General features: G+C 65.1%; 54 protein-coding genes and 1 pseudogene (2 of these 55 cut by a window edge). 29 read left to right on the top strand and 26 right to left on the bottom strand.

Annotated elements, in window-relative coordinates; genetic code table 11:
• A protein-coding gene (locus tag EET10_RS00575; protein ID WP_081260585.1) for an acyltransferase family protein crosses the window boundary here: on the top strand, positions 1–1,301 show its 3' portion. 76 nt of this gene lie to the left of the window's left edge; only the last 1,301 of its 1,377 coding nucleotides appear in the window; its start codon lies off the left edge, out of view; the stop codon is at positions 1,299–1,301.
• Positions 1,302–1,336: 35 nt separating this feature from the next.
• Here the strand turns inward: EET10_RS00575 and EET10_RS00570 are convergent, their stop codons facing one another.
• Positions 1,337–1,807, bottom strand: a complete 471-nt coding sequence (locus EET10_RS00570; protein ID WP_122501810.1) for a MarR family winged helix-turn-helix transcriptional regulator — start codon at positions 1,805–1,807, stop codon at positions 1,337–1,339.
• Between the two features lie 77 nt (positions 1,808–1,884).
• Between EET10_RS00570 and EET10_RS00565 the strand changes: the two genes are divergently transcribed.
• A complete protein-coding gene (locus EET10_RS00565; protein ID WP_036399325.1) occupies positions 1,885–2,826 on the top strand; it encodes an extracellular catalytic domain type 1 short-chain-length polyhydroxyalkanoate depolymerase in 942 nt (313 codons plus the stop codon).
• Positions 2,827–2,853: 27 nt separating this feature from the next.
• On the opposite strand, the gene EET10_RS00560 is transcribed toward EET10_RS00565, so the two are convergent.
• Together EET10_RS00560 and EET10_RS00555 are read right to left on the bottom strand one after the other, a co-directional pair.
• Entirely contained in the window at positions 2,854–3,846 is a 993-nt protein-coding gene (locus EET10_RS00560) for an ABC transporter ATP-binding protein (RefSeq protein WP_036399326.1), read from the bottom strand.
• Positions 3,847–3,849: 3 nt separating this feature from the next.
• Positions 3,850–4,899: an ABC transporter permease gene (locus EET10_RS00555; protein ID WP_036399327.1), complete on the bottom strand. Its 1,050-nt coding sequence runs from the start codon at positions 4,897–4,899 to the stop codon at positions 3,850–3,852.
• A gap of 268 nt (positions 4,900–5,167) precedes the next feature.
• Here EET10_RS00555 and EET10_RS00550 point away from each other — a divergent pair, with 268 nt between their 5' ends.
• From EET10_RS00550 to EET10_RS00525, 5 genes are all read left to right on the top strand, one after another.
• Positions 5,168–5,545 (top strand): STAS domain-containing protein, encoded by a 378-nt coding sequence (locus EET10_RS00550; RefSeq protein ID WP_036399328.1) that lies wholly within the window; start codon positions 5,168–5,170, stop codon positions 5,543–5,545.
• Positions 5,546–5,698: 153 nt separating this feature from the next.
• The gene (locus tag EET10_RS00545; protein WP_036399329.1) at positions 5,699–7,471 is read left to right on the top strand and encodes an N-acyl-D-amino-acid deacylase family protein; all 1,773 of its coding nucleotides are present in this window, start codon (positions 5,699–5,701) and stop codon (positions 7,469–7,471) included.
• A 220-nt stretch (positions 7,472–7,691) separates the two neighbouring features.
• On the top strand, positions 7,692–8,072 hold the full coding sequence (locus EET10_RS00540) for a hypothetical protein (RefSeq protein ID WP_051490260.1): 381 nt from the start codon (positions 7,692–7,694) through the stop codon (positions 8,070–8,072).
• Positions 8,073–8,729: 657 nt separating this feature from the next.
• On the top strand, positions 8,730–10,355 hold the full coding sequence (locus EET10_RS00530) for an FAD-binding protein (RefSeq protein ID WP_036399330.1): 1,626 nt from the start codon (positions 8,730–8,732) through the stop codon (positions 10,353–10,355).
• A gap of 184 nt (positions 10,356–10,539) precedes the next feature.
• Positions 10,540–12,777, top strand: a complete 2,238-nt coding sequence (locus EET10_RS00525) for an NADP-dependent isocitrate dehydrogenase (RefSeq protein WP_036399331.1) — start codon at positions 10,540–10,542, stop codon at positions 12,775–12,777.
• Between the two features lie 51 nt (positions 12,778–12,828).
• On the opposite strand, the gene EET10_RS00520 is transcribed toward EET10_RS00525, so the two are convergent.
• Positions 12,829–13,053: a DUF2905 domain-containing protein gene (locus EET10_RS00520; protein ID WP_036399332.1), complete on the bottom strand. Its 225-nt coding sequence runs from the start codon at positions 13,051–13,053 to the stop codon at positions 12,829–12,831.
• Between the two features lie 208 nt (positions 13,054–13,261).
• Here EET10_RS00520 and EET10_RS00515 point away from each other — a divergent pair, with 208 nt between their 5' ends.
• The 3 genes from EET10_RS00515 (at position 13,262) to EET10_RS00505 (ending at position 15,509) form a co-directional block, all read left to right on the top strand.
• Complete coding sequence (locus tag EET10_RS00515) at positions 13,262–13,666, top strand: nitroreductase family deazaflavin-dependent oxidoreductase (protein WP_036399333.1); 405 nt, start codon at positions 13,262–13,264, stop codon at positions 13,664–13,666.
• A gap of 87 nt (positions 13,667–13,753) precedes the next feature.
• Entirely contained in the window at positions 13,754–14,971 is a 1,218-nt protein-coding gene (locus EET10_RS00510; RefSeq protein ID WP_122502713.1) for a GNAT family N-acetyltransferase, read from the top strand.
• A gap of 52 nt (positions 14,972–15,023) precedes the next feature.
• Positions 15,024–15,509 (top strand): hypothetical protein, encoded by a 486-nt coding sequence (locus EET10_RS00505; protein ID WP_136622868.1) that lies wholly within the window; start codon positions 15,024–15,026, stop codon positions 15,507–15,509.
• On the opposite strand, the gene EET10_RS00500 is transcribed toward EET10_RS00505, so the two are convergent.
• Positions 15,506–15,901, bottom strand: a complete 396-nt coding sequence (locus tag EET10_RS00500; protein ID WP_244601793.1) for a universal stress protein — start codon at positions 15,899–15,901, stop codon at positions 15,506–15,508. The two genes, EET10_RS00505 and EET10_RS00500, sit on opposite strands and share 4 nt — an antisense overlap.
• Positions 15,902–16,323: 422 nt before the next feature.
• Here EET10_RS00500 and EET10_RS00495 point away from each other — a divergent pair, with 422 nt between their 5' ends.
• The gene (locus EET10_RS00495; protein ID WP_081260588.1) at positions 16,324–19,038 is read left to right on the top strand and encodes a cation-translocating P-type ATPase; all 2,715 of its coding nucleotides are present in this window, start codon (positions 16,324–16,326) and stop codon (positions 19,036–19,038) included.
• 294 nt (positions 19,039–19,332) lie between these two features.
• Here EET10_RS00495 and EET10_RS00490 read toward each other — a convergent pair whose 3' ends face one another.
• Positions 19,333–20,049, bottom strand: coding sequence for a SagB/ThcOx family dehydrogenase (locus EET10_RS00490; protein ID WP_063467324.1), 717 nt, complete (start codon positions 20,047–20,049; stop codon positions 19,333–19,335).
• 578 nt (positions 20,050–20,627) lie between these two features.
• Between EET10_RS00490 and EET10_RS00485 the strand changes: the two genes are divergently transcribed.
• The 4 genes from EET10_RS00485 to EET10_RS00470 all read left to right on the top strand — a co-directional run bounded on the left by EET10_RS00485 (position 20,628) and on the right by EET10_RS00470 (position 24,565).
• Positions 20,628–21,233, top strand: coding sequence for a TetR/AcrR family transcriptional regulator (locus EET10_RS00485; RefSeq protein ID WP_036404852.1), 606 nt, complete (start codon positions 20,628–20,630; stop codon positions 21,231–21,233).
• Positions 21,234–21,260: 27 nt separating this feature from the next.
• Entirely contained in the window at positions 21,261–22,472 is a 1,212-nt protein-coding gene (locus EET10_RS00480; RefSeq protein WP_036404849.1) for an acyl-CoA dehydrogenase family protein, read from the top strand.
• 23 nt (positions 22,473–22,495) lie between these two features.
• Positions 22,496–23,689 carry a glycosyltransferase gene (locus EET10_RS00475; protein WP_036404846.1) on the top strand — a complete coding sequence of 398 codons (1,194 nt, stop codon included), beginning with the start codon at positions 22,496–22,498 and terminating at the stop codon, positions 23,687–23,689.
• A gap of 207 nt (positions 23,690–23,896) precedes the next feature.
• Positions 23,897–24,565 carry a CPBP family intramembrane glutamic endopeptidase gene (locus EET10_RS00470; protein WP_244601797.1) on the top strand — a complete coding sequence of 223 codons (669 nt, stop codon included), beginning with the start codon at positions 23,897–23,899 and terminating at the stop codon, positions 24,563–24,565.
• Between the two features lie 93 nt (positions 24,566–24,658).
• Here the strand turns inward: EET10_RS00470 and EET10_RS00465 are convergent, their stop codons facing one another.
• Positions 24,659–25,378 (bottom strand): NUDIX hydrolase, encoded by a 720-nt coding sequence (locus tag EET10_RS00465; protein ID WP_063467325.1) that lies wholly within the window; start codon positions 25,376–25,378, stop codon positions 24,659–24,661.
• Positions 25,379–25,448: 70 nt separating this feature from the next.
• On the opposite strand from EET10_RS00465, the gene EET10_RS00460 reads away from it, so the two are divergent.
• From EET10_RS00460 to EET10_RS00450, 3 genes are all read left to right on the top strand, one after another.
• Entirely contained in the window at positions 25,449–26,363 is a 915-nt protein-coding gene (locus tag EET10_RS00460) for a ribonuclease Z (protein ID WP_122501809.1), read from the top strand.
• Between the two features lie 393 nt (positions 26,364–26,756).
• Positions 26,757–27,188: a hypothetical protein gene (locus tag EET10_RS00455; protein WP_063467326.1), complete on the top strand. Its 432-nt coding sequence runs from the start codon at positions 26,757–26,759 to the stop codon at positions 27,186–27,188.
• Positions 27,189–27,326: 138 nt separating this feature from the next.
• Positions 27,327–28,946 carry a hypothetical protein gene (locus EET10_RS00450; protein ID WP_136624700.1) on the top strand — a complete coding sequence of 540 codons (1,620 nt, stop codon included), beginning with the start codon at positions 27,327–27,329 and terminating at the stop codon, positions 28,944–28,946.
• Between the two features lie 45 nt (positions 28,947–28,991).
• Here EET10_RS00450 and EET10_RS00445 read toward each other — a convergent pair whose 3' ends face one another.
• The 3 genes from EET10_RS00445 to EET10_RS00435 form a co-directional block, all read right to left on the bottom strand.
• A complete protein-coding gene (locus EET10_RS00445) occupies positions 28,992–30,155 on the bottom strand; it encodes an AAA family ATPase (RefSeq protein WP_063467327.1) in 1,164 nt (387 codons plus the stop codon).
• A gap of 237 nt (positions 30,156–30,392) precedes the next feature.
• Positions 30,393–31,400 carry a glycoside hydrolase family 6 protein gene (locus tag EET10_RS00440; protein WP_099187883.1) on the bottom strand — a complete coding sequence of 336 codons (1,008 nt, stop codon included), beginning with the start codon at positions 31,398–31,400 and terminating at the stop codon, positions 30,393–30,395.
• A gap of 245 nt (positions 31,401–31,645) precedes the next feature.
• A complete protein-coding gene (locus EET10_RS00435; protein ID WP_036404984.1) occupies positions 31,646–32,368 on the bottom strand; it encodes an NUDIX hydrolase in 723 nt (240 codons plus the stop codon).
• Between the two features lie 80 nt (positions 32,369–32,448).
• Between EET10_RS00435 and EET10_RS00430 the strand changes: the two genes are divergently transcribed.
• Entirely contained in the window at positions 32,449–33,450 is a 1,002-nt protein-coding gene (locus tag EET10_RS00430; RefSeq protein ID WP_122502712.1) for an SPFH domain-containing protein, read from the top strand.
• Here the strand turns inward: EET10_RS00430 and EET10_RS30375 are convergent.
• The 7 genes from EET10_RS30375 to dnaB all read right to left on the bottom strand — a co-directional run bounded on the left by EET10_RS30375 (position 33,409) and on the right by dnaB (position 39,529).
• A complete protein-coding gene (locus EET10_RS30375; protein ID WP_063467330.1) occupies positions 33,409–33,918 on the bottom strand; it encodes a hypothetical protein in 510 nt (169 codons plus the stop codon). The genes EET10_RS00430 and EET10_RS30375 overlap by 42 nt on opposite strands.
• A 53-nt stretch (positions 33,919–33,971) precedes the next feature.
• Positions 33,972–34,913, bottom strand: coding sequence for a cytochrome P450 (locus EET10_RS30370; protein ID WP_063467331.1), 942 nt, complete (start codon positions 34,911–34,913; stop codon positions 33,972–33,974).
• A 4-nt stretch (positions 34,914–34,917) separates the two neighbouring features.
• Complete coding sequence (locus tag EET10_RS29400) at positions 34,918–35,058, bottom strand: hypothetical protein (RefSeq protein WP_167480108.1); 141 nt, start codon at positions 35,056–35,058, stop codon at positions 34,918–34,920.
• A 377-nt stretch (positions 35,059–35,435) separates the two neighbouring features.
• Entirely contained in the window at positions 35,436–35,732 is a 297-nt protein-coding gene (locus EET10_RS00415) for a type II toxin-antitoxin system RelE/ParE family toxin (RefSeq protein WP_036404831.1), read from the bottom strand.
• Entirely contained in the window at positions 35,729–35,980 is a 252-nt protein-coding gene (locus tag EET10_RS00410; protein WP_063467332.1) for a type II toxin-antitoxin system ParD family antitoxin, read from the bottom strand. Before EET10_RS00410 ends, EET10_RS00415 begins: the two co-directional genes overlap by 4 nt.
• Before the next feature lie 482 nt (positions 35,981–36,462).
• A complete protein-coding gene (locus EET10_RS00405; protein WP_036404978.1) occupies positions 36,463–37,179 on the bottom strand; it encodes a hypothetical protein in 717 nt (238 codons plus the stop codon).
• 538 nt (positions 37,180–37,717) lie between these two features.
• Positions 37,718–39,529 (bottom strand): replicative DNA helicase, encoded by a 1,812-nt coding sequence (gene dnaB / locus EET10_RS00400; protein ID WP_036404826.1) that lies wholly within the window; start codon positions 39,527–39,529, stop codon positions 37,718–37,720.
• A gap of 370 nt (positions 39,530–39,899) precedes the next feature.
• Here dnaB and EET10_RS00395 point away from each other — a divergent pair, with 370 nt between their 5' ends.
• The gene (locus EET10_RS00395; RefSeq protein WP_036404823.1) at positions 39,900–40,157 is read left to right on the top strand and encodes a hypothetical protein; all 258 of its coding nucleotides are present in this window, start codon (positions 39,900–39,902) and stop codon (positions 40,155–40,157) included.
• Between the two features lie 59 nt (positions 40,158–40,216).
• Here EET10_RS00395 and rplI read toward each other — a convergent pair whose 3' ends face one another.
• The 8 genes and pseudogenes from rplI to EET10_RS00355 all read right to left on the bottom strand — a co-directional run bounded on the left by rplI (position 40,217) and on the right by EET10_RS00355 (position 47,426).
• Entirely contained in the window at positions 40,217–40,675 is a 459-nt protein-coding gene (gene rplI, locus EET10_RS00390) for a 50S ribosomal protein L9 (RefSeq protein WP_036404820.1), read from the bottom strand.
• Positions 40,676–40,716: 41 nt separating this feature from the next.
• Positions 40,717–40,971, bottom strand: coding sequence for a 30S ribosomal protein S18 (gene rpsR, locus EET10_RS00385; protein WP_023369156.1), 255 nt, complete (start codon positions 40,969–40,971; stop codon positions 40,717–40,719).
• A gap of 45 nt (positions 40,972–41,016) precedes the next feature.
• A complete protein-coding gene (locus tag EET10_RS00380) occupies positions 41,017–41,535 on the bottom strand; it encodes a single-stranded DNA-binding protein (RefSeq protein WP_036404817.1) in 519 nt (172 codons plus the stop codon).
• A 149-nt stretch (positions 41,536–41,684) separates the two neighbouring features.
• On the bottom strand, positions 41,685–41,975 hold the full coding sequence (gene rpsF, locus EET10_RS00375; protein WP_023369150.1) for a 30S ribosomal protein S6: 291 nt from the start codon (positions 41,973–41,975) through the stop codon (positions 41,685–41,687).
• A 214-nt stretch (positions 41,976–42,189) separates the two neighbouring features.
• Positions 42,190–42,828: a DJ-1/PfpI family protein gene (locus tag EET10_RS00370; protein ID WP_063467335.1), complete on the bottom strand. Its 639-nt coding sequence runs from the start codon at positions 42,826–42,828 to the stop codon at positions 42,190–42,192.
• A pseudogene (locus EET10_RS00365) lies at positions 42,767–44,462 on the bottom strand (glycosyltransferase family 87 protein). Before EET10_RS00365 ends, EET10_RS00370 begins: the two are co-directional and overlap by 62 nt.
• Entirely contained in the window at positions 44,459–46,981 is a 2,523-nt protein-coding gene (locus tag EET10_RS00360; RefSeq protein WP_122447155.1) for a transglycosylase domain-containing protein, read from the bottom strand. Before EET10_RS00360 ends, EET10_RS00365 begins: the two are co-directional and overlap by 4 nt.
• Positions 46,974–47,426 (bottom strand): DUF5318 family protein, encoded by a 453-nt coding sequence (locus EET10_RS00355; protein WP_023369142.1) that lies wholly within the window; start codon positions 47,424–47,426, stop codon positions 46,974–46,976. Before EET10_RS00355 ends, EET10_RS00360 begins: the two co-directional genes overlap by 8 nt.
• Before the next feature lie 155 nt (positions 47,427–47,581).
• Between EET10_RS00355 and EET10_RS00350 the strand changes: the two genes are divergently transcribed.
• The 3 genes from EET10_RS00350 to EET10_RS00340 all read left to right on the top strand — a co-directional run bounded on the left by EET10_RS00350 (position 47,582) and on the right by EET10_RS00340 (position 50,347).
• A complete protein-coding gene (locus tag EET10_RS00350) occupies positions 47,582–48,451 on the top strand; it encodes a DUF1707 SHOCT-like domain-containing protein (RefSeq protein ID WP_036404812.1) in 870 nt (289 codons plus the stop codon).
• 170 nt (positions 48,452–48,621) lie between these two features.
• Positions 48,622–49,164: a PadR family transcriptional regulator gene (locus EET10_RS00345; RefSeq protein WP_036404809.1), complete on the top strand. Its 543-nt coding sequence runs from the start codon at positions 48,622–48,624 to the stop codon at positions 49,162–49,164.
• Between the two features lie 73 nt (positions 49,165–49,237).
• On the top strand, positions 49,238–50,347 hold the full coding sequence (locus tag EET10_RS00340) for an inositol-3-phosphate synthase (RefSeq protein ID WP_036404807.1): 1,110 nt from the start codon (positions 49,238–49,240) through the stop codon (positions 50,345–50,347).
• A gap of 540 nt (positions 50,348–50,887) precedes the next feature.
• Here the strand turns inward: EET10_RS00340 and EET10_RS29070 are convergent.
• The gene (locus EET10_RS29070; protein ID WP_136622867.1) at positions 50,888–51,922 is read right to left on the bottom strand and encodes a hypothetical protein; all 1,035 of its coding nucleotides are present in this window, start codon (positions 51,920–51,922) and stop codon (positions 50,888–50,890) included.
• A gap of 295 nt (positions 51,923–52,217) precedes the next feature.
• Between EET10_RS29070 and EET10_RS30085 the strand changes: the two genes are divergently transcribed.
• The 6 genes from EET10_RS30085 to EET10_RS00305 form a co-directional block, all read left to right on the top strand.
• On the top strand, positions 52,218–52,442 hold the full coding sequence (locus tag EET10_RS30085) for a hypothetical protein (RefSeq protein ID WP_036404804.1): 225 nt from the start codon (positions 52,218–52,220) through the stop codon (positions 52,440–52,442).
• A gap of 153 nt (positions 52,443–52,595) precedes the next feature.
• The gene (locus tag EET10_RS00325; RefSeq protein WP_036404801.1) at positions 52,596–53,510 is read left to right on the top strand and encodes an alpha/beta fold hydrolase; all 915 of its coding nucleotides are present in this window, start codon (positions 52,596–52,598) and stop codon (positions 53,508–53,510) included.
• Positions 53,511–53,546: 36 nt separating this feature from the next.
• Positions 53,547–54,335, top strand: coding sequence for an LLM class F420-dependent oxidoreductase (locus EET10_RS00320; protein WP_036404798.1), 789 nt, complete (start codon positions 53,547–53,549; stop codon positions 54,333–54,335).
• Between the two features lie 119 nt (positions 54,336–54,454).
• A complete protein-coding gene (locus EET10_RS00315) occupies positions 54,455–55,219 on the top strand; it encodes a GntR family transcriptional regulator (protein WP_036404796.1) in 765 nt (254 codons plus the stop codon).
• 39 nt (positions 55,220–55,258) lie between these two features.
• Complete coding sequence (locus tag EET10_RS00310; protein ID WP_122501805.1) at positions 55,259–57,076, top strand: ABC transporter substrate-binding protein/permease; 1,818 nt, start codon at positions 55,259–55,261, stop codon at positions 57,074–57,076.
• Positions 57,073–57,671 carry the 5' portion of an amino acid ABC transporter ATP-binding protein gene (locus EET10_RS00305; protein WP_036404793.1) on the top strand. The gene runs 148 nt beyond the window's last position, so only the first 599 of its 747 coding nucleotides appear in the window; its start codon is at positions 57,073–57,075; the stop codon falls past the right edge of the window. Before EET10_RS00310 ends, EET10_RS00305 begins: the two co-directional genes overlap by 4 nt.

Genomic DNA, 57,671 nt, shown 5'->3' with positions numbered 1-57,671 from the left:
ACGTCATCCGTATCACGGCCCTGCTTGGAGTCATCGTCGGCCACACGGTGATGGCAATCAGTGTCATCCGCGGCGGCGTACTCATCTGGGACAACCTGCTGACCACCTCGGCGGTCTTTCAGGCACTGACCTGGATCTTCCAGATCATGCCGCTGTTCTTCTTCGCGGGCGCGGCGGCGTGCCTGACGTCGTGGCGACCCGGCACCAACTGGGGCGACTGGCTGCTGAAGCGCTGCAGCAGGCTGTTTCGCCCGGTGTTCTACTACCTCGGGTTCTGGGCGATCGCCCTGATATTGCTGTATCCGCTACTGCCCCAGCATGTTTACCAGCCCATCGCCGGCATCAGCATTCAGTTACTGTGGTTTCTCGGCGCCTACGTGCTGGTGCTGGCCGCGATGCCGCTGCTCTCTCGGATCAGCACGACGGGGCGTCTGACCGCCGGCGTGGCCGCGGTCTACGCGGTCATCGCGGTCATCGACGCGGTTCGGCTGCACTGGCCCGCCGCCGCGACGCTCGGTTATCTCAACCTCGCGGTCTGGCTGATTCCCGGCATGTTCGGCGTTGCCTACCGACGCAACGTGCTCTCCGGGCGCGCCGCGCTGGGCACCGCCGCGGCACTATTCGCCGTCGACGTAGCGCTGCTTCGGTGGGGGCCGTACGAGCTGAGCCTGGTCGGTATCGAAGGACAGCGGCTGCCCAACATGAGCCCCCCGTCGCTGCTGCTGGCCGGTCACGCAATAACGTTGAGCGCGTTGGCCATCGCGGCCGCACCCGGGATTGCCCGCTGGGCCCGCCGGCCGCGGGTGTGGTGGCTGACCGCAATCGGCAATACCGGCGCCATGACGTTGTACCTGTGGCACATGCCGGTACTACTGGGGGTGCAGCTGCTCTTCGACATCGCCGGCCACCCCCGCTACCCGGGACAGCCCGGTTTCCTCGCGATCAGCGTGCAGCAGCTGTTGCTCATGGCCACCGCGATGGCACTGCTCTTCGTCGTGCTGCGGCCGCTGGAGAACAATCCGCTGCCCGGCTGGGATGGCGCACCCGCCATCACATCGCGCCGGCAGGGGACGGTAGTGGGCATGCTGCTGTGCGTGGCCGGGGCAGCGATCCTGGCCGCGGTGAAGTGGGGCCTCAAGGACGACGGGCTTGCCTGCGTGGCCGTTATGCTCGGCGCACTCGTGACTGCTCGGACCGTGGCCGCAGCACGGTGGGCAGGTCCTGCCGTCAGCGGTTGTCGCCGAGGCCTTCCCGAATTGGTCACGGCTTCAGAAGGATTGGGCGCTCCTCAAGGCGGCTAGTGTCCACCTTCGTGGTACTGGTGTGACGGGCTGGCCTAATGCGACGCCGCGTCGGGCGCCTCGGCGTCCGACGCGGCGAGCAGCATCTGCAAGCTCTTCCGAAGCTCGGCCAGGCGGCGCTGCCCCAGGATCTGCGTCCAGCGCTCTTCCGCATCGATTGCATTGGACCGCATCACGCCAAGCGCCCGACGACCGCGGGGCGTCAGCTGGACGAGTCGGGCCCGCGAGTCCGCCGGGTCAGGTACCCGGCTGACATAGTCGTGGCGTTCCAGTGCCGCAACGGCCTGGGCCACCGCCTGCCGGCTCACGGCAAGGTGCTCAGCCAGATCCGAGGCATGCAGGCTCCCGGCGGCCAAGGGCACCAGGAGCACTGCCTGCGCCGGGCGCAACCCGTCGAGGCCGGCAGCGGCGAATGCCGCTCTCAACCGCGGCGCCCCGGTTGCGGCCAGTAGTTGCACCAAGGCCGGCACGGTCGGTTCCCACTGGGCATCCAGAAGACGTCGCATAACCGAAGAGTGTCGCACTCACCGCCATATTGACAAGCTACTTGTCATTGTGCGGGCTTGGTGTCACCATTGAGCTCATGGCCTGCGGACGGGTGTGGGTGCGCACGATGATGCTGCTGGGCGCGCTGGTGACGTCGGTGGGCGGGTGCTTCGGCCCCGGACACGCGACCGGAGCCCCCGACCCGACGACGATTCCCACCGGCCAGTCCGGCCAGAGCATCCAATGGGGCGGCGAAAACCGGACTTTCAATCTGTACCGGCCGCCAGAACTTCCCGATGCGGTGCCCCTGGTGGTGATGATGCACGGCGGCTACGGCAACGGCGCACAGGCGGAACGGGCCTATCACTGGGATGCCGAAGCCGACCGCGGACATTTCCTGGTCGCCTATCCCGACGGTCTCAACCGCGCCTGGAATGCCGGGTCGTGCTGCGGCCTGCCGCAACAAACCGACGTCGACGACGTCGGTTTCATCACCGCTATGGTCGCCGCCATCGGGCGGCAGATTCCTCTCGACCCCACCCGTGTCTATGCCACCGGCATGTCCAATGGAGCCATGCTGGCGCTTCGGTTGGGTTGTCAGACAGACATTTTCGCAGCCATCGCGCCGGTGGCGGGCACGCTGTTGACCGACTGCGCACGCGCACAGCCGACGTCGGTTCTGCAAATCCACGGCACCGCCGACGACAGCGTTCCCTACGCCGGGGGACCTGGTAAAGCCTTGACGGCCAACGGAACTCCTCGTGTCGACGGTCCGTCGGTGCCGTCGGTGAACGGCACCTGGCGGAGCATCGACGGCTGCGGACCGCCGTCGGCGAGCACTGCCGGGGTGGTGACGACCGAAACCGCCGACTGCCCCGACGGACGTGCCGTCGAATTGATCTCGGTAGCCGGGGCCGGCCATCAGTGGCCCGGCGGTAGCCGCAGCCCACTGCTGGAAAGGCTGGGTCTGCCCGAACCGTCGACAGCGCTCGACGCGACCGATACCATCTGGCAATTCTTCAGCGGCCATCATCGCTAACGCTAACGCGGATGGGCTCGACGAAAATCAGTCGCCGGCCAGCTCGCGGTGCTCGATCAGGTCGCGCAGTCCCCCCGCGCCCAGGCGCTCCCGGAAGGCCAGCGCCGTATAGCCGACGGCCGTCGCGTCGGTGCGGGCTCGCACGGTCGCCGAACGTGGCAGGTGAAACAGCACACCCATTTCGCCGAAGTAGTCGCCGGGTCCGGCCACTTTCACCAATTCCTCGCCGCCGTCGGCCAATTCGTGCACGATCTCGAACTCGCCCTGGGACACCACGTAGATCTGGTCACCCATCGTGCTCTGCTCGAACAGCACCTCGCCGGCCTTCAGTTGCACCGTTTCGGGCGGCCGGTTGGTCTCGGTGAAGTCCGGGGTCAGCTCGACCACGCGATCGGCCATCGGCAGCATCCGGCTGTCATGGGTTGCGACCACCACCACCCGGTCACCGTCGGCGAGTTCCCGGATCAGCCGCAACACCTCCTCCACCTGGATGAAGTCGAGGTGCGCGGTCGGCTCGTCGGCCAGGATCAACGGCGGATCCAGCGCGATCGCCCGGGCGACCGCGACCCGCTGCTGCTGTCCGCCACTGAGATCGCCGGGCCGGTGCTTCATTCGTTCGGCGAGATTGACCCGCGTCAGCAATTCCTCGGCACGCTTGCGCGAGGCGGCGCGCGACATCCCGGCTGCCCGCATCGGAACCATCACGTTTTCCAGGGCGGTGAGGCTTGGCACCAGATTGAAGGCCTGGAAGACGATGCCCACCTTGTCACGCCGGTACTTCGCCAGCGCGGCGCCCTCCAGCGTCGTGATGTCGACGTCTTCGAACTTGATCGCCCCCGACTTCGGCCGCAGAATGCCGCCGAGGCAGGACAGCAATGTCGTCTTCCCGCAGCCACTGGGCCCGAGCAGGATCACCAGCGAACCGGCCTCCACGTCGAGGTTCAACCCGTTGATCGGCCGCAGTGCGTAGCCGCCGCTGTAGTACTCGACGACGAGGTTCTGAATACTGAGATCGCCCACCGCTCAGGGACCTCCGAACGCGAGCGCAGGATCGACGGTCACGACGCGCTTCAATCCGGCAAGGCTGGCCAGCAGGCCGATCAGGGCGGCCACCACCGGCAGCGCCAGGTAGGCCCAGCCGGGGACCGCGACGATCATCGGGAACAGCGGCGCCAATAGCTTCGACAGGATCACGCCCACCACCGCGGCGAGCAGGGAAACGACCAGCGCCTGTAATGCCAGTCCCGCCATGATCGAACGCGTCGGCGTGCCTATCGCCTTGAACACCGCGAAATCGCGCATGCGCTCCAGCGCCGAGAGGTACACCACCGATCCGACGATCAGCGCCGCCACGATCCACAGCAGGACGGCCACGATCGAGATCGAATTCACCGCAACCCGCAACGGGCGTACCAAGTCGTGGACCGCGCCCGCGCGGTCGTAGGTCTGATAGCCGTCCGGGAGCTGTCGGGGGGATCCGTCGACCCCGATGGAGGTGACCATCGGCTGCCCGTTGTAGGCCAGTTGCTGTAACCCATCGGTGGTCAGGAAGATGTTGGGGATCTTTGCCAATGCGGTCGAATTGGGCACGATGCCAACGATCCGCAAGGTATGCGCACCGACCTGCAGGGTATCGCCGAGGCGGCGGCCCAGCGTACTCGAAACCGCCACCTCGTCCGGCTTGGACGGAGCGCGGCCCTCGGAGACCTGCGGCATGCCGGGGCCATGCTCGGGCGCGCCGAAGGCGGTGACGTTTCGCGTCGAGGTGCCCTCTTTCATGATCGTCCCGACACAGCCCAGCGGTGCGGCAGCCGTGACGCCGGGCTCGGCGGCCACGCGGGCCAGGTCAACATCGGGAAACGGCGTCGAACCCAGAAACGGCCCCGCCGCGCCAGCCTTGACCACGAATTGGTCCACACCCATCGAGTCGACGGTGTGCTGGGCCTCGACCCGGAAGCCGTTCGCGAGTCCGGTCAGAACCAGCGTCATCCCGAAGATCAATCCGGTGCTGAACACCGCGATGACCAGGCGCCGTTTCCTCCACTGCATGTCGCGCAGGGCCGCGAAGAGCATTCCCAGAACCTACCAATGTCCCCGTCGTCCCGGTCCAGGTTTTGTCCGGGCAGGCGGCGTACCGGGCTGGCGACGGCGTCGAACGCCACAGGTAACATGGGCGTTCGGTCGCCGGTGGGATCTTTGGGCGCCATCGTCATGGTGACATCGCGCCGCGTTTAACTGTGCAGGATCGACGATCGACAGGGTTGAGACGACAGCCCCAGGCTTAGTAGTGGTTGTCTGGGAACTAGCGGTGTCCCACCAGCAACGGATGTGAGATACGAGCATGACCGAACAATCTGGCGATCCGGTAACTCCGACGGCTTTCGGCATCGAGAAATCCCAGGCAGATCATGCTGTCGTGCTGGCCGTTTCGGGTGAAGTGGACATGCTGACCGCGCCGCAGCTCGTCGAGGCGATACAGACCGCGCTGGCCGCCGGCCCCCCCGCCCTCATCGTCGACCTGTCAAAAGTGGACTTCCTGGCCTCGGCCGGAATGACCGTCCTCGTTACCGCCAACGCTCAGGTGGCGCCCCCCACCCGCTTCGCGGTGGTGGCCGACGGCCCGGCCACCAGCCGGCCGATCAAACTCATGGGCATTGATTCCGTGTTCCCCCTTTACCGGACACTCGATAGCGCCCTCAGCAGCCTGGCCGGGGAGTGAGGTTTGCGCGGCCCCGCAACTTGACTTCGTTGACTCGAGCGACCGCGACGCCTACCGTCGACACATACGCTACGCGCCGTAGCGTAATAATCCGGGGTTTGCCAGCCGCCGCGCGTCGCAGCCGGTGACCGGAATGAGACGCAGAGGGACGCCATGTTCGATCTGAAGATCGTCGGCGGCACCGTCGTGGACGGCACCGGCGCACAGCGTTATCGCGCTGACATCGGCATCAAGGACGGCACGATCGTCGACGTCGTCCGCCGTGGTTCCAACGATCCCGCGACGGACGGCTTGGAGATCGCCGACGCCGCCGAAACCATCGACGCGACAGGGCAATTGGTGGCCCCCGGCTTCGTCGACATCCACACCCACTACGACGGTCAGGCGAGCTGGGACGGCTTGCTCGAACCGTCGAGCGGGCACGGGGTCACGACGGTGGTCACCGGCAACTGCGGGGTGGGATTCGCTCCCGTTCGCCCCGGCCGGGAGGACTGGCTGATCACGTTGATGGAGGGTGTCGAGGACATTCCGGGCACCGCGCTGACCGAGGGCATCACCTGGGGCTGGGAGAGCTACCCGCAGTACCTCGACGCGATCGACAGCCGCACGTTCGCGATCGACGTGGGCAGCCAGCTTCCCCACGGCGCCGTGCGCGCGTACACGATGGGTGAGCGCGGGGCCCGCAACCAGCCGGCCACCGCTGACGACATCGCGGCGATGAGCCGGCTGGTCACCGAGGCGGTCGAAGCCGGCGCGCTGGGCTTTTCGACATCCCGCACGTTGGCACACCGAGCGATGGACGGCGAGCCGGTGCCCGGCACCTTCGCCGCCGAGGACGAGCTGTTCGGTCTCGGCCGCGCCATGGCCGCAGGCGGGCAGGCCGTCTTCGAGCTGGCCCCACAAGGGGCGGCGGGCGAGGACATCGTCGGGCCCAGGAAGGAACTGGATTGGATGCGGCGGTTGAGCGGCGAAATCGACCGGCCCGTATCGTTCGCGCTCATCCAGGTCGACGCCGACCCCAACCTGTGGCGCGAGCAGCTGGATCTGTCTGCGGCCGCGCACGAGACGGGCAGCCGCCTGCATCCGCAGATCGCGGCGCGCCCCTTCGGCATGATGATCGGCTTTCACGGGCACCATGCCTTCGGCCATCGGCCCACCTACCGACGACTCAAGGCGCAATGCGGCCGCGACGAGGTGGGGCAGCGGCTCGCCGACCCGGCGGTCAAGGCCGCCATTCTCGCCGAAGAAGATCTGCCTATCGACCCGACGGTGCTCTTCGACGGCATGTCCGCCTTCGTTCAGCACGCACTGGGACGTCTTTACGCTCTCGGCGATCCGCCCGACTACGAGCCCACTCCCGATCGCACGGTCGCCGCGATCGCGGCAGCGCGGGGCGAGGACCCGCTGGCGACCCTCTATGACCTGATGCTCGAGGCGGACGCGACCGCCATGCTGATGCTGCCGTTGTTCAACTACGCCGAGGGCAACTGCGATGCGATTCGGGAGATGATGTTGCACCCCGCCGGGGTTCTGGGTCTGTCCGACGGCGGGGCGCACTGCGGGATGATCTGCGACGCTTCCTATCCCACGTTTCTGCTGACCCATTGGGCGCGCGACCGCCGCCGCGGCGAGCGGTTGGCGCTGGAGTACGTGATTCGCAAGCAGTCCCGCGACACAGCGTATCTGTTCGGCCTCACCGACCGCGGCACCATCGAGCCCGGAAAGAAGGCCGACCTCAATGTCATCGACATGGACAAGCTGACATTGCATCCCGCGGCAATGGCCTACGACCTGCCGGCCGGCGGCCACCGAATATTGCAGGGCGCAAGCGGATACACCGCCACGATCGTCAGCGGTACGGTCACCCGCCGTGACGGCGTAGACACCGGCGCCCGCCCCGGCCGCCTGGTGCGCGGCGCGCGCTAGGGGGAAGCGAGGGCGAGCTATGCAACAAGTCGGTACGGCCGATGGCGGCTCAGTGGCAATTCGACAGCTCTGCGCCCGGTCTTGCTGCCTATGATGAGGCCGTATTTCTGGTCGGGTCCGCCAGGTGCGAGAGACGACGGCGGCCCCGTGGCTCTGGCCGGTCTCGATGCAGTATGTAGCGGAAGCGGATGTGTCGGCGCTAGGCGATAGGCTCTTATCCATGGGCCATCACACACACCTCGTTGAATACGACGGCGGTGTCCTAGTCGAGGAGATCTCGAGCCGCAGCGATATCAGTACATTCGCAGCTCCGCTGCACCGATTCAACGGGAAAAAGCCATGGGCTTTGTCCCTGGCGCCGCTTCCCTCGGGAATGGAGTATGCCGACATGGTGGAAGCCGGCATCTATTCCACAGAATATCTACAAGCGGCCGGAAGCAGCCCCGAGAAGATAACGATCGAAATTCGCGAGCCCGGCGGCCAACAATGGGGTGCGGATTGGGTGCGCTATGTCGTTGGTCATCCGGGATCTGGTGATGAACGTCTCGATGTTGCGTGTCACGGCTGCCCGGCATCGATGCCCCTTATCATCCTGGGTTGAATTCATCTAAGTCCGGTAGCTCGTCTTTACCCAGCACAGGTAGTTCGTGGTGGCTGTGCGGCGGTTGAACAGGATGTGGGGTGGACTCTGGCGGTAGCGGTCCGCCCCCCATGGGTCCGCCGAGACGAGTTGGTGGCTCCATGCGCGTGGCGGGTGGTGGTTCGACCGTCGCCCGGGGTCCTGGAAGCGGGCTAGGCGAGCCCCCACGCGATGCCGCCCCACCAGCGCCTCTGGTTGATCCCTCGCTGCCGCCGAACAATCCTGCGCCTGGGCTGGGCGCAGGATGTGGCGTGCTTATTAGGCGCGTCTCGACAACTTCGATTGGTTTGCCATTTAACGTGCCTCGTGCTCGAGTGCCGGAGTCGACCAGCCCATCAAACATCTGTTTTCGACGCGCCCGATCACAGTGGGCTTGGTGTCGAGCTTCTCGGGAAATGGGACCGGTCAGATCTTGCCTCGCATCGGGCGACCCGGCCGCCGACAACGCCCCCTGCTGCACTCCGCTGCGGCCATGATCCAGGACACCCGGGGGCGACACCGCGGCCGCGAACATCTCCTCCGGCACCCCCAGATTCGACCCGCTCGACCGAGACGGAGACAGAATTAGAACCTGTTACAGTTCACCCCACAACGCGCAACCCCAGTGGGAGTACTGGCATGGCTGGTGACAAGTCGGCGCGCATCGGCGAGTCCGCCGATGTCGTGGTGATCGGGTTCGGCGCAGCAGGTGAGTGCGCGGCCATCGCCGCCCGCGAACGCGGCGCAGATGTCATCGCGCTGGACCGCGCCAATGGTGGTGGTGCCACGGCGATATCGGGCGGGATCATCTACGCCGGCGGCGGCACCATAGTTCAGCAACAGGCCGGGGTCAACGACAGCCCCGAGCAAATGCTGGCCTATCTCCGCCTCGAAGTCGGTGACGCCGTCAGCCAGGAAACCCTGGAGTCGTTCGTACGCTCCAGCCCCGAGATGATCGACTGGCTGAGCAGCTACGGGGTGCCGTTCAGCCCCGCAGTGTGCCCGTACAAGACCTCGTTTCCGAACAATCGCTACTACCTTTATCACTCGGGCAGTGAAAACGCCGGCGCGTTTCGCTGCCACACCCCGCCCGTCCAGCGCGGGCATCGCGTCCAGGGCCGCGGCACCTCGGGCCGGAAGCTGCATGAGCCATTGGCCAAAGCCGCAGTGGCCCTTGGCGTTCGGTTCTGGCCCCGTACCACGGTGACGAACCTGATCCAGGATTCTTCCGGTCGGGTGACCGGAGTGGATGCGCTCACCATGCACTTCGCGCCACCGCTCATCCAGCGCCGTTACGCTGCGGCAGCGAAGCTTTCGGCAAAGCCGGGCATCTACTACCCGCCGCTTCGCCGCCTGATCGAAGGGCAGCTGCGCAGGCTCGAGCGGCGCTACGCCCAGCCGGTCCGCATCCATGCGCGCCGCGCCGTGATCATCTGCGCCGGCGGCTTCATCGCCAACACCGACTGGGTGCAGCGGTTCGCGCCCCAATACGTGGGCGGTCTGCAACTGGGCACCAGCGGCGACGACGGAAGCGGCATCGCGCTCGCGCAGAGCGTCGGAGCAGTCACCGACCGGATGGACAATGTCTCGGCCTGGCGCTTTATCACCCCGCCGAGCGCGTTCATCGGCGCCGTCATCGTTGACCGGGGCGGGCATCGCGTCATCGACGAAAGTCGCTACGGAGCCGCGGTCGGGCAAGCCATGATCCGACAGCACGAGGGCGCCGGGTGGCTTCTCGCCGATGCCGCGTTGATGCGGGAAGCCCGCCGCCAAATGATCACGCAGCCGTTGTGGTTTCAGCGTGCCCAGGTTGCGGCGCTGATGTTGGCCGACGCGGTGACAGCGCCGTCGCTGCCCGAGGTCGCGAAGGCGGCCGGTATCGATCCCGACGGCTTGGTGGCCACCGTCGCGGCGCACAACGCCGCGATCGACACCGGCGCACCGGACCCCGCCGGAAAGCCCGCCGAGTTTGTCCGCCGGATCAGCCAGGCGCCGTTCACCCTGCTCAATATTTCGGTGCGGCCAAGCCTGCTCAACCCCACTCCGATGCTGACTCTCGGCGGTATCCGAGTCGACGAGCGCAGCGGAGCCGTCGTCAACGAATCCGGAGAGCCGATTCCCGGGTTGTTCAGCGCGGGACGCACCGCTGCCGGCGTCTGCTCCAATTCCTACGTCAGCGGGCTCTCGCTGGCCGACTGCGTGTTCTCGGGCCGCCGCGCCGGAACACACGCCGCGGCCGCGTCGGCCGAACAGAGCCCGCGTTGACCAGTGATGGGTGCCGTCGCACTCGCCGGGCCGCCGCGCGGTGACCGACGTGGGTTTACTGTTCACCGGCTCACCGAACACTTCCCGAATGATTTTCGGCACAATGGAGCCGCGATACTGGTTAGGCGCCGATCCAACGCTGAGCCCTCGAATCTGACCAATAGCGACGCCGGGAGACACACCGATGAGTGACGAGCAGCCGACCATCATCTACACCCTGACCGATGAGGCGCCGCTGCTGGCGACCTACGCCTTTCTGCCGATACTGCGCGCCTTCGCCGAGCCGGCGGGCATCAAGATCAAGAGCAGTGACATCTCCCTGGCGAGCCGGATCCTCGCCGAGTTTCCCGACTACCTGACCGAGGACCAACGCGTGCCATACGATCTGGCCGAGCTGGGACGGTTGACGCAGCTACCGGAGACCAACATCATCAAGCTGCCCAACATCAGCGCCTCGGTGCCGCAGCTGGTGTCGGCCATCAAAGAGTTGCAGGGCAAGGGCTACAAGCTTCCGGACTACCCGGCAGATCCCAAGACCGACGAGGACAAAGACATCCGGAACCGCTATGCCAAGTGCCTGGGCAGCGCGGTGAACCCGGTGCTGCGGGAGGGCAACTCCGACCGTCGCGCACCCAAGGCGGTCAAGGAATACGCCCGCAAGCACCCCCACAGCATGGGTGAGTGGTCGATGGCCTCGCGCACCCATGTGGCGACCATGAAGCACGGCGACTTCTACCACGGCGAGAAGTCCATGACCTTGGACCGCGCGCGCGACGTGAAGATGGAGCTGGTGACCAAGAGCGGCGAGACGCTGGTGCTCAAGCCCAAGGTGTCGTTGGGCGCCGGCGACATCATCGACAGCATGTTCATGAGCAAGAAGGCCTTGGTCGAGTTCTACGAGGAGCAGATGGAGGACGCGCGCAAGACCGGCGTGATGTTCTCACTGCACGTCAAGGCAACGATGATGAAGATTTCGCACCCCATCGTCTTCGGCCACGCGGTGCGGACCTTCTACAAGGACGCCTTCGCCAAGCACCAGGAGTTGTTCGACGAGCTGGGCGTCAACGTCAACAACGGGTTGGTCGACCTCTACAACAAGATCGAGTCGCTGCCGGCGTCGCTGCACGACGAGATCATCCGGGATCTGCACGCCTGCCACGAACACCGCCCCGAGTTGGCCATGGTGGATTCGGCCAAAGGGATCTCGAATTTCCACTCGCCCAGCGACGTGATCGTGGACGCCTCGATGCCGGCGATGATCCGCGCGGGCGGCAAGATGTGGGGCGCCGACGGGCGGCCCAAGGACACCAAAGCCGTGATGCCGGAGTCCACCTTCTCCCGCATCTACCAGGAGCTGATCAACTTCTGCAAGACCAACGGCGCCTTCGATCCACGCACCATGGGCACCGTGCCCAACGTCGGGCTCATGGCGCAGAAGGCCGAGGAATACGGCTCGCACGACAAGACATTCGAGATTCCCGAGGACGGCGTCGCCAACATCGTCGACCTCGACACCGGCGAAGTGCTGCTGACCCAGAACGTGGAAACCGGCGACATCTGGCGTATGTGCACGGTCACCGACGCGGCGATCCGCGACTGGGTCAAGCTGGCCGTCACCCGGGCCCGCAACTCCGGAATGCCGGTGCTGTTCTGGCTCGACCCCTACCGCCCGCACGAGAACGAGCTGATCAAGAAGGTCAAGCTCTATCTGCAGGACCACTACACCAACGGCCTGGATATCCAGATCATGTCGCAGGTGCGCGCCATGCGGTACACGCTGGAGCGCCTGATCCGCGGGCTGGACACCATCGCCGCTACCGGCAACATCCTGCGCGACTACCTCACCGACCTGTTCCCGATCCTCGAGTTGGGCACCAGCGCCAAGATGTTGTCCATCGTTCCGCTGATGGCCGGCGGCGGCATGTACGAGACGGGGGCCGGCGGTTCGGCGCCCAAGCATGTCCATCAACTCGTGGAGGAGAATCACTTGCGCTGGGATTCGCTGGGCGAGTTCCTGGCAATCGGCGCCAGCCTGGACGACATGGGCGCCAAGACGGGCAACAAGAAGGCCAAGATCCTGGGCAAGACGCTGGATGCGGCGATCGGCAAGCTGCTGGACAACAACAAAAGCCCGTCACGCAAGACCGGTGAGCTCGACAACCGGGGCAGTCAGTTCTACCTCGCCATGTACTGGGCGCAAGAACTTGCCGCGCAGAACGAGGACCAGCAGCTCCGGGAACATTTTGCACCCTTGGCCGATGCGCTGGCCACGAACGAGGAAACCATCGTCGCCGAACTCGCCGCGGCGCAGGGCGAAGAGGTGGACATCGGCGGCTACTATGCGCCGGACCGGGAGAAGACCACGGCGGTGATGCGGCCGAGCAAGACGTTCAACGACGCGTTGGCCGCCGCGCACGGCTGACACCCTCGCGCGCCGCACTACAGCGGCGGCTCAAGCACGGCCCGCCGGGCGTCATCGGCGAAACAGGTGCAGCAGAATTGTCAGGACAATGCTGCCGACGATCGAGATGACCAGCATCGAGACCACCGGAATGTAGATGCGCACGTTTCCACGCTCGATTCTGATGTCACCAGGAAGCCGTCCGACCCACCAGAGGCCGCCGACCCACGTCAGGACACCCAGCACCGCGATGATGATTCCGGCCACCACGAGGAACGGACCTACGTTGCGGCCCATGGGACCTCCCACCGGATACGTCGGCCGGTAGCGACCAATAATCGTCCTTCTCCTGGGCCAGACACCCACTCACGTTACGCGCCCGGGGACCAACGGCCCTAGGCCGTCTGCTCCGGCTGACCTAACCTGGGCAAGCCTGAAGACCCCACTGCGCAAGGGTATTTCGATTTGTCGACAACCGGCGCTCCGCAGAGAAAGAAGGTTCATCATGGCGGTCCTCGATGCCGTGCGAGTGTTCAACAAGCACCTGCTGAATCCGGCCATGATGCTGGTGGCTGGCCGAAAGTACTGGTATGCCAGCGTCATCGAGCACACCGGGCGCCGCACCGGCACGAGGTACGCCACACCCGTGGTGGCGGAACCAGTAACTGACGGCTTCATCATTCCGCTGCCCTACGGCACACACACCGATTGGCTGCGAAATGTCTTGGCTGCGGGGCGCGCCACCATCCGCGTGCACGGAGAAACATATGAGGCGGTCGACCCGCAGATCATCGACCCAGCGGCTGCGGCCGGGCAACTGGCCCCTCGCCAGAAACGTGCCTTCGACCGGTTCAATGTCAGGCATTATCTGAAAATGGCGCCCGCGGCCGCGCCGCCGGCTCGGAAGTGATTCAGCTCGGTCGAGTTGGGCGCCGCGTCGGTATCGTCCGGCCGAGGCGCTCGCGCCGCCGTCGAGGGCACCAGCCATGATGGCCTTGTGGGCATCGAGATCCGTGTTCTCGACAGCGAAGACGACCTCGTCGCGGCGGCTGGAATTTTCCGCGCCGCCATGATCGGGTTGCCGCCCGTGCCGGACCTGGCGCCGGGTCGGATCACCACACTGCTCGAGCCAGGCCGTACGGTGGGCGCGTTCGCCGGACGGCAGCTGGTCGGCACTGCTGATGCCGTCACCTGCGGACTGACACTTCCCGGCGGAGCGGTCGTGCGGCACGCCGCCGTGACGCACATCGGGGTGCTGCCGTCGTTCACCCGTCGAGGTATCGCCACCGAACTCATCCGTCATCAGCTGAACGACATCGCCGCCCGGGGTGAGGCGGTCGCGACACTGCGCGCCTCCGAGGCGACGATCTATGAACGGTTTGGCTACGGCGTGGCGAGTTCATCGCAGAGCGTGGAGGTGGATACTCGACGCGCCGCGCTACGTCCGGGCGTCGGGACCGGCGGGCCGGTTCGACTGCTCGATACCGCGCAATCATGGGACGTGCTGCCCCGAATCTACGCCGGGAACCGGTCTTTCCGGCCGGGAACCGTTGAGCGCGCATCGGTTTGGTGGCGGGGCCTGCGGCTGCGCACCGAATCATACTCTGGGCCTTGGTATATCGCGGTGCACGGTGAGCCCGGGACGGAGTCCGGCTTCGTCCGCTACCGCCCTCTCGATGCCGAAAACTGGTTCGTCAGCGAACAACGCACCATCGCGGTCGAGGACTTCTTCGCCCCATCCACGGATGCCTATCTGGGCCTGCTGCGCTTTCTGCTGGGGCTGGATCTCATTGACCGCGTGGTGTTCTGGATGCTCCCAGTTGACGATCCGTTGCCGTGGCTGCTCGTCGACCGGCGGGCCGCGAAGGTCACCCGGATATACGACGAGACGTGGCTCCGCATCGTCGACGCCTACCAGGCGCTTTCCGCACGCCGGTATGCGGGCGACGGTTCCGTCACCATCGCGGTCAATGATCCACTCTTGCCCGGTAATTCGACCCGCTTCACTATCACCGGCGACGGCGCCGAGCCGACGCAGCGCCGCGCGCAGTTACTCGTCGGCGCCGACGGGCTCGCCGCGGTTCTGCTCGGCGGCACGACCTGGCGCAGCCTCGCTATGGCCGGGCTGGTCCGGGCCGACGATACAAACGCACTCGGTGCCGCGGATCGGCTGTTCGCGGTGCCGGAGGCACCGCATGCCGGATTCTTTTTCTGAGGCGCCGCCGGGGAATCTGCGGTCTTGCCGCTCAGAAGCTGTCCACGCCGCGGTGGGCCGCGCCGCCCGCGGGATAAACGCGGCTGGCGGCACCCGTTCATTCTCAGCCGATCGCCCTGCTGCTCCACCGGCACCAGGCGTGGTTGGTGTCAAAGACCATCTCGGCGGCGCTGTCGGCGAGAAGCTGTCGAACAACCCACACAGGATGCGCTCGCGCTTTGCGTCGCCGATAAACATCGAAAACTCGTTGCGCGCATTCAGTTCCCCAGCACGGCACCGAACAGGCCGGCCACGCGACGGCTCCATCATCCCGCTGCCCTATGGCACACAAACCGATTGGCTTCAAAAGTGTTGGCTGCGAGACCATGCCACTATCGGAGTGCACGGAGAAACGTATCAGGCCGTTGACCCTCAGATCGTCGACGCCGCGGCCGCCGGCCCGCAGCTGAGCCTCGTCGACGACGTGCTTTCGACCACCGCGAGCATCGTGGCCGACAGGTCAGCACGTGTGCCGCATCCCGCTTCCACCACGAACTAGCCCCGAAATTCTCGGAGGGCCTCCGTCGACCGTGGCCGGGGCCCCACACCGCCCTGGCCGCGGCAGCCGACCACGACCATGTCGGCGCTCTTGGACAGGTCAACCAGGGCGGGCACAATCGCGGCGTGCAGTACCTCGCTCGTGACATGCGGGGCGCGGCTTGTCGAGGTGGCCTCGGCGACGACCTTGTCGGCCTGTTCGATGATTTCGCGCGCGCGTTCTTCTTGCCAATCCGCATAGTTGGCGATTATCGGGATGCCTGACCACCCCTCCGAGGTAGCCATAGGAGCGATGACATGTACCAAATGAGTTGGCACGTTGCGCATCTCAGCATCCCTTGCCGCCCATTGGACAGCGGCTGTGGACGATGGCGAGCCATCGACACCGACCACAATTCCGGGGTGGATGTGCGAATCTCACATGAGGACCTCCCTGCTGGAGCCCGTAACTACGGCACGTCGTGGGCAAGCGTGTCGTCCCGCTGATATTAGGCAACCATCGCGGTCGGGACAGTAGGCATTGGTCCCTAACTCATGGGGCACTGGCGCCCGGGTGCAGACGAGAGACGGCCCGACAGGGTCACAATATGATCCCGACCCAATGCCCGCAACGAAATTGGCCGCCGCGTCGGGTTTGAGTATCACGCCCACGACGACCAGACGCGAGGCACTCGCCAGTCGGCCTGTCATATGACAGGCCCTGGGGGCCATCGTTGGCATACCGGACCGCCCTGATGGCCGAGCATCGGCGGTGGTCGCTGCGCTGTGTGACCTCTGCCTCCTGACGGTGCGGCGTCTGCGATGTCACGCTCGAAATGATGGGCTCAGCATTGGTTTCAACAGAGTTATTGCCGCAGCACCCGCATACCTCGGCGGTCATAGATGTTGCGGGTGAATTGGGTGTCGACATGGAGGTCGGCCTTGACGAGACGGCGGTCGAGCGGCGCCGACAACTGTTCGGCCCTAATCTCCTTACGACGCGTCGGCCGGTCTCCGACTTCGTGCTGCTGGTTCGCCAGTTCGCAAGCCCCGTGGTGGCCCTGCTGGCAACAGCGATGGTCGTGTCGTTTTCTTTCGGTGAGTGGGACCAGGCGACTGCGATCGCCATCGTGCTGTTGATCAACACGGCGATCGGCTACGCCACGGAGCGCAGGGCAGTGCGCTCGATGGAGGCGTTGCGGGCGCTTGGCGGGCGCAGCGCTCGGGTACGCAGAGACGGCCGGTCCATGGTCATCAACGCCGATGCGTTGGTGCCCGGCGACGTCGTACTCCTGGAGGCAGGTGACGTCGTGTCCGCCGACCTACGATGCGCGGACAGCGCCGGGCTAAGTGTCGATGAGTCGGCACTGACCGGTGAGTCGGTGCCGGTTCACAAGACCGCGGAGCCAGACCCGGAGGCGGCAGCCCTTCATGAGCGGGCCGCGATGCTGTTCAAGGGCACTCATGTGGTCGGCGGTAGTGGCGAAGGCATTGTGGTGGGCACCGGGCTGTCCACCGAGCTTGGCCGCATCACCCAGCTGGTCGAAGAGGCCCAACAGGGCAGGTCGCCGTTGGAAGATCACCTGGCGCGCCTGTCGCGCCAGCTCATTTGGCTGACCTTGGTAATAGCGTCCGTCGTGGCGGCGGCCGGACTACTCAACGGCAGGCCGGCGCTGCTGATGATTGAGACCTCGATCGCACTTGCGGTGGCAGCGATCCCGGAAGGCCTGCCGATCGTGGCCACGCTTGCTCTTGCCCGCGGAATGCTGCGCATGGCGCGACAAAGCGCACTGGTGGAGAACCTCTCGGCGGTGGAGACGCTGGGCTCGACCACGGTGGTCCTTACCGACAAGACCGGCACATTGACCGAAAATCGGATGGCCGTTGACAGCGTCGTCACCGTCACCGGTGGGTTCGATTTCGACTACCAGGCCAACACCGTGCTCGCCAGGGGTTTGCCCGTCGACCCCTCTGCTGATGCGGAGCTCATGCGTGTGTTGTTGGTCGGGGTGTTGTGCGGAAACGCTGACTACGACGTCGAAACCAAGATCGGCGACGGTGATCCGATGGAGGTCGCGCTGTTACAGGCCGGTGCGCTCGGCGGGTTGAGTCGCGGCGATCAGCTGAGCCTGTACCCGGAGGTCGCCGAGTATCCGTTCGACCCCGCTACCAAATGGATGGCGACCGTGCATCGTGATCACGACGAGTATTTCGCTGCGATGAAGGGGGCGCCCGAAGTAGTGCTGGCGCTGGCGGATCGCATCGGTGTCGCGGCGGAGCCGTTCGATGACGACCGCAAGGCCCAGTGGCTGGACGTGGCCCGGGAACTGGCGACTGACGGGCTACGTGTGCTCGGGCTCGCCGAGCATGCGTGCGTGGATCCGCAGCAGCTCTTCAGCAATGGGATGGTGTTTGTCGGGTTGGTGGCATTTCGTGACCCGCCGCGGGATGACGTCGCCAGCGCGGTAGGCGCGCTGCGCCGAGCGGGCATCGGCGTCGTCATGGCCACGGGTGACCATCCCAGCACGGCGGTGGCCGTCGCAAGGGAGGTCGGCATCGCAGCGACTGACGCTGTCGTCACGACCGGTGACGAGCTGTCGCGCCTGAAGGACGCGCCCGAGTCGGTACCCAATGGGATAGCGCACACGCAGGTTTTTGCGCGGGTAAGCCCGCGTCAGAAACTTGACCTCATTGACCTCTTCCAACGCGGAGGCCACGTTGTGGCCATGATCGGTGACGGCGTCAACGACGCGCCGGCACTGATGAAGGCCGACATCGGCGTCGCGATGGGTAAGCGAGGCACCGAGGTGGCGCGCGATGCGGCCGACATGGTGCTGCTCGATGACCGATTCCCGACGCTCGTGATCGCCGCGCGCGAGGGCAGAGTCATCTTCGACAATATCCGCCGCTTCGCGTTCTATCTGCTCTCCTGCAATCTGGGCGAGGTACTGGTGGTGGCGCTCGCCGTGGTCGGCGGGCTGCCGTTGCCGCTGCTTCCCCTGCAGATTTTGTTCCTCAACCTGGTGACCGACGTGTTTCCGGCATTCGCGTTGGCCACCGGCGAAGGAGAGGGCGATGTGCTCGACCAACCGCCGCGACGCCCGAAAGAGCCGATCATTTCGGCCAGTTTGTGGCGCATGATGGCGGGCTACGGAGTGGCGATCGCGGTAAGCACCCTGGTGGCGCTCTTCGCTGCCCGGTATTGGCTTGAATATGACACCGCGACAACGACAACGGTGTCGTTTGTGACCATCGCACTGGCCCAGTTATGGCATGTTTTCAACATGCGCGGGCCCCGCAGCGCGGTGTTGTGCAACGCTGTCACACGCAACCGGCTGGTCTGGTGTGCACTGGCGCTCTGCCTGGGGCTGATCGCGGCCGCCTTCACCATCCCCGTGTTAGCCAAGGCGCTGCAGATCCAGGCGATCGGTATCCAAGGATGGGCGCTGGCCCTTGGATGCAGCGTGCTGCCCCTCGCGGCAGGACAGACATCGCTCGCAGTCCGCGGGCGCAAGGGTGACCTTCAGTGCCCAGAGCTGCATCACCTCTGACGTCGGCTTCGCCCCGACCGGCGGGCGCTTCTAAAGCTAAATCTAAATCGACGTCCGAGAGATCCTCGAAATCGGCAATGGGCTCGTGAACCGGATACGTCCCGGAGTTCTTCGTCCAGCGTGCGGCCGGGCAGAGTAAGCGATCGGCATGGTGCAGCGGCTGCGAATGAAGCTGCAACGACGCCTCCAGAAGGTACCGACGGCCCGCCGGCGTGCGGGCCTTCGGTAACTTCGGAATTCTATTCTTCGTGCGGTCGTTTCGCGGTCGGTGGTGAGGTAACCTAGCTGTCTTCTTTACTGCGGAGCGCGCCGTATGCCCACCGGCATCAAGCACAACGCCTGCTCATCCTCCGCCAACCCGAGGATTGCGTTTACCCGGTCGTCCAAGAATGCGCCGATAAAGACGGTTCCCAGGTCCAGCGCGGTGGCCTGCAGGTACACATTTTGGGCAGCGCTCCCGACCTCCATATGTACGTAGCGCGACGCTCTATCACCGTATTTGACCTGTGTGCGCTGGTAGACCGCAGCGAAAACAATCACAATCGGTGCCTGCCGGATGGGGTCTTGCTTCAAAGCAGCCAGGTAGAGGTCGTCCCGCTGATCCTGGTTGGACACCCCCAGCAGTTGGTGTCCGGATGGCAGGTACTTATAGATGCCAGTTCTGAGGCCATCCACTGCGCCAGCCAGCAGATAAATTTCCAGCGGATGAAGCCCGCCGGCTGAAGGCGCCGTTCTGTAACCGTTTTCGTGCGTGATGCCCTGGGCCGCCCACAACAATTGCGAGACTTCGTCCAGCGACAGCGGTTCGTCTGCATATTTCCTCACGGACCGGCGACTTTGCATAGCTGATTCCAACGAGACCGGGCCGTCGAGGCGCACGGGCGGCAGTTGAAGATGATCGCCAATACGTTGCTGCCGCTGACCACCTTCGCTACTGCCGATCAAATAACATGCCGCCGATATAATCGTTGCGATCAGGATAAATCCAACCGCCAAACGCCATTTAACCATGATCGGCGATCCTAATAGGCCGGCTAACTGCGGTATGTGCCGTTAAGATAGCGGGACCGCGACCAAAACTTGTTGCCATGATATCACCTTCTCCGCTCAGCGGAAAAGTGTGGCGACCAAACCAGTTCTAATGCATTCATTTCCGTAAACCATTCTTCTCTACCAACATGTATTTGGAGAAGAGCGACAGTGCTAGCGAAGTCAGCGCCGTGCCGCACAACGCAGAAACCCAGATCTGGAGGATCGATGGCCGGGTATCCGGCTACTGGGGCGTTCGACCGGCAACACCCAACTCTGCTTTTCATGGAATTCTCCGCACGACAGAGGCGATCATGGGCCACTCGTTCGCCCTGGGACAGGGTCGTTGGTCACCGGCGACGAGGTCCGATAGCCCGCCTGTCGACGGGTCTCCGCCAGCCCGCGATGATGGCCGGGCGGGCAACAGATTACGTGTGTGAATCGGGCCGGATTGGTACGCCAGATGTTCTTCCAGTGCGCCGCCAGGAAAGCGGCGGCGGGCCGCGCGACTCGACAAACGCAAGCTTGCCACATCACAGGTGAGTGAGTACTCTCTCACTATGCCCGTATCGGGACGCGACCGGCTGCTGTCGGCAGCACTGAAGCTTTTTGCCGCCAAGGGGTATGCGGCCACGTCCGTTGCCGATATCCAGCGGGCATCCGGCCTGGCGCCGGGATCGGGAGCGCTCTACAAGCACTTCGGCTCCAAGCGTGAACTGCTCGAAGCCGCGGTAACGCACCGGATCGACAGCATCGTGGCCGCCCGGGAGCAGTACGACGCGGGGCAACCAGACAGTGTCGAGCAGGCGGTGCGCACCGCTGGCCAGCTGATCTGGAACAACTTGAAACAAAGCGAAGACTTGCTGAAAGTCATGCTGCGCGAACCCGATGCACTCGGTGATCTCGACGAGAAGACCTGGCAGGTCATCACCGACAACGCCTACCAGCGGTTCGCCGACGAACTGGCCGCGTCCAACCGCTCCGGCCGTACCCGAATCCCGGACCCGGAAGCCGCGGCGGCCGTCGCCATCGCGTCGTTGTCCCATGCCGCCACCCTGCAGGCATTGACCGGCCGAACCCCCGGAAACATCGAGGACGCGCGTTATTTCGAGGCATGGGTCAACCAGACGGTCAGCATTCTCGTGCGATACGCCGATCGCCGCTGAGCACCAAACTATTTCAGGAGTAGAGCCATGACATTCTCACTGCAGCTGAGCGACGACGTGATCCAGGTGCGCGACTGGGTGCACGAGTTCGCCGCCGATGTGATCCGCCCGGCGGCCTCCGAATGGGATGAACGCGAAGAAACCCCGTGGCCGGTCATCCAGGAGGCCGCCAAGGTCGGCCTCTACTCTCCCGATTTCTTCGGGCAGCAGGCAGCGGAACCGACGGGGCTGGGCATGCTCACCGCCTTCGAGGAGATGTTCTGGGGCGATGCCGGCATCGCACTGTCGATCATGGGCACCGGACTGGCCGCAGCGGCGTTGGCCGGCAACGGAACTCCGGAACAGCTGGGCCGCTGGCTGCCCGAAATGTTCGGCACGGCCGACGATCCCAAGCTCGGCGCGTTCTGCTCCTCGGAGCCCGACGCGGGATCTGACGTCGGCGCCATCCGCACCCGCGCACGCTACGACGAGGCGGCCGGTGAATGGGTGCTCAACGGCACCAAGACCTGGGCAACCAACGGCGGAATCGCCAACGTGCACATCGTGGTTGCGTCGGTCTATCCAGAGCTCGGTACCCGCGGCCAGGCCACGTTCATCATCCCGCCAGGCACCAAAGGTCTCGCCCAGGGGCAGAAGTTCAAGAAGCACGGCATCCGCGCTTCGCACACCGCCGAGGTGATGCTCGACGACGTGCGGCTGCCCGCAGACATGATCCTCGGCGGCAGGGAAAAATTCGAGGCACGGATAGCCCGGGCGAAGTCCGGTGCTTCCGTGCGCGGTCAGGCGGCGATGAAGACCTTCGAGCGCACCCGGCCCACGGTCGGGGCGATGGCCGTCGGCGTGGCCCGCGCCGCCTACGAATATGCCCTCGAATATGCCTGCCAGCGTGAACAATTCGGCCAAAAGATCGGTGAGTTCCAGGCGGTGGCGTTCAAGTTGGCGGACATGAAGAGCCGGATCGACGCGGCCCGTCTGCTGGTGTGGCGGGCCGGCTGGATGGCGCGCAACAATCAGAATTTCGACTCGGCGGAAGGCTCGATGGCCAAGCTGGTGGCCAGCGAGACGGCGGTGTACGTCACCGACGAGGCCATCCAGATCCTCGGCGGCAACGGCTATACCCGCGACTACCCCGTCGAACGGATGCACCGCGACGCAAAGATCTTCACCATCTTCGAGGGAACCAGCGAAATTCAGCGGCTGGTGATCTCGCGGGCGCTGACCGGTCTGCCCATCCGATAGCCGCCACACATTAGGTATCCGCAATGAAGGTCGTGGTGGCAAGCTATGGCAGCCGCGGCGATATCGAACCCTGCACGGCCGTGGCTCTCGAACTGCTGCGGCGCGGTCACGACGTCTATATGGCGGTGCCGCCCAACATGGTGGGCTTTGTCGAATCAGTGGGCCTCGCCGGCGTGGCCTATGGGCCGGACTCGCGCGAACAGATGAACCCCGCCATGGATCTGGTCCGCGACTTCGTGGCCCAGACCCACAATCCGATCGGCCTGCTGTCTCAAGTGATCGAGCATGTCAGCCGGGTCAACACGGATAAGAGTGCGGTTCTGACGTCATTGGCGGCTGGGGCCGATCTGCTGCTGGCCAGCTTCAACGAACAACGTCTGGCCGCCAACGTCGCTGAATACCAGCGTATTCCAGCGGCGGCACTGCACTTATTCCCGGCACGTCTGTGGGCTTCCGGCGGGATGTCGCCGCTGATCACCGCAGCGGTCGACGAAGCCCAACGGCATTCATTGGGGCTACCGCCAGCCGAGGCCGACGAACCACCACCGATGCTGGAGATCCAGGCCTACGAGGAACTCTGCCTGCCCGGACCCGCAGCCGATTGGCTAGCACCCCATGGGCGGCAGCCCTTCGTCGGCGCGCTGACGCTGCAGTTGCCGACGGGCGCCGACGACGAGGTCTTGTCCTGGATGGCTGCGGGGACACCACCCATCTATTTCGGCTTCGGCAGCACACCTATCGAACGCCCCGCCGACACGGTTGCCATGATCAGTGGCGCCTGTGCCGAACTAGGTGAGCGGGCACTGATTTGCAGCGGCGTCAACGACTTTCGCGGCATCGCCGATGCCGGCCACCTGAAGATCGTAGACGCGGTGAATCATGCGGTCGTCTTTCCTGGCTGTCGCGCAGTCGTTCACCATGGCGGTGCCGGCACCACGGCCGCGGGAATGCGGGCCGGAATCCCCACGTTGATCCTGTGGCTCTGGCTCGACCAGCCGGTCTGGGCAGTCGGGGTCAATCAGCTGGGAATCGGTGCGGGACGCGCGTTTTCGGCCACCACCCAAGACACTCTGGTTGCAGACCTGCGTTCCATCCTCACTCCGCAACGCCTCGCTCGGGCGCGGGAGGTCGCCGCGGAACTGATCACACCGGCGAAAAGCATTGCCCTGGCCGCTGATCTGCTCGAAGATACCGCCCGGCTGGGAAGTTCCGAGTAATCGCCGGTGCGTTCGCCCCGCAGATCTTACGCGAAGCGCGATGCTTGGCGTGACGGCGGACCGGCTGCCCGTCCAGCTCGTAACGTGCCCGCACTGGCGTGAAGCGGTAGCGTCACGGCCGTGGAAACAGATCGCGTCGATGAGACGGCTGCGCCCGGGCCGTCAGGGTTTTCGGCGCCGGTTTCCGATTCGGTACCTCGCTGGGGTCTGGGCGCCTTCTTGCTGGTGGGGCTGGTCTACTTGCTGGCCTCTGCCGCATTCGTCGTCGTCCTCGCCGGTAGGGGCCCGTTGTCTGCGGGAATGCTTGCACTGGCGGTGGGAGCCCCGACAGTGATCGCGGCCGGGCTGGCCGTGCTCATCACGACGCTGCGCGGCAACGGTCCCCGCACCGACCTGAAGCTGCACTGGTCGTGGCACGGTGTGGGGCTGGGATTGCTGTTCGGTTTCGGCGGGTTGTTCGTCACGGTGCCCGCCTCGGTGCTCTACGCCAAAGTCACCGGGCCAGGCGCGAAATCCGCTGTCGCCAGCGTCTTCAGTGGCGTCCAGGCTTCCTGGCCATGGGCGGTGGCCGTGCTTGCGCTTGTGGTGTTCGTCGGGCCGCTGGGCGAGGAGATCATATTTCGGGGGCTGCTGTGGGGAGCGGTGGATCGTCGCTGGGGACGGTGGGCCGCGCTGGGGGTAACCACCGTAGTGTTCGCGCTGGCTCATCTCGAGTTAACCCGCGCTCCGCTATTGGTGGTGGTGGCGATCCCGATCGCGCTTGCGCGGTTGTACTCCGGAGGTCTGTTGGCCAGCATCGTCGCGCACCAGGTGACCAATCTGTTGCCGGGCATCATCTTGATGCTTGGTGTGGCTGGTGTCATGCCGATGCCATGAGGCAAACCCCCGGCTCGCAATCCCCAGGGCCGCCACGGAGTTCAGGCGAAGAGCGCGCCGAAGCCGTGCGGCGGGCGATCGCCGGCGTGCTGCCTACTTCCAGGCGAATACCGGTTGCTCAAACTCGTCGACCGGATCGGGGCGACCTTCCAGGCACAGCCACCGCAGTTGCAGCAGCACCGCGCCCGTGGGCGCATGGATCAGGTGGTTGCCCAACGGGATTTGCACGACCGGCCGCGGGCTCTGCGGGATTGCGATGAATCGCGGCGAGTCCTCGCGCTGCAATTGGTGCAGTCCCACCCGGTAAACGGCTACCACCTCGTCGAGCGCTGGCCGGGGTTGGAGCCGCCCGCCGCCCCAGATCACCACCGGGGTGATGACATAGCCGGACCGCGTCGGGTAGTCGTCGAGCAGGCCGAGCACAGCCGAGTCGGACAGCCGGATGCCGACCTCTTCGTCGAGTTCCCGCAGTGCGGCATCGACCGCGCTTTCCCCCCGATCCACCCGGCCTCCGGGCAGCGCCCACTGCGCAGCATGTGAAGTGAGGCGAGATGCTCTGCGGCACAGGAGAAACGCGGCGCCGCCAGACGCGTTTACCATACGGCTGTCGCGGCCTGACTCGGGCGGTGGCCGGCCGGCGATCCGCTTGTCCACCAGCACCGTATCCACCCCGTCCTCACCGACCTCGGAGTCGACCAGCACCACCGCCACGGCAGCGCGCCGCTTGGTCGGGTCGGTCACCGCGCGGCGGTCGTGGCCGGCCAAGTGTGCCCGGATCTTCTTCCGTAACGCATCGTCGTAGCTGATCGTCACGGCTCGACGATAGGACGAAGCCACGGATGTCACCAGCGAGGGAATTCAGCGCGGGTCGTAGTCTCGGACTGTGTCAGTCCGGGAGCTGATTGTGCTCGGCACCTCGAGTCAGGTGCCCACCCGGCGCCGCAATCACAACGGGTACCTGCTGCGCTGGGACGAGGAGCGGCTGCTGTTCGACCCCGGCGAGGGGACCCAACGGCAAATGCTGCTCGCCGGTGTGCCCCTCACCGCCGTGACGCGGCTATGTATTACGCATTTTCACGGCGACCACTGCCTGGGTGTGCCCGGCGTGGTGCAACGGCTGTCGCTGGACGACGCACAACACCGGGTGCATGCCTACTTCCCGGCCTCGGGGCGACAATTCTTCGCGCGGCTGCACCACGCCTGCATTTTCCACGACCGCGCCAACGTGCACGCGGAGCCGGTTGCCGCAGACGGCCCGGTGGCGACGGGAGCGTTCGGGGTCTTGGAAGCACGAAAGCTCGATCATTCCGTCGACGCGATCGGCTACCGCTTGATCGAGCCCGACGGTCGACGGTTCGTGCCCGAACTGCTGGCGCGCTTCGGCATCGCAGGGCCCGCGGTGGGCGAGTTGCACCGGGCCGGGTCGGTCCACATCGGCGGGCGCGCTGTCGATTTGTCAGAAGTCAGCGAGGCACGCCGCGGCCAGCGATTCGCCTTCGTCATGGATACCCGGTTGTGCGACGCGGTCTACGCTCTGGCTGAGGGCGTGGACCTATTGGTGATCGAGGCGACGTTCCTGAGCGAGGACTCAGACTTGGCCGCACATTACGGGCATCTGACCGCGCGGCAGGCGGCGCGGGTGGCAGTAGAGTGCGGGGTGCGGCGGCTGGTGCTGACGCACTTCTCCCAGCGATACACCGACGCCCGGCGTTACCGCGACGAGGCGGCCGAGGTGTTCGACGGCGACCTGGTCATCGCCGAGGACCTGGCCCGGATATCGGTTCCCATGCGGCGGTAGGTGCGGCGAGAACGGGAACACGCGCTGCTGCTTAGCCTTAGCGCGGTGGTAGGGCATCCGGTTGTCGCCTAGCGAAGAACCCGGAGGCTACCTCTCCCAGTTGATCGCTGGCGGTCACGATACGGCTGGCTACGCCGGCCGTCGCCGGTACAGCGTCACCATGTGCCAGGGCCGAAGGTCCCTGCGCGCCAAGCGGATCGGGGGGCTGTAGGTGGGCGCCTGGTAGCCCGGCGGCACTGGCCCGTCTGCGCCGGGTACCTCAATTCCGCCCCAATAGCGCGAGCAGCCGCAAAACCCCCCGACACGCCGAGCGTGCGGGGGCTATTGCGGCTGCTCGCTTTCCGCCCTGAATTCCGCTCTCAATTCCGCCTGGGTAACTGCGAAGATGAGCGCATGGCAATTCCCTGGGACTCGGCGGTCAACGCCGACACCGACACCATCATCGGTTCGCTGGCCAGTAGCGACAGCGTGGCGGTCGCGGGCTCCATCGCGACCGCCGGTAGCGTCGCGGTCGCCGGGTCGGCGGCAACCGCGGGCAGTGTCGCAGTAGCAGGTTCGGTCGCCACCGCCGGTAGTGTCGCGGTCGCCGGGTCGGCGGCTATCGCGGGCAGTGTCGCCGTGATTGCCAGCGCGCTGAGTATGTTGTGCATAGCCGTCCGGGAATGCCTGGCATGCCTGGCATGCATCGCCTGCGCCCGGTGCGTGGCCTGTGTCGGATGTGTGCGTTGTACCGACTGTGTCGGCTGCGTCGGCTGCGTGAATTGTTCCGGCCTGCGCAATGCCAAGGGCGCCAGAAACATTCACGTGCAGGCCAGCGCTCGCTAGCGGTAGCGAGTGTCCTCATACGTGAGTTTTGAGGCTCGGCCATTCGGCCGGGTGTGGTGGTAGAGACGAGGGATCTCCGTGTTCGGAGATCCCTCGTGTCGGTCGTAGCCTCGGGTTGTTCAGACCAAGGAGGCAATGATGGCCGACTATGCAACTTTACTGTGCGATCATGTGACGCTCACCTGTCGGTCGGTGGACCGGATCTTTTTGCAGGCATATGTGCCGAAACTGCAGTCGGTGGGCGGGGTGTGCCAGTTTCTGTACTGGCAGAAGGGGTTTGGAATTCCGTCGTCGGCGGCGTTCGGCAAGATCGGCGACGCCTACGTCGCCGAGGTGCACCGGTGGGCTAAGGCGAACGCGATCCCGGTGCGCCGCTTCGCCAAGGGCGAGAACAAGGAGGAGATCGCGCGGCCATTGATCGAGGAAGCCGAAAGGGAGGGCGGCGAGGGGCGGGTGGTGTTGATCGGGATCGCGCAGGAAAAGACCCCGATATGGCGCTCGTGGAAGGCCAAGGGCCAAGAGCATGTGGCTCATCCGCACATGGAGTGGGCTCGCCAGATGGGCTTTGTTAATCATTTCTACTTTTACCTGTGGGATCCCGACTGGGGTGGCGCGTTTTGGAAGACCAATGCCTACGCACCGTGGCCGGTGTGGATCTGGCTCAACGGGCACACCTGGGCGCAACGGCAATGCGACCGGCTGGGCATCGGCTACACCGCTCTAGACAACGGGTTCCGCGACTGCGAGGACCCCGCCGCGCTGCAGCGCATCTGCGACCGACTGGGGTCGGGCGCGGTGAAGAGCTTCTTTTGGCGCTGGCAAAAGCTGTTGCCATCGCCGTTCACCCGCGATGACTTGCGTGCGGGCTACGTCTACGAACTGGCGTTTCGCCAATTCGAGGTTTCTGATACCCGGGTGTTCGACCGGCCCGCGGCCGGGCGATCGTTTTTCGAACAGCTCATCCGTGACCACCTCGACATCGGACGCCCGGAGAAGGTGTCGCTGATCTTCGACCGGCGCATCAGCTCGCGCACGCCGGGCACCTGGCGCACCCAAGTGATCACCAAGGGTGTGGATCCGCAGATCAGCTGCTACTACAAGTCGAGTCGGATCAAGCAATACTTCAAGGAGCATCGGGCGTTGCGCACCGAGACGGTCATCTGCGACACCCGCGATTTTGGCATCGGTCGGCGGGTGACCGCCGAGAACTGGAAGGCCCTTCGGGCGGTTGGCGAGCATGCCAACCAGCGTCTATGCGACGCACAAGCCACCGATGCCCGGCCCGCTCCGGATGTGGCCACCTTCACCGAGGTGACCCGACCCTCACAGATCGACGGTCAACATGCCCCCGGACTGCGGTTCGGGGATCCGCGGGTGATGGCGGTGCTGGCCGCTATCGTCGGATTCACCCATCTGCTCGCCGGGTTCGACAACCCAGCCCTGGTTCGAGCGGTAACCACCTTGCTGGGCTGCTCCTACACAAGCCGCCAAGCCACATATGACCTGCGCCGGCTCAAACGCAAGGGGCTCATCGTCAGGCTGCCGGGCCACCACCGCTACCAACTCACCCCGCTGGGCCGCCGCGTCGCGGTGCTGTTCACCAAGGTCTACGGACGTGTTCTCGCACCCGGCCTGGCCGAGTTAGACCCAAGGCTCCCAACGGATGATCTCGCCAAACGCAGCGATCTGGCGATCGCCTGGCGCCAACTCGAACGACACCTCAATCAATTCACAAACGCAGCACTCACCGCGGCCTGAACCGCAACTTGATCTAATTGTGAACTTCGCCCTCACCAAGCGAAGCTAGCGCGGCGGCCAATGCCATGGCGGTTGGTCGAGCAGGCGCTGGCCCGCAATGCGTGTCTCACCGAGTTCTTTGATCAGGCGCACGGTGTGCACGTCCGCGGCCCGTTGCAGGGTCGCGACAAGGGGTTCCGAGTGGGTGACGACGATGATTTGGCTGTACTCGGCTGCTGTGGCGATCAACGATGCCAAGGCGGGCAACAACTCGGGATGCAAGCTGGTCTCGGGTTCGTTGAGCACCAGCAGCTGGGGTGGACGTGGTGTCAGCAGGGCCGCGGCCCAAAGCAGATATCGCAGGGTGCCGTCGGACAACTCGGCAGCGCCCAGTGGCCGCAGCATCCCCGGCTGGTGCAGCACGAGTTCGAAGCGGCCATCGGCGTTGCGGATATCGACACTGCTACCCGGAAACGCGCGCTCGATGGCTTCACTGAGCGCCTCATCGTCGCCGATCTCGCGAATCGTTTGCAAGGCCGCGGCCAGGTCTGCGCCATCATGGCCCAATACCGTTGTGCGCGTGCCGATTCGGGGCTGGCGCGCGGGCGCGTCGGCGTCGGTGCGCAGATGATCGTAAAAGCGCCAGTTGCGCATCCGCTCCCGCAGCCGCATCAACTCCGGTGCTCGCACCGGATCCGCCAGCTCACTGAGCATCGAGTCGAACGGCCGCAGCACGTCGGCAATCAGGTGCCAGCCACCGTCCCCGTCACGCACCCGCGCGGTCGGGCCACCGCGCTGCGCTGTCACGGTGGCGGGGCGCCACACCGGACCGACCCACAGCGCCTCGACCTTGACCTCCGGATCGAGCCCGAACGCCGTGCGGGTGGCGATGGGCAGCCCGAGGTCCAGGGCATAGCCGAAATCGTCACCGGCAAAGCCCAGTTTGAGGCTGACCGACTCCGTGCGGACCGTCCCCTGTGTCTGATGACGCCCCTGGCGTACTGACTTACCGATCACTGCCGGGCCCGCCCATATCGTCGAGCGCAATCCGCCCTCGCGGGCCAGCGCCGCCACCGCGCCGTTGCGGGCCGAATCGGCCAGCAGGCGCAACGCTCGATACAGGTTGGATTTGCCACTGCCGTTGGGACCGGTGACGACGGTGAGTTGACCCAGGGGAACCACCACCTGGCGCAGCGAACGGTAATTCTCCACCGCGACCGTAGCCAGCACCTGGCCACGCTAATCCAACGTCCACGCCATCCCACGGATAGGTCCCCGTTGCGCTCGTTGCGCGCGTCCCAACCACCGCTTGCTGAACGGGCGCCTTCTTCGGCGTATCCCGGCCCACGACCGCACCCATGTCAAACGGTGAAATGCCGGTCGTTTCTCACCCGACGCCGTCGCGGATCTGTCTTGGCCATACCGTCGCACCTGACCTGCAGTGGCGGCTGGCTGCCCCGGGTGGTCTTATTGGCCCGCGTTTTGGGCCAGATCAATGGCGTACTGACTCACGAAGTGACCCGCCGAAGGGCCCCCGTTGCACGATCCGTCGGATTCGCCGGGACGTTTGATCCACAGATAGGCGTCGGCGTGCGCGCCCGCAGTAGCCGTGGTGGGCGGGGTGCCCAACGCGCGGCCGCCGGGGTTGCACCAGCTCAGCGCGGAGTCGGGCGCAGGCCCGGCGCCGTTGCGCGACGTGTCGATCACGTAGTGCGCACCGCTCGTCATCCCTGAAACCGCCTCGCCGTAACCGGTTTCCTCGTCGGTGCTGAAGAAGTTCGAGACATTGAGGCTGAAACCCCGTGCGTGGCCCACACCGGCCTGGTTGAGCCTGGCGGCGATTTCCTCGGCGCTCAACCAGCGCGAATGTCCGCCGTCGACGTAGACGGCCGCGGCCGGATCGCGGGTCAGCGTGTCCACTGCATAGCGGATCAGATCGAAGCGTTCCTGGCGCTGGTCAGCCGACAGGCAATCGGCCATGTCGAGCGCATCGGGTTCGACGATGATCGCCGCAGGCGAGCCGCCCAGGCCGGAGGCGATGCTGTCGATCCACTGGCGGTAGTCCGCCCCCGACGCGAACCCGCCGGACGCGTAACTACCGCAGTCGCGATGCGGAATCCCATACAGCGCGAAAATCGGCATGCTGCCGGCAGCCTGTGCCGCGCCGGTGTATCCGGCGACCCTCGCACCTACCGAACCGGCAGGAAATGCCTGGTCAAGCCAGTACGCCTGCGGGGTATTGGCGACGGCGGTCAGCTGCGGACTCGGCGGATTGGCGTTACGCGCGGCGGCCATGGCCGCCGACGCCGGGTCCACGTAGAAGGGTTGTCCAGCGAGCGGGTTTCCCGCATCGACCAGACGCACCTCGGGGGCAGCACCGACATGCACGGAACCGGCAGAAACCAGGCCGGCGACGGTCGCAACCGCCAGAAAAGGGGTGATCCACCGAGCGACAGCACCAGCTGCTATTGACATCACGCCAGTAAAATAGTGCCGCCATGTAAGAAACGCCAATCCTGGACGACAGGCCAGGGCGCCTTGCCGGTCCACCGGCAGCCCTTCCCGTGGCGCGAATACGACACCGCGTGCCCAATATGCGGGCCGCCCGCATCCGTGGCACGCGTGAGATTGCGCGCGCCACGGGAAAATGTGGACGATCGGCGGTTGAATTCGAAGTCACGGCGCGTCATCGACCGGACTCGCTGTCGCCCACGCGATTGTCACCCGCCCGCGCCGCGTTCAGGGATACTGGCACGCGTCATCGGGGGGTGCAGGAACCGCAGTTCGCCCGGCCGATACAGCTGCGCCGGACGGCCTCCGTCACGGGTAGTGGTTCGCCCGGTGGGAACGAGAAACCCCTCGGTTCCGGTGACCTTGCGGTGAAAGTTCCGGCTGTCCAGCTCGGTGCCCCAGACGATCTCGTACACCCGGCGCAGTTCGGCGACGGTGAACTCACCCGCACAGAACGTGGTCGCCAGCGGTGTGTACTCGAGCTTGGCGCGTGCCCGTTCCACGCCGTCGGCCAGGATCTGGCGGTGATCGAATGCGAGCCTTGCCGTCATCAGTTCGGCCACCGGTGCCCAGCGTGCGCCGGCAGCATCGCCGCCCGCGGACGGTAGCGGAAGGTCTGGTGCCAGGCCCAAATACGCGACCGTGATCACCCGCATACGCGGATCACGTTGCGGTGCACCATAACTGGCCAATTGTTCCAGGTGTAGGCGGTCGACCGGCACACCGGTCTCCTCCATCAGCTCACGGGCGGCAGCCTCGTCAAGGTCCTCGCCGGGGCGAACGAATCCGCCGGGTAAGGCCCAGCGGCCGGCGTAGGGCGGTTGCCCGCGGCGCACCACCAACGCACACAACGTGTCGTCACGGATCGTCAATGCCACGAGGTCGACGGTCACCGCCACCGGTGGATAGTCGTTCAACTCGTAACGCGGCACCAAAGCAGACTAATCGTCGGATTGACGAAAAGCATCCCCCTTATCGTCACCAAGACGATAACCCGAAGGAGGTGGCCGCCATGGCCGTCATCAACCACTATCCACTGCTACGTCACCTACGCGTTGAACCGACCGCGCACATCCGGGCGCTGCGCCGAGGAAAGCTCGTGCACGACGGGCCCGGACTGGCGTTCTGGTTTCTGCCGCTGACCGCGGCGATGTCAGAGATTCCGCTCGACGACCGCGAACTGCCGCTGCTGTTCCACGCCACGACGGCCGATTTCCAGGATGTGGCCGTCCAGGCCTCCGTGACCTACCGCATCGTCGACCCGGCGCTGGCCGCCCAACGTATCGATTTTTCCATCGACACCAACACCGGCTACTGGCGTGCGGCCCCGCTGGAGCAGGTGGCCGGAATGCTCACCCAATCCGCTCAGCAGCACGGGCTCGACCTGCTGGCCCGCACCATGCTGGCCACGGCGCTGGTGGACGGAATCAGCGCGGTACGCGACCGGATGGCTCAGGGGCTCGCCACCGACACCCGACTCACCGAAACCGGCATCGCGGTGATCGGCGTTCGCGTGGTGGCAATTCGCCCCGAGCCGGAGGTGGAACGCGCCCTGCAGACCCCGGCCCGCGAACAGGTCCAGCAGGAGGCGGACCGCGCCACATTCGAGCGCCGGGCACTGGCGGTGGAAAGGGAACGCGCCATCGGCGAGAACGAACTCCAAACCAAGATCGAACTGGCGCGCCGCGAAGAGGAGCTGGTGGCCCAAGACGGCGCCAACGAGCGGTTGAAAACTCAGGAATCTTGGGCAGCCGACGCGATCGCCACCCAAGCGCAGGCCCGCCGCGAAGTCCAGCTGGCCGAGGCTAGGGCACAAGCCACTCGGCTGGTCGGCGACGCCAAGGCGGCCGCCGAGTCCGCGCGGCTGGCCGCCTATCGTGACCTGTCCGAGGCCACCCTGCTGGGCCTGGCGGTCAAGGAACTGGCGGCCAACCTGCCCAAGATCGAGCACTTGGTGTTGACGCCGGATCTGCTAGCACCGGTGCTGGCCCGACTCGGGGCGGGTGGGCAATGACGCTTCCACCCAGGGCGGTGGTGGCATCGGCGCACCGAACTCGACGATGCCCTGGCCCGGCACGGTACCCACGGGCAGGCGGCGTTCTTCCTGTCCAGCCGCGGGCGCAGCATCGACGAACTCGAGATCCGGCACACCCGCACCCAATCGGCCCTGGCCGCCGTCGCCGCCGCGATTGCGGCGGACTGGCGACGCGGCCGCGTCGAACGGGCAGATCTGCCCAGATTTCTGTTCGAGCCCCGCGACATCGTGATCGTGGTCGGGCAGGACGGGCTGGTGGCCAACGCCGCCAAATACCTTGATGGTCAGCCGGTGATCGGCGTCAATCCGGAACCGGATCGCAACGCCGGGGTCCTGGTGCCGCACGCCCCCGGCCACGCCGGTGCGCTGATCCGGGCCGCGGGGCAAGGCGGCGCCGATGTTGAGCCGCGGACCATGGTCGAGGCCGTGACCGATGACGGGCAGCAACTACTGGCCGTCAACGAGATCTTCGTCGGCCATGCCAGCCATCAAACCGCCCGCTATACGCTCTCCTTGTCTGACGGCCGTGCCCAACGGCAGGCGTCGTCCGGGTTGATCGTCTCCACTGGAACCGGCGCAACCGGATGGTGTCGCTCGGTCTGGGAACAACGCCACAGCAGTCTCGTGTTGCCGGGTCCGACCGAACCGCGGCTCGCGTGGTCCAGCAGCATCCGTAGCACGGTCGCGGCCTCGAGCCGGGCCAGCGGCGCCCCCAGGCAGAAGTGGACGCCTCTGCCGAAGCTCATGTGCCCCTTGCTGATCGGACGGTCCAGCCGGAATTCGTCCGGGGCCTCGAAATGAGCGGGATCGCGGTTCGCCGCGCTCCACAGCAGCAGCACCCGGGAGTTCCTCGGCAGCGCGGCACCCGCGAGTTCGGTGTCGCCCAGAACATGGCGGTAGTGCGCGCGAAACGGCGGCTCCAGCCGCAGGGTCTCCTCGATGAAGACACCGAGCAGATCCGGCTGGTCGCGGAGCCGCCGCTGCAGCGCCGCATCGGTGGCCAGAATGGACACCGCGGTGCCCAGCAGCGATGCCGTCGACTCCCCGCCAGCGCTGAACAGCGAGACCAGGATCAGCTGTGCGGTGAAGGCGTCGAGCTCGCCGGCAGCGCACGCTTTCGCCAGCACGCCGATCAGGTCGTCACGCGGGCTGGTCGCGGCCTCCCGCAGACGTGTCGTGATGTAGGCGTTCAACTCGCTAATCGCGGCCATCGACGCGGCCAGCTCGTCGGCCGACATCAGCCCGTCGAGCAGTCGGGTGCTGGCATAACCCCATCGCGCCAGCTGGTCGGCATAGGCCTCGGGGACACCGATCAGGTCGGCGACAACGCTCATCGGCAACCGGTTGGCGACGGCATCCATCCACTCGATGGTGCCGTCGTAAGCTGCTGTGGCCCAGAGGATTTCGAATACCGGCGTGATCAGCGGCTGCAAACCCGGCACGCGTTTAGCGGTGGCCGCCCACGCCGTCCATCGGGAATGGGACGACGCCACCCGCGGGGGTGAATGTCATGGTCGCGGTCAGATTCGACGAGAAGAGCTCGGGCCGGTTGACCACATCGGTGATCGCCGCCCAGCTGCTGGCCAAATAGAACTCCGAATCTCCGACGCGATGAACGCCGCCCTGAACCGCAGCCGGGCATACAGCGGGTAAGGGTCCTGGATGGCCGCGTCGCCGAAGAACTCGGCCGGGTCGATGGTGGCAGTCATTGCATGTCCCGCATGGTTGAAATCAGTATCGGGACTCTACCCCGTCTACTGCTCTGCTCGTTCGTAGTAGCACAAGCAAACCCATGTGGGTTCTCGCCACGAGCGGCAACTCACGCCCGTCGCGACCTGCGACGCTCCCGGTCGTCGTACCGCGGTTCCGCCCAGTTCGTCTCACGGTCCGGTTGATTTCCTGCGAGCGATCCGTGTCCACCGGCAGTCCCGCGGCGTCTTGGCTTCGGCACCGCGGTGCATAGGTCAGTCGAGTTGGCGGTCGACATCCATCCGTTGGTGGAGTATGCGCACCACATCGATCATGTCGGCGCCGGCAATCCGGTAGTACAGCGTGTGCGATCCGACAGGGTGCTTCCGGTAGCCGGGGCGGATCTCGTCGCAGGCCCTTCCGGTCATCGGATTGTCAACGACTCGTTCGATTGCCCGCTGGATCTCACGAACGTACTTCTCGGCCTGATCGCCATCCCACGTCTCATAGGTGTAATGCCAGATCTGTTCTAGATCCGCGCGTGCGGCGGGCGAAAGTACATACCGGCTCACCCGTGGCGAGGTTTCTCAGCCTGCTTGCGCGCCACGAAATCATCGAAGTCGAATTGTGTTGACTTGCCACTTTGTTCACCAGCGATGAGTGCCTGGCGCAGTGCGCGCAGCCGGGTCTCACGATCTTCAAGCAATCGCAAAGCAGTACGCACGACGTCACTGGCCGAGCGGTATCGGCCCGACGCGATCTCCTCCTCGATGAACGCGCTGAAATGCTCATCGAGGCTGAACGACGTATTCTTGCCCACAGACCCGAGGATACCAACTATTGGTATCGACGCGGGAGCGAGGGTTTTTCCGCCGCCCATGATCGCCGCGGTAGCGTCTGACAACTGCGTGCAGCAGGCTCGCGCAGCCCCTTGGCCGTCCATTCCGAGTGCGGCTCAGTGGTCCCCTCGATTCGTCACGGTGACACCATGTCGCAAATGCGCCCTGATGGGAATGCTTGATGCACCAAGTGAATTGGCCCCATTGACATACCGCGGCCGCGACAGATCCGCGATAGGTGCGCGTGGGGGCAAATGCTTCCGGCTGATGCCCGGTGATCCAACCAGTCGAGCGTGCCGCCTTCCATGAAGCTCAAGAATCCCTTCTGGGCCACGCGGAGGGCGCGTGGCCCAGGGTGCCCGGGGCCAGGTCAGGGCTAGGTACCAAAATGCCGCTGCTGTGACTGAGCGGGTGGCGGGTCGGCCGCCGAATTCAGCGGTGGTGAGTCAGTGAGCCGGTCGGCTCACTGATCGACGGCATCCTGGTCCATGTTGCGCTTCGAGCGCACAGTCGGCCGCGCCGAACGCCGCCGCGGAATGCGGTCTGTGATGCCACTCAGTGTGTTGACCATCCTGTTGAGGGTATCGACAGCAGACTCGAGGGTGGCGGCGGTGGGCGTCAACGTCTCCACGGCGGGCTGCAGCCGACTCAGGATTTCAGCGGCTTCGGTAAATTGTTCGAGCGGTCCATTCTTAGCCAGCAGCTTGTCGATGACGCCGTCCTCGGCGAACATCCGCTCGATAATGCCGTCCTCCGCGAACATCCGCTCGACCGGCCCGTCCTCAGCGAGCAGCCGATCTGCAAGCCCACCGGGCGCCAGGATCCGCTCTAGCGCGGTGCCTTCAACGGATACCCGATCGAGTAAACCGCCGGGCGCGGTCAACAGGTCGACAACCCCACCCGGACGCATCAGCTTGTCCGCCGGCCCGCCGCGGACCAGAGCGCGTCCCATCGCCCGGTCGTTTTCGGTCAATTCGGCAACTCGATTCGCGCCTATGATTGCGCCGCGCAACGGAAATAGGTCGGTAATCGGATCAACGGTCTTCGGGCCTTCCTCGCCCAAGGATTGCTTCACAGCCCCGAGCGCCATGGCCGCAACGGCGAGTCCGGCGTCGGCCACCGCGACGCCGGCCCGGACAGGGGCTATCGCTGCACCGACAATGACCTTGCTGATGTTCACGCGGCAAGTGTATGGCTCGGCGTCGTCTCCGTGGGCAACGGCGCCAATGTGGTTGCGGTCAATCCAGACGATGACTACGTCGCCAAACAGGGCTTCTGAACGGGGCCAACGTCGCCCACAGTTGTCCCGGGCGCCACATTCGATCATCCGCGCGCAGCGGCGCCAATCCTATGTCCGTCGACTGCAACCATGCCATGGACGCCGGTTGCCCAAGAACAAGTGCGCGAAAATTGTGTGAGGTCACCCCGAGGAAATGAAATCCCTTGTCCCAGCACGGAGGTTCGCAGACTGCGTAGCGGATGCCGATCTGTCTGACGACGAGTTGTCGACGCCTTGTCTCTGCTGCGGCCCATGGCGATCACCTCGGCCCTGCAATCGGATCGGACTGCCTTGGTGACCTGCCCGTCACATGGCGTCGACGCACCCTTGGCAATGAGCAACCCATGTGTCTCACGAACGTGGCGCATCCGCCATCACTCCGCCATCATTCCTGACATTCCGGCACGGTTCGTGAGACCCTGCAAACCATTGACCTAGCTCACCGAGCCATGTTGGCGAACCGCGACAGGTGCAGCTGGTGTGCGACAGTCACCGTCTTGGTCGGACCGTTACGGTGCTTGGCGAGAATGAAATCCGCCTCTCCGCCGCGTGGATCGTCACGGTCGAAGGCGTCCGGCCGGTGCAGCAGAATGACGACGTCAGCGTCTTGTTCGAGGCTTCCCGACTCGCGCAGATCAGACAACATCGGCTTCTTGTCGGTGCGCTGCTCGGGACCGCGGTTGAGCTGGCTGATCGCGACGACCGGAACCTCGAGTTCTTTGGCAAGCAGCTTGAGTTGCCGCGAGAATTCCGACACCTCGACCTGCCGCGACTCGTGCTTCTTGCCCGAGGTCATCAGCTGCATGTAGTCGACCACCACCAGACGCAGGTTGGCCTTCTGCCGCAGCCGGCGCGCCTTGGCGCGGATCTCCATCATGGTCATGTTCGGTGAGTCGTCGATATACAGTGGCGCCTCGCTGATTTCGCTCATCCGCCGGGCCAGGCGCGTCCAGTCGTCGTCGGTCATTCGGCCCGAACGCATGTCGGAGAGCTTGATTTTGGCCTCCGCCGACAACAGCCGCATCACGATCTCGGACTTGCTCATCTCCAGGGAGAAGATGATGCTGGCTTGGCGGTGTTTGATCGAGCACGACCGCAGGAAGTCCAACCCGAGGGTGGAGTTGTGGGTCGGCACCATGCCGCGGCCGGCCAGATAAAGATGCGCGGCGTTGTCCACCTCGACGCAGCGCACCGCAACACTGGGGACCCGGCGCACCGAGACGACCCGCAATACCGGTGCCAGCGTGGCGGTGGGCCGACCTCCGGCACAGCGCAGCCCGGAGCCGGTCGGTGCGATCGTGTCCAGCCCACAACGCAATTGAGTTGAGGTTCGGATCCCATGGCCGGTCGGCCACTGATGTTCGGCATCGGCGACAATGATTGTGCCGTCAGAGAATTCGATCTGATAGCACGGGTGGCCCAACATGACGCCGGTCGCTCCGACGACCCGCGTCGGTAAGCCGTCGGCATCGAGCAACTCATCGCCGACGGCGACGTCGCCCATCGTGGTCCAACCGGCCGGTGTGGGCAGCGGCGTGTCCAGCGCCAGCGCCTTGCCCACTCCCGGACGCGCCGCGACAATGATCATCTGCCCCGGATGCAGGCCGTTGGTCACCTCGTCCAGTTCGCTAAAGCCCGTCAGCACACCGCGCGAGACGCCGCCATTGGAGGCGATGGCGTCGATCTCGTCCATCGTCGGCTGCAGCAGATCCTCAAGCGGCACAAAGTCTTCCGACAGCCGCCTGTTGGCGACGTCGTAGATTTCCGCCTGGGCGCGGTCGACCACCTCGGCCACATCGGCACCCTCGGCACCGGCATAGCCGTACTGCACCACCCGGGTGCCCGCCTCGACCAACCGGCGCAACACCGCCTTCTCCGCGACGATGCTGGCGTAGTAACCCGCATTGGCGGCGGTCGGCACGGTCGAGATCAGGGTATGCAGATACGGTGCTCCGCCGATGCGGCGCAGTAGCCCGCGACGGTCCAGTTCGGCAGCGACCGTCACCGCGTCGGCCGGCTCGCCGCGCCCATACAGGTCGAGGATGGCGTCGTAGACGTTCTGGTGGGCAGGACGATAGAAATCACCGGGCCGTAGCCTTTCCAGCACATCGGCGATGGCGTCCTTGCTCAACAGCATCCCGCCCAGTACGGACTGTTCCGCGGCAAGATCCTGCGGGGGTTGGCGGCCGAAGTCCTCACTGGGAGGCGGGGCATCCATTCCGGGGTGAGCGAGATCGTCGACGACCGCCATGGGTCCTCACCTCCTCCGACACGAGCATCCGAACACACATTCGACCGCCGATAATCAGAGCGTAAATCAAGGCTCCGACAACAATCCCCACTCCCAGCTCGGTTGGCCGGCTAGCCGACGGGTCGCTACGCCACCCACATCGTCACCGCCCCAGCTCAATTTGCCGCCCGAAGGCGCCCGCATCGCCTGCGCCGGGACGACGCTAAACGTTGCTGGCCGGTCCTCCAAGGGGCCGTTGTTTATGGACCTGTGCATGGTGTGTGCATATCCGTTGACCCCTGTGTTGAACGGGGTGTGCAAAACCTGTGGATCAATGCGGGCTGTTGCAATATCACTGCAGATAAACGCCGTACAACGGCACACGTATTGTGTGGACAACAATCTCCCCGGCGTGTCGGGCCAGGTTACCGCCTCGGGCGTGTTGGTTTTCGCCGAGATTTTCGGCGAGTTAAGCCTCGGTAACGGCGAGCGCGCCAAGACACCATCGGAAAAGTTCGCCAGCGGCAACCTGTTCGGCAACGCGCTGGGCCGGCCGGCGGCCGGTTACGGGCAACCGCGACTTTCCTATCGACCGCATCAGTCTCTACAGGTTCGTGGTGTGCACCAGGTCGGCCAGCGACCCGTCTGAAAGATACGATTGCCGGCCCAGGACTTCGCTGGCCGCGGAAACCGAGCGGCCGAGGGACGCTAAGATTCCGCGACGACGTCGAGCGCGATCTCGACGTCGACTTCCGGGTGCAGGTGCACCACCACCGGATGCGTGCCGACCGCCTTGATGTGGGCCTTGGGCAGCCGGAGCATCCGCTTGTCGAGGTTCGGGCCGCCCGCTTTCTTGATGGCGGTGACGACGTCGCCCGCGGTCACCGAACCGAACAGCTTGCCGGAGTCGCCCGCCGTTTTCACCGTCAGTGCGACCGGGCCAAGCGATTCGATGGCCGCCTTGATTTCGTCGGCATGCTCGCGGTCGCGCACCGCTTTGGATTCGCGGGCGCGGCGGATGTCGTCGGCCTGCCGTTGGGCACCGCGTGAGGCCGTGATCGCCAGGCCGCGGGGCAGCAGGAAGTTGCGGCCGTAGCCGTCCTTGACCTCCACCGTGTCGCCGACGGAACCAAGGTGGTCAACGTCGGCCGTCAGAATCAGCTTCATCGTTTGCGTACTTTCGTTGGGCTTGCAGCGCTGACGGTCGGCTAGCGCGCCGACGAGGTAAAGGGCAGCAGCGCGACTTCACGGGCATTCTTCACCGCGGTTGCGATGTCTCGTTGGTGCTGAACACAGTTGCCGGTGACCCGGCGTGCCCGGATCTTGCCGCGCTCGCTGATATAGGTCCGCAGCAGCGCGGTGTCCTTGTAGTCGATCTTCTGATCCTTCTTCGCGCAGAAGACGCATTTGCGCGCCTTGACCGGCTTTTCCGGAGCCGGGCGGCGCTTGCTGGACTTGGCCATGGGTTTTCTTTCTTTCCGTAGCTCGGTGAGGGGAAGCGATTTCGATCAGAAGGGCGGCTCGTCGTCGCCGCCGAATGAGCCCGAGGCAGGAGCGCTGCCCCACGGGTCGTCGCCGGGGCTGGGTGCGCCGCCGGCCGGCGCGGACGCCGGTCGGGATCCGCCACCGCCGCCAAAGCCGCCGCCGCCGCCACCACCACTTCGGCTGGCCTTGTTGACTTTGGCGGTGGCGTATCGAAGCGACGGCCCGATCTCGTCGACCTCGACCTCGACGACAGTGCGCTTCTCGCCCTCACGGGTTTCGAACGAACGCTGCTTGAGCCGGCCGGTGACGATGACCCGCGCCCCCCTGGTCAGGCTTTCCGCCACGTTTTCGGCGGCCTCCCGCCAGATGTTGCAGCGCAGGAAAAGCGCCTCGCCGTCCTTCCACTCACCGGTCTGCCGATCGTAGATCCGGGGCGTCGACGCGACGGTGAAATTCGCGACGGCGGCGCCCGACGGCGTGAACCGTAGCTCGGGATCGGCGGTCAGGTTTCCGACGACGGTGATGGTGGTGTCACCAGCCACAATAGTTCTCCTTGTTCCGCCCGATCCTCGCCTGGCGGGTAGTCATGAGCATCTTTGACTCGAGCCTATGCAACGGGGCTGACACCGACGGCTGGTGCTCGATTTGCCCGGCTCCTCCGCCCCCACTTTGCGGCCGCATCGTCGCCGGGCTAGTGCTTGTCGGCGCGCATCACCTTGGTGCGCAGTACCGACTCGTTGAGGCTCAGCTGGCGGTCCAGTTCCGATACCGTCGCCGGGGCAGCCTTCAAGTCGACGACGACGTAGATGCCCTCGGAGTGCTTGGCGATCTCGTAGGCCAACCGCCGCCGGCCCCAGATGTCGACCTTTTCGACTTTTCCGCCGTCTTTTCGGACGACGTTGAGGAACGTCTCCAGGGACGGGGCGACGGTGCGTTCGTCGAGAGTGGGATCGAGGATGATCATGATTTCATATGGACGCATAGGGACCTCATCACCTCCTCTGGTCTTAGCGGCCACGGTCGGTCCGTGGCAGGAGGGTCGCCTGCGTCGGCAACCGTCCCAGGGTACCGGACAACGCGCCGACCAGAAAAATCGCTGAACGAAGCCGCGGGTTGCGCCCAGATTGCGACCGGGTTCTTGGTCTGGCGCCGAATCGCAACCCGCACCGCAATCTCGGTGCTTGCCATGAATTCAGTCACTTCCGGCGGCGCAGGAATTCGGCGGCCCTCGCCCGCGTCGCCTCGTCGGCATCGGCCAGCGATCCCGAGGCGAACGGCGGCCGCGGGTCGTATTCGATGAGCAACTGGGCGGCCTGGGCGGCTTCCCGGTCAACCAACAGCTCGACCAATCGCAAAGCCATGTCGATGCCGCTGGAGACCCCGGCGGCGGTGATGATGCGCTGCGGCAGGTGTTCGACGACGCGGTCGGGCACATACCGCGCGCCCAGCTCGTTGAGCTGCTCTGCGGCGCGCCAATGCGTCGTGGCGGTCAGGCCGTCGAGCAGCCCCGCGGCGGCGAGCAACAACGCTCCGGTGCACACCGAGGTGGTGAATCTGGTGTGCGGGTGGACCGATTGCAGCCAGCCGCGAATGATGCCATCGTCCAGCAACACCCGGGTTCCGATGCCACCGGGAAACACCACGACGTCGGGTGTGCCGACTTCGTCGAAGGTGGCATCGCAGACAAGTCCGAGCATGCCGTTTTCGGTGCGCAGCTCGCCGCGTCGGTGCCCGGCAAAAACCACGTCGATCGACGGAATACGTTGCAGGACTTCATAGGGACCGACGGCGTCCAACGCGGTGAACCGCGGGAACAGCGGGATCGCGACCTGCATCAGGGCTCCCGCACGGCAATAGCGGCAGGCGCCGTCAGCTCCGGCCGCGATGCGACTGGGCGCAGCCAGTTCGGCAGCCAGCCGGGTGCGGCGTCCGGGGCGCGGTCGTAACCACCGCCCGCGGGATCGTCGATTCGCCCATTCCAGCGCACCAGATCCTCCCGGGGTCGATATATCTGTCGAATTATCAACGCACACAGCACGATCACGGCAATGTCGCGCAACAACACCGTGGTGGTGAACCACTGCTGGGGCAGTGAGCGGTTCGGGTTGCCGTAGAGGTAATACATCCGCGGAACCCACACCAGCGCGTCAATTGTCATCCACGCCAACAGAATCCGGCGGTGCGGCAGGGCAAGCACGGCCAGCGGTACCAACCACAGCGAAAACTGGGGGCTCCACACCTTGTTGGTCAACAGGAAGACCGCCACCAACAGAAACATCAGCTGCGCCACCCGCGGCCGCTGTGGAGCAGTAAGTGCGATGTAAGCGATTGCGGCACAAGACATTGCGAACAGCACCGTCACGACCGCGTTCAGCACCATCGGCGGCTCCCAGAAGCCCAGCGCGGGATCGAAGCCCCGCCAGCCGGTGTAGGACTTCACGACGTTGTACAGCGAATCCATGTCGTCACCGCGCCGGGTGTTGAGCCGGAAGAACTCCGACCAGCCCCGCGGATAGAGCACCATGATGGGCAGATTGACCACCAGCCAGGTCACCGCCGCGGCCAGCGCCGTGCGGCCCGCGGCCCCCAGGCGCCCGGTCCGAATTCCCAGCACCACCAGCGGGCCCAGGAACAGCAGCGGATACAACTTGGCCCCAGCGCCCAATCCGATCAGCAGCCCCGCCAGCCACGGTTTGCGCCGAGCCCATGCCAGCAGTCCACCCATCGCGAAAGCCGTCGCCAGTGCGTCGAAGTTGGTGAATATCTGAAAAATCAGCAGTGGCGATCCTGCCACCAACGCGGCGTCCCAGATACGGCGGCCGGCCAGACCCGAGGTGGCCCACACGGTAGCCAGCCAGGCCATCGCCAGCCCGAACGCCGCGGCGTTGAAGAACATCACCACTTCGGCGATCACCGGCAGCGGCGTGACGTTGCTCAACGCGGTGTAGGTCTTGGCGATAGCCATCGCGACGTACTGGTATACCCCGGTCAGCACCGGGTATTCCATATGGCGCACCGCGAGCTGTCCGTTGTATTGGATCTGCGGTGCGCCGGTGCTGTCCGTCTCGACCCAGCTGGACTTGTAGGGAAACCTGCCCTGGCTCAACAACTCTGCGCCATAGAGCGGCACGGTGTCGGAATAGCACAATTCGTAGTAGGCGCGCTGGTTGTCCCAGTTCGCCACTCTCTTGTCGCCCGGCCCGGTGCCGGTGGTCTGTAGGCAAGCGGCCTTCGTCGACCAGCCGAGCGCCAGGAACACGAGCGCGATCACGAACATCACCCGCAACGGAGTCATGAACCGGGCGCGCCCGATCAGCGCGTGCCGGCCCACCGGTCCGCCGATGACGTCGGCCAGAGCAGCGCCCAAAACATCGGTGCGGCTGGGGCAATCGCGGTGATCTTCGCTACGCAGATCGGCGGCCAACGGCTGGGGTGAGACGGTTGCGCGCTGGGTACGGATGGCCGTCACGGTGGCGGCGTGGGATTGTCAGCCGGCGGTGGCACCGACGGCGGCCCGGGCGCGAGCGTCACGGTGGTGGGCGGACCGACGGGGATGGTGATCCCGGGTGCTACTTCGACGGTGGGCTGAATGACGGTCTCCGACGGCGGCGCGGCAGACGGCGGGGGCGGTGCGGGCACCCCGGCGTAGCCGCCTATCTCGGTGGGCTTGGGGAAGCTCTCGTTGTCGGTCCCTTTCAGGGCGCCGTCCATGGTCGCCTTCCAGATGTCCGACGGCAGACCCGAGCCGTAAACCGCTGCGCCAGAGGCGGTCACCAGCGGCTGGTCGCCCTTGACCGTCCCCACCCAGACCGCGGTGGACAGCGACGGGGTATAGCCGACCATCCAGGCGTCTTTGTTGGCGGTGGTGTCACCCAACTGCACCGTGCCGGTCTTGGCCGCCGACGGCCGGCCGCCGGCCAGGCTGTGGCCGCGTGAATAGCCCGCGATCGGCATCATCGCCGCAGTCACGTTGTCGGCCACGGCCTTCGGGATGCGTTGCTCACCGGAGTTGTCCTGGTTGGCAGCGTCGAAGAGGACCTGACCTTCGGCGTTGACTACCTTTTGGACGAAGTGCGGCCGGTGATAAATGCCCGACGCGGCCAGCGTGGCGTACGCCGTCGCCATATCGATCACCCGGGTTTGATACTGGCCCAACACAATCCCGTTGTTCGGCGGGCCGCCCTTGCCATCCTCGGACAGCGTGTGGGATATGCCCGGGAAACTGGTGGCCACACCAGCCTGATGCGCGGCGTCCGCGACGGCCTGGGGGCCGCCCTTCAGTTTGAGCATCAGCCGGTAATAGGAGGTGTTCAGCGACATCTTGAGCGCCTCGGCGATGTTGCACGTCCCGCAAGCCTCGCCGTCGACGTTGGTGATCTTGATACCGTCGACCGTTAGCGGTGAACTGTCGACCTGATAGCCCAGCCCGATCCCCTGCTCGAGGGCGGCCACCAACGCGAACACCTTGAAAGACGATCCGGTCTGCAATCCGGCCTGGGCGAAGTCGTAGCCGTTGGCGTTATCGCCGCCGTAGTAGGCGCGCACGCCTCCGTTGTGCGGGTCGATGGACACCACCGCCGCCCGCATATCGGGATCCTGCCCGTCGAGGTATTTGGCCACCGCCTTTTCGGCGGCCCGTTGGGCTTGCGGATCGATCGTGGTGGTGACCTGCAACCCCTGGGTGTTCAGGGTTTGCTCATCGATGTTGAACAGTTCCAATAATTCCTTGGTCACCTGGCGTTCGATCAGCCCGTTGGGGCCGGTGGTCTGGTTTTCCGCGCTGGCCTGCTCGGGCGGCACAGTCTTGGGAAACTGCTGTTCGGCGCGATCCTGGGCGGACAGGGACTTGGTCTCCACCATGCCGTCGAGCACCCAATTCCACCGGGTGAGTGCGCCTTCCGGGTCGACCGCCGGGTCCAGCGTGGAAGGCCGCCTGATCAGCGCCGCCAGCAACGCCCCCTCGGAGACGGTGAGCTGCTCGACCGGCTTGTCGAAATAGGCCTTCGAAGCGGCCGAGATTCCGTACGCGCCCCGCCCGAAGTAAATGATGTTCAAATATGCCTGCAGCACGTCGTCTTTGGACCACTCCCCCGACATTTTGGTCGCGATGACCAACTCCTTGGCCTTGCGCATCAGGCCGCTCCACCCGTGCTGCGCGGAACCGACCAGCGCGTTCTTGACATACTGCTGAGTGATCGTGGAGCCGCCCTGCAGATCGCCGCCGAACAGGTTGTTCTTGACCGCACGCGCAAAACCGCTGAACGAGAAGCCGGGGTTCGAGTAAAAGCCGCGGTCCTCGGCGGCGATCACCGCCTGGCGTACGTGTACCGGAACTTGGCTGAGGTTGACGTCAACGCGATTGCCTTCGGGGGGAACGATTTTGGCGATTTCTGAGCCGTCGCTGGCCAAGATTGTGGAGACCTGGTTCGTGCGGATGTCCCCGGGCCGGGGCACGTCGACGATGAAGTAAGCCATGGTGAAGGTGATGATCGGCAGCAAGACAATTGCCGCTGCGGCCAGGCCGGCCGACCGTCGAACCCACTTCCAGCTGACCTGCTGGACCCAGTCGGGCCTCGGCCGGGGCGACCGAGCGCCCGCCGGCCCGCGTTGGCCAGGCCGACCCGGTGGCCCCGGTGGCCCCGGGGGACCACCTGCGCCGCTCAGCCGCTCGTCCCGAGGGCGCGGCTCAGGACTGTTCAGCGCAGCCTTGACCTGCTCCAGTGGGTCGCGAAGCAGGGGTGTGGACGGCGGATTGTCCAGCGCGGCCCGGACTTCCTCGATGGGGTTCGAGTGCCCAGGCCGGTCATCGGTCACCGGCGGGATGATCGTGGTCATTCGATCGTCGGGCGGAACCTGGCGGCGGGGGGCCGCCGACAGACGCTCCCCCTCTGGGCGACCGGGGTTCCCGCGAGGTTGGTCCACACCCTCAGTCGCCGGCCCGCCTGCAGCGTCACTCGACGATTGGTGGTGACGCCCTTCGCTATTCACTGGCCGTGCGGGCGCCGTTGCGCGCCGTCCGCGTTCGAGCAGCCCCCCTCGGGGCCCTTGGGGGTCGCGCCGGCCGCGCTGGACGTGCTGCGCCCAGGACATACGACTTGACCAGGTGATTCCAACTGCAGGTCCGGCACACCTCCACAACGTGCACCGCAAACTCCGTGAACCGGGTAGCGAGCATGACCAGTTCCTCGGCGGTCCGCGCCGAGCCCGAGATCGCGCCGAGGTGCTCGCCGAACACCCAGGACACAATCGTCAGCTGTTCCTTGCGGCAGATCGGACAGACCACCCGGCTTGGTTTTCCGTGAAACTTTGCGGCGCGCAGCAGATAGGGATTTGCGTCACAGACCTCGGAGACGCCGGTGCGCCCCGAGTACACCTCGGCCAGCAGTGAACGCCGGCGAAGCGCATAGTCCACCACCTGTCGCTGCAGTTGCACGCTGACCAGAGTACGTCGCTTTCGCGTCGTGACGATGCAGCCCGGCACGGCCTGGGCACATCCCGGGCAGGCGCGGCAGCACCCCGACCCGCGCCACCGACCTGCAACCGATGCTCTATCGCGTCCCCGCAAGCTCGACTTCTACGATCATCCCCGTGGCGAAATGGCTGGGCGCACCGCTTGCTCGTGGAGGATCGACGGCAACCCGGGCCAAGGACACCGACCGCCAAGACGCCTGCCAGATTCTTGACGCCGCCCTCAACGAGGGCCAGCTCTCGATGGAAGAGCACCGCGATCGGGTGAGCACCGCCACCAAGGCCGTGACGCTGGGCGACCTGCAGGACCTGATCGCCGATCTGCAGTCCGAGAGTGCACCCGCGGAGGTTCCCGCACTCAAGTCGCGGGCGCGGCGCAACGGATTGGGGCTGCTGGCGGCCGCATTCGGGGTGTCGGTGCTGTTGGGTGTCGGCATCGGCTGGGGTCTGTACGGCAACACCAGCTCACCGCTGGATTTCACGACGGATCCGGGAGCCAAGCCTGACGGTGTCGCGGCCGTGGTGCTGACCCCGCCGAAGCAGCTGCACTCCCTCGGCGGGCTCACCGGTCTGCTGGAGCAGACGCGCAAAAGGTTCGGCGACACCATGGGGTACCGCTTGGTGATCTATCCGACGTACGCGGTGCTCGATCGCAAGGACCCCGCCGACGACCGCAGGGTGCTGAGTTACACCTACCGCGGCGGCTGGGGCGATCCGACCAGCTCCGCCAAGGGCGGTGCCGATGCTGCCCTGGTCGACCTGGGCAAGTTCGACGTGAAGGCGACGGTGGGGATCATGCGGGGCGCCGCGGAGACGTTGGGCATGAAGCAGTCCGACGTCACCAACATGTACCTGGTCATCGATCCGGCCGAAGACCCCACTACGCCCGGGGCACTGTCGCTGTCGGTGTATGTTTCCAGCGACTACGGCGGCGGCTATATCGTCTTCGCTGGTGACGGCACCGTCAAACAGGTGAGTTATCCGTCGTAGCGAAGCCGGCAGTCGGCGTGGGCAGGTCCCCCACACGTGACGAACAACTCACCAACGCCGCGTGGTGTTGTGGCAAATATATCGAAACGATACGATGACGCGAGGCGTCGAATCGTTAAGTAGTTCACGCAACCAGCAGCCATACGCAGCCATACAAAGGGGGTGACTCGATGCTGGAACTTGCCATCCTGGGCCTCTTGATCGAGTCGCCCATGCACGGCTACGAGTTGCGTAAACGGCTGACCGGCTTGCTCGGCGCATTCCGGGCATTCTCGTACGGCTCGCTATATCCAGCACTGCGGCGGATGCAGACCGAGGGGCTGATCGCGGAGAATGCCGCGCCCGCGGGCACGCCGGTGCGGCGCGCACGCCGCGTCTACCAGCTGACCGACGAGGGCCGGCGACGCTTTGCCGAACTGGTCGCCGACACCGGCCCGCACAACTACACCGACGACGGCTTCGGGGTGCACCTCGCGTTCTTCAACCGCACCCCGGCCGAGGCTCGGATGCGCATCCTGGAAGGCCGTCGCCGCCAAGTCGAAGAGCGCCGCGAAGGCCTGCGCGAAGCGGTGGCGCGGGCCAGCAGCTCGTTGGACCGCTATACCCGGCAACTGCACCAACTCGGGCTCGAGTCCAGCGAGCGTGAAGTCAAGTGGCTCAACGAGCTCATCGCCGCAGAACGGGCAGCGCCCAATCACGCCGAACAGACGTGAACTCTGCACAACAGCCCCTGCACATAACCACACAAGACACTGCCCGAAGCTATGAGGTTAGGAGAACGCCCGAATGAGTGAGTACAAGCCGTTAGGGGCGCCGGAGGCGCAGCCTGAGGTACGGGTCGCCATTGTCGGCGTCGGCAACTGCGCGTCCTCGCTGGTCCAGGGCGTCGAGTACTACCACAACGCCGACGAAAACTCGACGGTGCCCGGGCTGATGCACGTGCGGTTCGGTCAGTACCACGTCCGCGACGTGAAGTTCGTGGCCGCTTTCGACGTGGATGCGAAGAAGGTTGGCTTCGACCTGTCGGAGGCGATCTTCGCCTCGGAGAACAACACCATCAAGATCGCCGACGTGCCGCCGACCGACGTGGTGGTGCAGCGTGGCCCGACATTGGATGGCATCGGCAAGTACTACGCCGACACCATTGAGCTGTCCGACGCCGAACCCGTCGACGTGGTCCAGGTGCTCAAGGACGCCAAGGTCGACGTGCTGGTCTCCTACCTCCCGGTCGGTTCGGAAGAAGCCGACAAGTTCTACGCCCAGTGCGCCATCGATGCCGGGGTGGCGTTCGTCAATGCGCTGCCGGTGTTCATCGCCTCCGACCCGGTGTGGGCTAAGAAGTTCGCCGATGCCGGGGTGCCGATCGTCGGTGACGACATCAAGAGCCAGGTCGGGGCGACGATCACGCACCGGGTACTGGCCAAGTTGTTCGAAGACCGCGGCGTGCAGCTGGACCGCACCATGCAGCTCAACGTGGGCGGCAACATGGACTTCCTCAACATGCTGGAACGGGAACGGCTCGAATCGAAGAAGATCTCCAAGACGCAGGCGGTCACCTCCAACCTGCAGCGCGAGTTCAAGACCAAGGATGTGCACATCGGCCCGTCGGACCATGTCGGCTGGCTCGACGACCGGAAGTGGGCTTATGTGCGGTTGGAGGGCCGTGCCTTCGGTGACGTGCCGCTGAACCTGGAGTACAAGCTCGAGGTCTGGGACTCGCCGAACTCCGCCGGCGTCATCATCGATGCGGTGCGGGCGGCGAAGATCGCCAAGGACCGCGGCATCGGCGGCCCGGTGATCCCGGCGTCGGCCTACTTGATGAAGAGCCCGCCGCAGCAGTTGCCGGACGACGTCGCGCGCGCTCAGCTCGAAGAGTTCATCATCGGAGCCGACTAGAGCGGCTTGGTGCCGAATGGGCTTGGTGGGGTAGGTGGTAATTACGCTGCGGTTGACTTGACGTGGCGGTTGCTGTCGGCATGGTGGTTGGTTACGGCCGGTTTGATAGGCATCGTCACGGGACAACCGTGCCCGCAACCGGGGCTTCAACGCACCATCAACCACCTGCAGCAGCCCCCGGATCGCCGAGCGGATCAGCGTGATCATGTCCATCGTGGCCATCGCGTCGTACAGGGTTGAGTACGTCATCCGCCGTCGGCCCATCGGCCCCGGCACCTTGGCCGCCTGCAACGTCACCTCCAGGATCTGGTTCGGCCGCGTCGAGCAAGCCGGCCCAGCGCGCATGTCCAGCGGCACGTCACAAAGCCACGCGCGAACCAGTTCCGGGACCCTGAACAGCAACGCCGATAGGAACGATTTGCGGGAGCCAGTCATACGCTACCAGTGCGAGTCATGTTCCGAAAATTGCGACCAATGGCAGAAGTAGCCAAAGATGCGGAGGGCTGATTGCTTTCTTATTAAGCCTTCTGCGTGCGGCTCTTAATCGTCTTCATTGTCATCATCTGAATCAAAATTACGATAACGTGGATCATTATAATTGGGACGAAGAAAGTTATCGATATTTTCTGGGGAATATCTTTCTTCATCCGAGGCGGTCCATTGTGGTTTGTTTGGCCGCCCCCGTACAAAATCGCGAAGCATCTCTAGTTGTTCTGGGTCATATACATACCGGTGAGCCCGGTGACTGTTTGAAGAATTGCTAACCACTTCGTTGTACCAATTTTCGTTCAGATCATCGATGTCTGCGCCGGGTCTAGAAATGGAACGCGGCCACAATCCCTCCTCTGTCGTTACGACGAAGTATTCCTGAAGTGATTCGCCCGCCCAGGGATTCTCTCCTCCAACGTCTTGCGAAGAAAATGGGTTGATCTGTTCTGAATCGGAAGCGCGGACACTACCATTCTCGTAGCTCGGGTCAAAGTTATCCGGCTCGCGTTCAAAGTAGACCTCGGGCACACCCAGTTCTATCAATCGGGACGGATCAACTGACGAAATTGGGGTTACTGAAAATACCGCATCGAGATTGGTCACCTCATCATGGCTTTCTTCGATACGAGGGTTGTAAATGCTATTCGGATCGTAACTTGTGTCGTTCGGATTATAATCAGTGTAAACAAAGACGCGTCCTTGCTCCGGCTCTGGGTTATTGCCTCCGCCATTGATTTCGTTGAGATTGCCCCCGCCGCTGCTCGGACCAACTGAGTCTGAGTTTCCGCCGGAACCACTACCGTCGGTGGAGCCGAGGTCGCTGCTCGAACAAAAGTGCTGCTTGAAGCCATCGTGGGCCGTTAAATCGATATCGAGTCTGCCAACACTGAAGCTATCGAGATCGGCGGCGGTAGCTGCGGCGCCTCCACTGCACAAAGTTAGCGCCCCTAAAGCTGCAACTGCAACACCAAGCTTCCGAGGCTGTTTGGCCGTCGCTTCCTTGCCCTTGGATTGATTGAACAGAGCAGCATCGGACTCGGCCGCCCCGACACCAAAACAATTTTCTGTGTTACCGTCTTTGGACATTACTAACTAATAACCTTTCCAATCACATTGGCTCCGTAGCCGGCTGTTGAATGATTCGACGTAGCTACTACTCCACGGAGTTCCTGCCGTATGCAGGACAGTCCGACTTGTCTTCGCAAAATGACTGCGGTGCCTAGGAAATGAGCTGTGGGGAAATAAACTCTGGGCCATTATCATCTGGATAAACTTCGGTAAGGCAGAAGTTGCTGTTCGAATCCGGCGAGGGTCACGCAATTCTGGAACAAATACTCACTTGCGTCAATTGCGATCAACAATCGATTCATATCCTTAGGTTATGAAACCGCACCTTCTCGGTCACGGCGTTCCGGAAAGGTTGGCGCGTGGCTCGGTGACCTTTGATATGACCGCCAACTCAGCCCGCGCGTCGACAGGCGCGTCGGCCGCCGTCGATAACAACACCGTCAGCCATGCCAATGAGTCGGCGGCCCCCGTCGCCTGGCACCGGCGACGCGAGGTCGACCAACCCGCGACACCGAGCGATCAGGACCGCGTCCGCTGACGCCAGGGCGGAGATTTCGCAACCTACACCCGTACGTAAGCGCCCCTGAAACTGCGAATATCGAGGTCGACATGACGACCCGATATCAGCGTGGACCAGACGTCGACAGTCACCGCCGCGTGACCCTCGGGCATGACTCGTAGAGTCAGAGCCGTGACCGAGATTTCCGACGACGAACTCGGCGGGCTCTCCGAGTTCGATCTGCTGGCCGAAAACGCCGAGCAGGCGGGTGCTACCGGCCCACTGCCGGACGTCGAGCGGGTGGACGCCGGCACCGCTGCGGGCAGAATCAGTGCGCTGCGCTGGGGCGGCCCGTCACCGCGAGTGGTCTTCCTGCACGGCGGCGGCCAAAATGCGCATACCTGGGACACCGTGATCGTCGGCCTCGGCGAACCGGCGCTGGCGGTGGATCTGCCGGGGCACGGTCATTCCGATTGGCGCGAGGACGGCGACTATTCGCCGCAGCACAATGCCGACGCCCTGGCCCCGGTGCTGCGTGAGCTGGCGCCGACGGCCGAGTTGGTCGTGGGCATGTCGCTGGGCGGGCTGACCGCGATCCGGCTGGGTGCGGTCGCCCCCGAGCTCGTCGAGGAACTCGTCGTCATCGACGTCACGCCGTCGGCGCTGCAGCGACACTCCGAGATGACCAAGCAGCAGCAGGGCACGGTGGCGCTGATGCACGGTGAGCGAGAATTTCCCAGCTTCCAGGCGATGCTCGATGTGACCGTCGCCGCGGCGCCGCATCGCGAGGTGAAGGCGTTGCGCCGCGGCGTGTTCCACAACTCCCGCCGACTCGACGACGGCAACTGGACCTGGCGCTACGACGCCATCCGCAGCTTCCCGGATTTCGCCAGTTTGTGGGATGACGTCGACGCCTTGTCGGCACCCATCACGCTGGTGCGCGGCGGCCAGTCGGGCTTCGTCAGCGACCAAGACGTCGCCGAATTGAGCAGGCGCGCAACGCATTTCCGTGGTGCGCACGTCGTACCGGATTCGGGCCACTCGGTGCAAAGCGACCAACCGCGCGCGCTCGTCGACATCCTGCGCGGAGTGTTCGGCAGACGCTGAGCGCTCGGCCCTGGGCTCCGGGCCTACCGTGGTCGTATGACCTCAGCCGTGCTTCCCGATCTACCCATCCGCATCGGCGTGCAGCTCCAGCCGCAGCACGCCCCGCACTACGGCGACATCCGCGATGCCGTGCGCCGCGGTGAGGACATCGGCGTCGACATCGCCTTCAACTGGGACCACTTCTTCCCGCTCTTCGGCGATCCCGACGGTGCGCACTTCGAGTGCTGGACCATGCTCGGGGCGTGGGCCGAGCAGACGTCACGTATCCAGATCGGTGCTCTGGTCACGTGTAACTCCTACCGCAATCCGGAGTTGCTGGCCGACATGGCCCGTACGGTCGACCACATTTCAGACGGCCGACTTGTGCTGGGCATCGGTTCTGGCTGGAAACAAAAGGACTACGACGAATACGGCTACGAGTTCGGCACCGCGGGCAGCCGCCTCGACGACCTGGCCGCCGCGCTCCCCCGAATCAAGACCCGACTGACGAAACTCAATCCGCCACCCACCCGCGACATCCCGGTGCTGATCGGAGGCGGCGGCGAGCGCAAGACGCTGCGCCTGGTGGCCGAATACGCCGACATGTGGCACAGCTTCACCGCCGCCGACCAGTTCCCGGCCAAGGCCGCGGTGCTCAACCGGCACTGCGCCGACGTCGGACGGGATCCGGCCACCATCGAACGCTCGGCCGCGGTAACAGGCGGGATCGCTGAGGCCGAAGCCCTCGTCCGACTCGGGGTCACGCTGCTGACGGTCGGCTGCGACGGTCCCGATTACGACCTGACCGCCGCCGAGGCGCTCTGCAGATGGCGTGACGGTCGTTAGTTTGCGTTTGCGTCGATTTCTCCGCCAAACACCCGAACGCGCGCAGCCAGTCGTGAGAAACTTGCCAGCGCCGACAGCCGCAGCGGCTGAAAGAGACTCGACGGAAACCGACGGAACTGATGCCTAAGAAATATGGGATCAAGGAAAAAGACCAGGTCGTTGGGCACATCCTCGACCTGATTCTGACTGGCAAACTGCGCAGCGGCGATCGCGTCGACCGCAATGAAATCGCGCAGGGCTTGGGAGTCAGCCGCGTCCCGATACAAGAGGCACTGGTGCAACTCGAACACGACGGCATCGTGTCGACTCGCTATCACCGCGGGGCATTCGTCGAGCGGTTCGACGAGGCCACCGTCCTCGAACATCATGAGCTCGACGGCCTGCTCAACGGCATCGCTTCGGCACGGGCGGCAGCCAACCCCACACCGCGGATTCTGGGCCAGCTCGACGCGCTGATGCGCTCGCTGCGCACGTCGAAGGAACCACGGACTTTTTCCGAAGTCGCGCACGAATACCGTCGAACGGTCAACGACGAGTACGCCGGACCGCGGCTGCACGCGAGCATTCGCGCCTCGCAGAACCTGATTCCCCGTGCCTTCTGGCTGACCTACCAGAACGGCCGCGACGACATGCTGTCGTTCTACGAAGACGAGCACTCGGCAATACATCGGCGTGATCCGGAAGCCGCGCGGGCCGCCTGTATCGGGCGCTCCCAGCTGATGGCTCATACGATGCTGGCCGAACTGTTCCGGCGGCGAGTCTTCACCCCGCACGGCGGCATGGTGCCGGACGAGATTCCGCTACGCCTGACCGCTGTGGCGCCGGAGTCGCCGGCCGTCGGCGTGCTGGCCGGCACCCGCGAACCGTCGTCGGTCGTGCTCTGAGCCGCACGCGCCAACCGGTCGGCCGATACGGTGGCGATGATGAGTTCACGTGTGGGTGCGTGCGCCGGAATCGGGCGCAGATTGCTCGCCGCCGGCGCGACCCTATTGATCCTCGGTAGCGCCAGCCTGACGGCCGCCGCACCCGCGGCAGCAGATCGGCATCAGTGTTCGCCAGCCGGTGTGGAAAGCGCGACGGTCCTGCCCGCCAACCTGTCCAGGGCTGTCGCGGCAGGCATGGACGACGACACCGACACCACCGCGACCGTCGTTCCGTTGAGCTCGATCAATGTCAGTGCACTCGGCCTGGGCACACCGGGTGTGCTGACGGTGGGCACGCTCTCGGATGCCCCGCCGAACGTCTGCATCAACTCGACCGGACGGTTCACCGGATTCGACAACGAGCTGTTACGCGCCATTGCCGCCAAGCTTGGCCTGCATGTCCGCTTCGTCGGCACGGACTTCTCCGGGCTACTCGCCCAGGTGGCGTCGCGCCGTTTCGACATCGGCTCGGCATCGGTGAAGGCCACCGACGCACGCCGGCGCACGGTCGTCTTCACCAACGGCTACGACTTCGGCTACTACTCGCTGGTGGTGCCTCCCGGTTCGGCGATCACCAGTTTCACCGAGCTGGCCGCGGGTCAGCGTATCGGCGTGGTCCAAGGCACGGTCGAGGAGTCCTACGTCGTCGACACCTTGCACCTGCAACCGGTGAAGTATCCCGACTTCGCCACCGTGTACGCCAGCCTGAAAACCCACCAGATCGACGCGTGGGTGGCCCCGGCGAACCAAGCAGCAGCGGCCATGCGGCCGGGCGATCCGGCGGTGATCGTCGCGAACACGTTCAGTACCGACGATTTCGTGGCCTATGCGGTCGCCAAGGACAACCCCGCGCTCGTCGACGCGCTGAACTCGGGGCTGGACGCGGTGATCGCCGACGGAACCTGGGCGGATCTCTACAGCAACTGGGTTCCCCGCACGTTGCCGCCCGGGTGGAAACCCGGCTCGAAGGCCGTCGCTGCCCCGGCGTTGCCGGATTTCGCCGCAATCGCGGCCAGTCAGCACCGCAAGCCGATCCAGCCGGCCGCACCCAAGTCGACCCTGGCGCAGCTGCGCGAATCCTTTTTCGACTGGGACATGTACCGCCAGGCCATCCCGGCGCTGTTCCACACCGGGCTGCCCAACACGCTGATCCTGACCGTCAGCGCCAGCGCAATAGGGCTGGCGATCGGGATGGCACTGGCGGTCGCCGGAATCTCGCACAAGCGCTGGCTGCGATGGCCGGCCCGGGTGTACACCGATATCTTCCGCGGCCTGCCCGAGGTGGTGATCATCCTGATCATCGGGCTGGGCGTGGGGCCGATCGTGGGCGGCTTGACCAACAACAACCCCTACCCGTTGGGCATTGCCGCACTGGGGTTGATGGCCGGCGCCTATGTCGGCGAGATCCTGCGTTCGGGAATCCAAAGCGTGGACCCCGGCCAGCTCGAGGCCGCCCGTGCCCTGGGTTTCAGCTACTCGGCCGCGATGCGATTGGTGGTGGTGCCGCAAGGAATCCGGCGCGTCTTGCCGGCATTGGTCAACCAATTCATCGCACTGCTGAAAGCCTCTGCCCTGGTGTATTTTCTGGGTCTGGTGGCCAAACAGCGCGAGCTGTTCCAAATCGGCCGTGACCTCAACGCGCAGACCGGCAACCTGTCGCCGTTGGTGGCCGCGGGCATCTTCTACCTGTTGCTGACGATCCCGTTGACCCACCTGGTGAACTACATCGACGCCCGGCTTCGGCGCGGCCGCGCCAGGATCGATCCGCGGGATCCCTCCGACGTCGTCAGCTCGACCATCGGTCAGGAAGTGACGTGACCAGCGAGGCGCGCCGTACGCCGGTTTCGTTGGTTGCCAAGGATATTCATCAGGCGTTGGGCGGTAATGCGGTGCTGCGCGGCGTCGATATCGACGTCCCCGCGGGCACCACCGCGGCGGTGATTGGCCCGTCGGGGTCGGGCAAGTCGACGTTGCTTCGCACCCTCAACCGATTGCACGAGCCGAACAGCGGCGACATCCTTCTCAACGGACGATCGGTGTTGCGGGACAACCCCAACGAACTGCGCCAGCGCATCGGCATGGTGTTCCAGCATTTCAACCTCTTCCCGCACCGCAGCGTGCTCGACAACGTGGCTCTGGCACCGCGCAAACTGCGCGGTCTGTCCGCCGGCGCGGCCCGGGACCTCGCGCTGGGCCACCTGGAGCGAGTTGGCCTGAAACACAAGGCCGCTGCGCGTCCCGGCACGCTGTCGGGCGGCCAGCAGCAACGTGTTGCGATCGCCCGGGCACTGGCCATGGCCCCGCAGGTGATGTTCTTCGACGAAGCGACCTCTGCGCTGGATCCCGAAATGGTCAAGGGAATCCTGGGACTGATCGCCGACCTCGGCGCCGACGGAATGACGATGGTGGTCGT

It is taken from the genome of Mycobacterium pseudokansasii, from assembly GCF_900566075.1.
GTDB lineage: Bacteria > Actinomycetota > Actinomycetes > Mycobacteriales > Mycobacteriaceae > Mycobacterium > Mycobacterium pseudokansasii.
Note: the sequence above shows the minus strand (reverse complement) of the source record. Positions and strands in the feature narration are given on the sequence as shown.

Coding starts and splice junctions, on each gene's coding strand:
- EET10_RS00540 (WP_051490260.1), top strand. CDS start 7,692: ATGGGCCATCACACACACCTCGTTGAATACGACGGCGGTGTCCTAGTC.
- EET10_RS00315 (WP_036404796.1), top strand. CDS start 54,455: ATGCCTAAGAAATATGGGATCAAGGAAAAAGACCAGGTCGTTGGGCAC.
- EET10_RS00440 (WP_099187883.1), bottom strand. CDS start 31,400: ATGTCAATAGCAGCTGGTGCTGTCGCTCGGTGGATCACCCCTTTTCTG.
- EET10_RS00475 (WP_036404846.1), top strand. CDS start 22,496: ATGAAGGTCGTGGTGGCAAGCTATGGCAGCCGCGGCGATATCGAACCC.
- EET10_RS00340 (WP_036404807.1), top strand. CDS start 49,238: ATGAGTGAGTACAAGCCGTTAGGGGCGCCGGAGGCGCAGCCTGAGGTA.
- EET10_RS00530 (WP_036399330.1), top strand. CDS start 8,730: ATGGCTGGTGACAAGTCGGCGCGCATCGGCGAGTCCGCCGATGTCGTG.
- EET10_RS00430 (WP_122502712.1), top strand. CDS start 32,449: ATGGCCGTCATCAACCACTATCCACTGCTACGTCACCTACGCGTTGAA.
- EET10_RS00450 (WP_136624700.1), top strand. CDS start 27,327: ATGGCCGACTATGCAACTTTACTGTGCGATCATGTGACGCTCACCTGT.
- EET10_RS00455 (WP_063467326.1), top strand. CDS start 26,757: ATGGCAATTCCCTGGGACTCGGCGGTCAACGCCGACACCGACACCATC.
- EET10_RS00320 (WP_036404798.1), top strand. CDS start 53,547: ATGACCTCAGCCGTGCTTCCCGATCTACCCATCCGCATCGGCGTGCAG.
- EET10_RS00345 (WP_036404809.1), top strand. CDS start 48,622: ATGCTGGAACTTGCCATCCTGGGCCTCTTGATCGAGTCGCCCATGCAC.
- EET10_RS00550 (WP_036399328.1), top strand. CDS start 5,168: ATGACCGAACAATCTGGCGATCCGGTAACTCCGACGGCTTTCGGCATC.
- EET10_RS00570 (WP_122501810.1), bottom strand. CDS start 1,807: ATGCGACGTCTTCTGGATGCCCAGTGGGAACCGACCGTGCCGGCCTTG.
- EET10_RS00565 (WP_036399325.1), top strand. CDS start 1,885: ATGGCCTGCGGACGGGTGTGGGTGCGCACGATGATGCTGCTGGGCGCG.
- EET10_RS00490 (WP_063467324.1), bottom strand. CDS start 20,049: ATGGTTAAATGGCGTTTGGCGGTTGGATTTATCCTGATCGCAACGATT.
- EET10_RS00525 (WP_036399331.1), top strand. CDS start 10,540: ATGAGTGACGAGCAGCCGACCATCATCTACACCCTGACCGATGAGGCG.
- EET10_RS00485 (WP_036404852.1), top strand. CDS start 20,628: ATGCCCGTATCGGGACGCGACCGGCTGCTGTCGGCAGCACTGAAGCTT.
- EET10_RS00545 (WP_036399329.1), top strand. CDS start 5,699: ATGTTCGATCTGAAGATCGTCGGCGGCACCGTCGTGGACGGCACCGGC.
- rpsR (WP_023369156.1), bottom strand. CDS start 40,971: ATGGCCAAGTCCAGCAAGCGCCGCCCGGCTCCGGAAAAGCCGGTCAAG.
- EET10_RS00515 (WP_036399333.1), top strand. CDS start 13,262: ATGGCGGTCCTCGATGCCGTGCGAGTGTTCAACAAGCACCTGCTGAAT.
- EET10_RS00480 (WP_036404849.1), top strand. CDS start 21,261: ATGACATTCTCACTGCAGCTGAGCGACGACGTGATCCAGGTGCGCGAC.
- EET10_RS29070 (WP_136622867.1), bottom strand. CDS start 51,922: ATGTCCAAAGACGGTAACACAGAAAATTGTTTTGGTGTCGGGGCGGCC.
- EET10_RS30085 (WP_036404804.1), top strand. CDS start 52,218: ATGAAACCGCACCTTCTCGGTCACGGCGTTCCGGAAAGGTTGGCGCGT.
- EET10_RS00555 (WP_036399327.1), bottom strand. CDS start 4,899: ATGCTCTTCGCGGCCCTGCGCGACATGCAGTGGAGGAAACGGCGCCTG.
- rplI (WP_036404820.1), bottom strand. CDS start 40,675: ATGAAGCTGATTCTGACGGCCGACGTTGACCACCTTGGTTCCGTCGGC.
- rpsF (WP_023369150.1), bottom strand. CDS start 41,975: ATGCGTCCATATGAAATCATGATCATCCTCGATCCCACTCTCGACGAA.
- EET10_RS00520 (WP_036399332.1), bottom strand. CDS start 13,053: ATGGGCCGCAACGTAGGTCCGTTCCTCGTGGTGGCCGGAATCATCATC.
- EET10_RS00370 (WP_063467335.1), bottom strand. CDS start 42,828: ATGCAGGTCGCGATCCCGCTGTTCCCGCGGTTCACCGCGTTGGACGCC.
- EET10_RS00310 (WP_122501805.1), top strand. CDS start 55,259: ATGAGTTCACGTGTGGGTGCGTGCGCCGGAATCGGGCGCAGATTGCTC.
- dnaB (WP_036404826.1), bottom strand. CDS start 39,529: ATGGCGGTCGTCGACGATCTCGCTCACCCCGGAATGGATGCCCCGCCT.
- EET10_RS00495 (WP_081260588.1), top strand. CDS start 16,324: ATGATGGGCTCAGCATTGGTTTCAACAGAGTTATTGCCGCAGCACCCG.